General features: G+C 56.9%; 58 protein-coding genes (2 of these 58 only partly in view). 31 read left to right on the forward strand and 27 right to left on the reverse strand.

All coding sequences use genetic code 11. The features are described 5' to 3' along the window. From L0664_RS01625 to L0664_RS01635, 3 genes are all read left to right on the forward strand, one after another. On the forward strand, positions 1–856 hold the 3' portion of the coding sequence (locus tag L0664_RS01625) for an MFS transporter (RefSeq protein WP_235223881.1). It extends 377 nt beyond the left edge of the window; only the last 856 of its 1,233 coding nucleotides appear in the window; its start codon lies beyond the left edge, outside the window; its stop codon occupies positions 854–856. A gap of 4 nt (positions 857–860) precedes the next feature. Beyond that, the gene (locus L0664_RS01630; RefSeq protein WP_235223882.1) at positions 861–1,733 is read left to right on the forward strand and encodes a 50S ribosomal protein L11 methyltransferase; all 873 of its coding nucleotides are present in this window, start codon (positions 861–863) and stop codon (positions 1,731–1,733) included. Between the two features lie 116 nt (positions 1,734–1,849). After that, the gene (locus L0664_RS01635) at positions 1,850–2,200 is read left to right on the forward strand and encodes a hypothetical protein (protein ID WP_235223883.1); all 351 of its coding nucleotides are present in this window, start codon (positions 1,850–1,852) and stop codon (positions 2,198–2,200) included. Positions 2,201–2,317: 117 nt separating this feature from the next. Here L0664_RS01635 and L0664_RS01640 read toward each other — a convergent pair whose 3' ends face one another. Next, on the reverse strand, positions 2,318–2,515 hold the full coding sequence (locus tag L0664_RS01640; protein WP_235223884.1) for a DUF1127 domain-containing protein: 198 nt from the start codon (positions 2,513–2,515) through the stop codon (positions 2,318–2,320). A gap of 320 nt (positions 2,516–2,835) precedes the next feature. Between L0664_RS01640 and ruvC the strand changes: the two genes are divergently transcribed. The 17 genes from ruvC (at position 2,836) to L0664_RS01725 (ending at position 19,041) form a co-directional block, all read left to right on the forward strand. After that, positions 2,836–3,333: a crossover junction endodeoxyribonuclease RuvC gene (gene ruvC / locus L0664_RS01645; protein ID WP_235223885.1), complete on the forward strand. Its 498-nt coding sequence runs from the start codon at positions 2,836–2,838 to the stop codon at positions 3,331–3,333. Then, complete coding sequence (gene ruvA, locus L0664_RS01650; RefSeq protein ID WP_235223886.1) at positions 3,330–4,004, forward strand: Holliday junction branch migration protein RuvA; 675 nt, start codon at positions 3,330–3,332, stop codon at positions 4,002–4,004. The genes ruvC and ruvA overlap by 4 nt, the downstream gene beginning before the upstream one ends. A 19-nt stretch (positions 4,005–4,023) precedes the next feature. Beyond that, positions 4,024–5,022, forward strand: a complete 999-nt coding sequence (ruvB, locus tag L0664_RS01655; protein WP_235224879.1) for a Holliday junction branch migration DNA helicase RuvB — start codon at positions 4,024–4,026, stop codon at positions 5,020–5,022. Positions 5,023–5,102: 80 nt separating this feature from the next. Further along, positions 5,103–5,729 (forward strand): hypothetical protein, encoded by a 627-nt coding sequence (locus L0664_RS01660; protein ID WP_235223887.1) that lies wholly within the window; start codon positions 5,103–5,105, stop codon positions 5,727–5,729. Further along, the gene (ybgC, locus tag L0664_RS01665; protein WP_235223888.1) at positions 5,726–6,115 is read left to right on the forward strand and encodes a tol-pal system-associated acyl-CoA thioesterase; all 390 of its coding nucleotides are present in this window, start codon (positions 5,726–5,728) and stop codon (positions 6,113–6,115) included. The genes L0664_RS01660 and ybgC overlap by 4 nt, the downstream gene beginning before the upstream one ends. Positions 6,116–6,246: 131 nt before the next feature. Beyond that, positions 6,247–6,897 (forward strand): protein TolQ, encoded by a 651-nt coding sequence (gene tolQ, locus L0664_RS01670; protein ID WP_235224880.1) that lies wholly within the window; start codon positions 6,247–6,249, stop codon positions 6,895–6,897. A 3-nt stretch (positions 6,898–6,900) separates the two neighbouring features. Then, entirely contained in the window at positions 6,901–7,389 is a 489-nt protein-coding gene (locus L0664_RS01675) for an ExbD/TolR family protein (protein WP_235223889.1), read from the forward strand. A 6-nt stretch (positions 7,390–7,395) separates the two neighbouring features. Continuing rightward, positions 7,396–8,505 carry a cell envelope biogenesis protein TolA gene (locus tag L0664_RS01680; RefSeq protein WP_235223890.1) on the forward strand — a complete coding sequence of 370 codons (1,110 nt, stop codon included), beginning with the start codon at positions 7,396–7,398 and terminating at the stop codon, positions 8,503–8,505. Positions 8,506–8,585: 80 nt separating this feature from the next. Beyond that, complete coding sequence (gene tolB, locus L0664_RS01685) at positions 8,586–9,908, forward strand: Tol-Pal system beta propeller repeat protein TolB (protein WP_418888015.1); 1,323 nt, start codon at positions 8,586–8,588, stop codon at positions 9,906–9,908. Positions 9,909–9,999: 91 nt separating this feature from the next. Further along, the gene (gene pal, locus L0664_RS01690; protein ID WP_235223892.1) at positions 10,000–10,527 is read left to right on the forward strand and encodes a peptidoglycan-associated lipoprotein Pal; all 528 of its coding nucleotides are present in this window, start codon (positions 10,000–10,002) and stop codon (positions 10,525–10,527) included. Positions 10,528–10,549: 22 nt separating this feature from the next. Next, positions 10,550–11,365 (forward strand): tol-pal system protein YbgF, encoded by an 816-nt coding sequence (ybgF, locus tag L0664_RS01695; protein ID WP_235223893.1) that lies wholly within the window; start codon positions 10,550–10,552, stop codon positions 11,363–11,365. After that, positions 11,356–12,627, forward strand: coding sequence for a tRNA lysidine(34) synthetase TilS (tilS, locus tag L0664_RS01700; RefSeq protein ID WP_235223894.1), 1,272 nt, complete (start codon positions 11,356–11,358; stop codon positions 12,625–12,627). Before ybgF ends, tilS begins: the two co-directional genes overlap by 10 nt. 87 nt (positions 12,628–12,714) lie before the next feature. Beyond that, positions 12,715–14,634, forward strand: coding sequence for an ATP-dependent zinc metalloprotease FtsH (gene ftsH, locus L0664_RS01705; RefSeq protein WP_235223895.1), 1,920 nt, complete (start codon positions 12,715–12,717; stop codon positions 14,632–14,634). 122 nt (positions 14,635–14,756) lie between these two features. Next, a complete protein-coding gene (locus L0664_RS01710; protein WP_235223896.1) occupies positions 14,757–15,338 on the forward strand; it encodes an MOSC domain-containing protein in 582 nt (193 codons plus the stop codon). Between the two features lie 166 nt (positions 15,339–15,504). Next, positions 15,505–17,181, forward strand: coding sequence for a formate--tetrahydrofolate ligase (locus L0664_RS01715; protein WP_235223897.1), 1,677 nt, complete (start codon positions 15,505–15,507; stop codon positions 17,179–17,181). A gap of 91 nt (positions 17,182–17,272) precedes the next feature. Continuing rightward, complete coding sequence (gene folD / locus L0664_RS01720) at positions 17,273–18,175, forward strand: bifunctional methylenetetrahydrofolate dehydrogenase/methenyltetrahydrofolate cyclohydrolase FolD (protein ID WP_235223898.1); 903 nt, start codon at positions 17,273–17,275, stop codon at positions 18,173–18,175. A 311-nt stretch (positions 18,176–18,486) separates the two neighbouring features. Further along, positions 18,487–19,041, forward strand: coding sequence for a LytTR family DNA-binding domain-containing protein (locus L0664_RS01725; RefSeq protein WP_235223899.1), 555 nt, complete (start codon positions 18,487–18,489; stop codon positions 19,039–19,041). On the opposite strand, the gene pdeM is transcribed toward L0664_RS01725, so the two are convergent. The 3 genes from pdeM to L0664_RS01740 form a co-directional block, all read right to left on the reverse strand. After that, positions 19,031–19,693, reverse strand: a complete 663-nt coding sequence (gene pdeM / locus L0664_RS01730; protein WP_235223900.1) for a ligase-associated DNA damage response endonuclease PdeM — start codon at positions 19,691–19,693, stop codon at positions 19,031–19,033. The genes L0664_RS01725 and pdeM overlap by 11 nt on opposite strands. Before the next feature lie 33 nt (positions 19,694–19,726). Then, the gene (locus L0664_RS01735) at positions 19,727–22,129 is read right to left on the reverse strand and encodes a ligase-associated DNA damage response DEXH box helicase (RefSeq protein WP_235223901.1); all 2,403 of its coding nucleotides are present in this window, start codon (positions 22,127–22,129) and stop codon (positions 19,727–19,729) included. A 123-nt stretch (positions 22,130–22,252) separates the two neighbouring features. Next, complete coding sequence (locus L0664_RS01740; protein ID WP_235223902.1) at positions 22,253–23,563, reverse strand: ATPase; 1,311 nt, start codon at positions 23,561–23,563, stop codon at positions 22,253–22,255. A 157-nt stretch (positions 23,564–23,720) separates the two neighbouring features. On the opposite strand from L0664_RS01740, the gene L0664_RS01745 reads away from it, so the two are divergent. Further along, complete coding sequence (locus L0664_RS01745; RefSeq protein WP_235223903.1) at positions 23,721–25,337, forward strand: hypothetical protein; 1,617 nt, start codon at positions 23,721–23,723, stop codon at positions 25,335–25,337. Here L0664_RS01745 and L0664_RS01750 read toward each other — a convergent pair. From L0664_RS01750 to L0664_RS01810, 13 genes are all read right to left on the reverse strand, one after another. Continuing rightward, complete coding sequence (locus L0664_RS01750; protein WP_235223904.1) at positions 25,334–25,849, reverse strand: prepilin peptidase; 516 nt, start codon at positions 25,847–25,849, stop codon at positions 25,334–25,336. The genes L0664_RS01745 and L0664_RS01750 overlap by 4 nt on opposite strands. 2 nt (positions 25,850–25,851) lie before the next feature. Beyond that, on the reverse strand, positions 25,852–26,709 hold the full coding sequence (locus tag L0664_RS01755) for a tetratricopeptide repeat protein (protein WP_235223905.1): 858 nt from the start codon (positions 26,707–26,709) through the stop codon (positions 25,852–25,854). Between the two features lie 29 nt (positions 26,710–26,738). Then, positions 26,739–27,299: a tetratricopeptide repeat protein gene (locus L0664_RS01760; protein ID WP_235223906.1), complete on the reverse strand. Its 561-nt coding sequence runs from the start codon at positions 27,297–27,299 to the stop codon at positions 26,739–26,741. 8 nt (positions 27,300–27,307) lie between these two features. Beyond that, the gene (locus L0664_RS01765; protein WP_235223907.1) at positions 27,308–28,285 is read right to left on the reverse strand and encodes a type II secretion system F family protein; all 978 of its coding nucleotides are present in this window, start codon (positions 28,283–28,285) and stop codon (positions 27,308–27,310) included. A 5-nt stretch (positions 28,286–28,290) separates the two neighbouring features. Next, on the reverse strand, positions 28,291–29,259 hold the full coding sequence (locus L0664_RS01770; protein ID WP_235223908.1) for a type II secretion system F family protein: 969 nt from the start codon (positions 29,257–29,259) through the stop codon (positions 28,291–28,293). Between the two features lie 26 nt (positions 29,260–29,285). Next, positions 29,286–30,734: a CpaF family protein gene (locus L0664_RS01775; protein ID WP_235223909.1), complete on the reverse strand. Its 1,449-nt coding sequence runs from the start codon at positions 30,732–30,734 to the stop codon at positions 29,286–29,288. A gap of 12 nt (positions 30,735–30,746) precedes the next feature. Then, on the reverse strand, positions 30,747–32,015 hold the full coding sequence (locus L0664_RS01780; RefSeq protein WP_235223910.1) for a CpaE/TadZ family protein: 1,269 nt from the start codon (positions 32,013–32,015) through the stop codon (positions 30,747–30,749). 272 nt (positions 32,016–32,287) lie between these two features. Further along, the gene (locus L0664_RS01785) at positions 32,288–32,947 is read right to left on the reverse strand and encodes an OmpA family protein (protein ID WP_235223911.1); all 660 of its coding nucleotides are present in this window, start codon (positions 32,945–32,947) and stop codon (positions 32,288–32,290) included. Between the two features lie 18 nt (positions 32,948–32,965). Then, on the reverse strand, positions 32,966–34,390 hold the full coding sequence (locus L0664_RS01790; RefSeq protein WP_235223912.1) for a type II and III secretion system protein family protein: 1,425 nt from the start codon (positions 34,388–34,390) through the stop codon (positions 32,966–32,968). 275 nt (positions 34,391–34,665) lie between these two features. Further along, positions 34,666–35,520: a Flp pilus assembly protein CpaB gene (gene cpaB / locus L0664_RS01795; protein WP_235223913.1), complete on the reverse strand. Its 855-nt coding sequence runs from the start codon at positions 35,518–35,520 to the stop codon at positions 34,666–34,668. A 149-nt stretch (positions 35,521–35,669) separates the two neighbouring features. Then, positions 35,670–35,855: a hypothetical protein gene (locus L0664_RS01800; protein ID WP_235223914.1), complete on the reverse strand. Its 186-nt coding sequence runs from the start codon at positions 35,853–35,855 to the stop codon at positions 35,670–35,672. Positions 35,856–36,039: 184 nt separating this feature from the next. After that, on the reverse strand, positions 36,040–36,225 hold the full coding sequence (locus tag L0664_RS01805; protein ID WP_235223915.1) for a Flp family type IVb pilin: 186 nt from the start codon (positions 36,223–36,225) through the stop codon (positions 36,040–36,042). A gap of 44 nt (positions 36,226–36,269) precedes the next feature. Next, positions 36,270–36,455: a Flp family type IVb pilin gene (locus tag L0664_RS01810; protein ID WP_235223915.1), complete on the reverse strand. Its 186-nt coding sequence runs from the start codon at positions 36,453–36,455 to the stop codon at positions 36,270–36,272. Between the two features lie 353 nt (positions 36,456–36,808). Here L0664_RS01810 and L0664_RS01815 point away from each other — a divergent pair, with 353 nt between their 5' ends. Together L0664_RS01815 and L0664_RS01820 are read left to right on the forward strand one after the other, a co-directional pair. After that, positions 36,809–37,660 carry a lytic transglycosylase domain-containing protein gene (locus L0664_RS01815; RefSeq protein WP_235223916.1) on the forward strand — a complete coding sequence of 284 codons (852 nt, stop codon included), beginning with the start codon at positions 36,809–36,811 and terminating at the stop codon, positions 37,658–37,660. 1 nt (position 37,661) lies between these two features. Then, positions 37,662–39,086: a UbiA family prenyltransferase gene (locus L0664_RS01820; RefSeq protein WP_235223917.1), complete on the forward strand. Its 1,425-nt coding sequence runs from the start codon at positions 37,662–37,664 to the stop codon at positions 39,084–39,086. 148 nt (positions 39,087–39,234) lie between these two features. Here the strand turns inward: L0664_RS01820 and L0664_RS01825 are convergent, their stop codons facing one another. From L0664_RS01825 to tldD, 10 genes are all read right to left on the reverse strand, one after another. After that, the gene (locus L0664_RS01825) at positions 39,235–39,972 is read right to left on the reverse strand and encodes an SDR family NAD(P)-dependent oxidoreductase (RefSeq protein WP_235223918.1); all 738 of its coding nucleotides are present in this window, start codon (positions 39,970–39,972) and stop codon (positions 39,235–39,237) included. After that, positions 39,972–41,255 (reverse strand): FAD-binding oxidoreductase, encoded by a 1,284-nt coding sequence (locus L0664_RS01830; protein ID WP_235223919.1) that lies wholly within the window; start codon positions 41,253–41,255, stop codon positions 39,972–39,974. Before L0664_RS01830 ends, L0664_RS01825 begins: the two co-directional genes overlap by 1 nt. Next, complete coding sequence (locus tag L0664_RS01835; protein WP_235223920.1) at positions 41,252–42,259, reverse strand: lysylphosphatidylglycerol synthase transmembrane domain-containing protein; 1,008 nt, start codon at positions 42,257–42,259, stop codon at positions 41,252–41,254. Before L0664_RS01835 ends, L0664_RS01830 begins: the two co-directional genes overlap by 4 nt. A 111-nt stretch (positions 42,260–42,370) precedes the next feature. Continuing rightward, on the reverse strand, positions 42,371–42,661 hold the full coding sequence (locus tag L0664_RS01840) for a GNAT family N-acetyltransferase (RefSeq protein WP_235223921.1): 291 nt from the start codon (positions 42,659–42,661) through the stop codon (positions 42,371–42,373). Beyond that, positions 42,654–43,277 carry a 3-oxoacid CoA-transferase subunit B gene (locus tag L0664_RS01845; protein WP_235224881.1) on the reverse strand — a complete coding sequence of 208 codons (624 nt, stop codon included), beginning with the start codon at positions 43,275–43,277 and terminating at the stop codon, positions 42,654–42,656. The genes L0664_RS01840 and L0664_RS01845 overlap by 8 nt, the downstream gene beginning before the upstream one ends. Continuing rightward, a complete protein-coding gene (locus L0664_RS01850) occupies positions 43,274–43,990 on the reverse strand; it encodes a CoA transferase subunit A (protein WP_235223922.1) in 717 nt (238 codons plus the stop codon). Before L0664_RS01850 ends, L0664_RS01845 begins: the two co-directional genes overlap by 4 nt. Positions 43,991–44,088: 98 nt before the next feature. Further along, complete coding sequence (gene topA, locus L0664_RS01855) at positions 44,089–46,731, reverse strand: type I DNA topoisomerase (protein ID WP_235223923.1); 2,643 nt, start codon at positions 46,729–46,731, stop codon at positions 44,089–44,091. 127 nt (positions 46,732–46,858) lie between these two features. Continuing rightward, positions 46,859–47,989 (reverse strand): DNA-processing protein DprA, encoded by a 1,131-nt coding sequence (dprA, locus tag L0664_RS01860; protein ID WP_235223924.1) that lies wholly within the window; start codon positions 47,987–47,989, stop codon positions 46,859–46,861. Between the two features lie 67 nt (positions 47,990–48,056). Further along, positions 48,057–48,557, reverse strand: coding sequence for a hypothetical protein (locus tag L0664_RS01865; protein WP_235223925.1), 501 nt, complete (start codon positions 48,555–48,557; stop codon positions 48,057–48,059). Positions 48,558–48,613: 56 nt separating this feature from the next. After that, positions 48,614–50,035 (reverse strand): metalloprotease TldD, encoded by a 1,422-nt coding sequence (tldD, locus tag L0664_RS01870; RefSeq protein WP_235223926.1) that lies wholly within the window; start codon positions 50,033–50,035, stop codon positions 48,614–48,616. A 191-nt stretch (positions 50,036–50,226) separates the two neighbouring features. Here tldD and coxB point away from each other — a divergent pair, with 191 nt between their 5' ends. The 8 genes from coxB to L0664_RS01910 form a co-directional block, all read left to right on the forward strand. Then, on the forward strand, positions 50,227–51,081 hold the full coding sequence (coxB, locus tag L0664_RS01875; RefSeq protein ID WP_235223927.1) for a cytochrome c oxidase subunit II: 855 nt from the start codon (positions 50,227–50,229) through the stop codon (positions 51,079–51,081). A gap of 39 nt (positions 51,082–51,120) precedes the next feature. After that, the gene (cyoE, locus tag L0664_RS01880; protein ID WP_235223928.1) at positions 51,121–52,062 is read left to right on the forward strand and encodes a heme o synthase; all 942 of its coding nucleotides are present in this window, start codon (positions 51,121–51,123) and stop codon (positions 52,060–52,062) included. A gap of 1 nt (position 52,063) precedes the next feature. Then, the gene (locus L0664_RS01885) at positions 52,064–52,312 is read left to right on the forward strand and encodes a hypothetical protein (protein WP_235223929.1); all 249 of its coding nucleotides are present in this window, start codon (positions 52,064–52,066) and stop codon (positions 52,310–52,312) included. After that, positions 52,309–52,911 carry a cytochrome c oxidase assembly protein gene (locus tag L0664_RS01890; protein ID WP_235223930.1) on the forward strand — a complete coding sequence of 201 codons (603 nt, stop codon included), beginning with the start codon at positions 52,309–52,311 and terminating at the stop codon, positions 52,909–52,911. The genes L0664_RS01885 and L0664_RS01890 overlap by 4 nt, the downstream gene beginning before the upstream one ends. Positions 52,912–52,938: 27 nt before the next feature. Then, positions 52,939–53,742, forward strand: coding sequence for a cytochrome c oxidase subunit 3 (locus tag L0664_RS01895; protein WP_235223931.1), 804 nt, complete (start codon positions 52,939–52,941; stop codon positions 53,740–53,742). Positions 53,743–53,824: 82 nt separating this feature from the next. Then, the gene (locus tag L0664_RS01900; protein ID WP_235223932.1) at positions 53,825–54,490 is read left to right on the forward strand and encodes an SURF1 family protein; all 666 of its coding nucleotides are present in this window, start codon (positions 53,825–53,827) and stop codon (positions 54,488–54,490) included. A 1-nt stretch (position 54,491) separates the two neighbouring features. Beyond that, the gene (thrC, locus tag L0664_RS01905) at positions 54,492–55,880 is read left to right on the forward strand and encodes a threonine synthase (RefSeq protein WP_235223933.1); all 1,389 of its coding nucleotides are present in this window, start codon (positions 54,492–54,494) and stop codon (positions 55,878–55,880) included. Next, positions 55,877–56,984, forward strand: the 5' portion of a protein-coding gene (locus L0664_RS01910) for a M16 family metallopeptidase (RefSeq protein ID WP_235223934.1). It continues 158 nt past the right edge of the window; only the first 1,108 of its 1,266 coding nucleotides appear in the window; the start codon lies at positions 55,877–55,879; the stop codon falls past the right edge of the window. The genes thrC and L0664_RS01910 overlap by 4 nt, the downstream gene beginning before the upstream one ends.

Consider the following 56,984-nt stretch of genomic DNA (forward strand, 5'->3'; position numbering starts at 1 on the left):
CCAGAGCCTACAATTGCAATGGATCGACAAAGCACGCGCCCCCCAAACGCTGGGCTGGATTATTGCCGCCGGATCAGGGGCAACATTTTTAGCCTATGTGTTGATTGTTCTAACGTGGGAGGCGCTGGGGCTGTCTTATTCCATTGTCTATTGGTTGTCGGGCGGGCTGACGGCGGCGATTGGTATGTTCTGTTTGATGGCCTATCCGCAATTTGAAGGGGCGGAACCACAACGCCGCGAATTCGTGCTGCGCAAACGCTATTGGTTGTATTACGCACTGCAATTTATGTCCGGCGCGCGGCGTCAGATTTTCGTCGTGTTTGCCGGGTTCATGATGGTCGAAAAGTTCGGCTTTGCGGTGCATGAGATCACATCGCTGTTTTTGATCACGCTGGTGGCGAATATGGTGTCTGCGCCGCTGGTCGGCAAAGCGGTATCTGTGTTCGGGGAACGCAATGCGTTGGTGTTTGAATATGTCGGGCTTGCGGTGATCTTTTTCTTATACGGCGGTCTGTATTATTTCGGCTGGGGTGTGGCGCTGGCCGCGGCGCTGTATATTTTCAACCACATCTTTTTCAGCCTTGCGCTGGCGCTGAAGACGTATTTCCAAAAGATCGCGGATCCACGTGACATCGCCCCCACGGCGGCCGTGGCGTTTACGATCAACCATATTGCGGCGGTGTTTTTGCCCGCTTTGCTGGGATATCTGTGGCTGACATCGCCGGGGTCGGTGTTTTTGGCGGCGGCGGGTATGGCGATTGTATCGTTGATGTTAAGCCTGTTGATCCCGCGCCATCCTGTTAAAGGCAACGAGACCATTTTCGCGCGGCCTTTGGCTGCCAAACCTGCGGAGTAAGCAGATGACGACCTATACCGCTTTGACCACTATGATGGGTAAACCCGCCGCTGACGCCGTAAGCGAAGCGATGGAGAACATGGAGCCCGCACCCACTGGTGTCGGCGTGTTCGAAGTCGAAGACGACAGCGGATTGTGGGAGGTCGGCGGGTATTTTGAGGGTGCGCCTGACGAGGTCGCGTTGGCGTTGTTGGCCGCGACGTTCGGGGCCAAACCCTTTGTCGTGAGCGAGGTGCCGGAGACCGACTGGGTCGCCCACGTGAAACGCGAATTGCCACCCGTCGAAGCGGGGCGGTTCTTTGTTTATGGCACCCATGACGCTGACGCCTTGCCCGATGGCCGTGTTGGCCTGCTGATCGATGCGGCCATGGCATTTGGCACCGGACACCACGGCACCACCTTGGGCTGCCTAAAGGCCTATGACCGCCTGTTGGGCGAAGACATGGCATTTGGCGATGTGGCCGATATCGGGTGCGGTACGGCCGTTCTGGCCATGGCGGCGGCCAAGACGGGCAGTGCGCAGGTAATTGCATCCGACATTGATCAAGTGGCCGTCGACGTCGCCGAAGCCAACCTAAGCGCAAATGACATGAGCGGCGCCGTGACCTGCGTTGCGGCGGCTGGATTTGACGAACCACGGTTAACAAACGCGGCACCGTTTGATTTGATCTTTGCAAACATCCTTAAGGGGCCGCTGATCATGTTGGCGCCGGATATGGCGAAACACGTCAAATCGGGGGGGATCGTGATTCTTTCCGGGCTTTTGAACGAACAGGCGGACGAGATTATCGCCGTTTATGCACAAAACGGGTTCAATCTTTTGCATCATGATATGATTGTTGACTGGTCCACGTTAACCTTACGTCAAGAAACATAGTTAAACCGCATTTATTGGCGTTTTGGCCTGTATTTTAAGGGTTTGCCACATTTCCGCCGTAATTGGAGGGGAAATTAAAGGCGTTCGGTGGGGGCCGAGTATGTAAGGCTGCCAAAATGACGATTGATGCTTCCCTCGATAAGCGACTGAACAAAGTAGTGCGCAACCACGAACGGATGCGCCGCAATGGCGTGGTTCACCGCGTAGGGCGCGACGGGCTTATCCGGTCGCGGGCCCGACTGATCCGCCCTCGTTTTCCGATCAAAGGTGTGTTGCTGATCGCGGCGCTGTTCTTGGCGTTCAAAGCGCTGTTGTTCGCACAAATGGGGTCGGGCAATTACGCGTCACAGGTTGATGCGTTGCGCGCGGGATCGGTGCTTGAACAGGCGGGTGCAGTTTTGATGCAAGAAGATCCAGTGACCGTGGCTGTTGGCGGCTACCTCAAGCAGTTTTTCTTTCTGCGCTAGGCCTCTGGCGCGGATTGAACGTTCATCCTCAGGACATGAAAAAGGCCGCATCTGATCCCAGATGCGGCCTTATTTTATTGGTCTGTGGTGCCGACAGACCCCGCAGCGGCAGATGCCTTAGCGGATGAGATTGCCTTTGGCGATGTTTTCGATGTCACCGCGCACGAGGCCGATGTCGTCCAGTTCACGTACGGACAGACGGTTCAGCGAATTGCGGGTCATGCGAGCGTCATTCCAAGCGGCAAATGCGCCGAAAACAGAAGACAAAGAAAAACCGGATTTGACGGTTGTGGTGCGAAAATCGATGGCGGCCATTGGGAGGTCTCCTGAATGTTGTGGGCGAATGCCGGTTGGTGTGTAGCGTTGTTCTAAGGGGCAGATAGGATGGGTTATCCGATCCCACCAGTGACATTTACGCATGTGTGATATGCGAATGCTGCATGGCAGCATTTAGGGTTAATAGTATGTTATTGTTATTCTTATTCCGCCTAAGAAAACGTCGCCCATAGGCGTTGGGGTGACGTATTCAGACCGCGAAAGGGGCGCTTTTGTGTCCTGTCGTAAGGGAAGGGGCTAGGCGGGTGTTCGCCTTTTGTGCTAACGGTGCATTAACGAATAACAAAAAGAGGGCGGATATGCGGGTTTTGGGCATCGATCCCGGGTTGGTGAACATGGGTTGGGGCGTGATTTCGGTGAACGGATCACGGCTGAGTCACGTGGCCAACGGTGTATGCAAGTCCGGAACGGGCGCTTTGGCCGATCGTTTGTTGGCGCTGCATATTCAGTTGAGCGAGATCTTAGCGACCTACCAGCCGGACACCGCAGCGGTTGAGCAGACATTTGTGAATTCCAACGGTGCCGCGACGCTAAAGCTGGGGCAGGCACGCGGCATTGCGATGCTGGTGCCCGCGCAAGCGGGGCTGGTCGTCGGCGAATACGCCCCCAACGCCGTTAAAAAGGCGGTTGTCGGTGTGGGCCATGCAGATAAAGCGCAGATCGCGCATATGGTGAAATTGCAATTGCCGGGGGTTGAACTGGCTGGGCCGGACGCGGCGGATGCGTTGGCGATTGCGATTTGTCATGCCCATCACGCGCAAACGGCCCGTAAGGTTTCAGTGGGGATGTCGGCATGATCGGGCGGATTGCTGGACGGCTGGAATACCGCGCGGCGGATCATGTTTTGATCGACGTCAAAGGCGTTGGATATATCGTCTTTGTTAGTGATCGTGTGATGGCGACGTTGCCGGGCAACGGAGAGGCGGTTGCCCTTTATACCGACCTGTTGGTGCGCGAAGACCTGTTGCAGTTGTTTGGATTCACCACGTTGGTTGAAAAGGAATGGCACCGTTTGTTGATGTCTGTTCAGGGCATCGGCGCAAAAGCATCCATGGCGATTTTGGGCACTTTGGGCGCGGACGGCGTGAGCCGGTCTATCGCGCTGGGCGATTGGGCGGCGGTGGCGACGGCCAAGGGTGTTGGGCCAAAAACGGCGAAAAAGGTGATTTTGGACCTGAAAGACAAAGCGCACGGCGTGATGGCGATGGCCGGAACAGGGGTAAGTGCTGCGCCTGCGGCGGGCGGGGCGGCATCTGCCTCCGCTGACGCGGACCCAGATGCCGTGTTGGAACCGTTCGTTGCGAGCGACGGGGCGGCGCAGTCAGAGGCGCTGTCGGCGTTGGGCAATCTGGGTTACAGCCCGTCTGATGCGGCCAGTGCTGTGGCGCAGGCTGCGGGCGAAAATGCCGGAGCGGATGTGGCAACACTGATCCGCGCCGCGCTAAAGCTGCTGGCACCGAAGGGATAACGCCGTGTCTGACACATCCATGCAGCCGGAACGGCAAGCGGAAGACAACGACCGTGCATTGCGCCCACAGGTTCTGGATGAATTTATCGGGCAGGCGGACGCGCGGGCCAATCTGAAGGTGTTTATCGAAAGCGCGAAGCGGCGCGGTGAGGCGATGGACCACACGCTGTTTCATGGTCCGCCCGGTTTGGGCAAGACGACGCTGGCGCAAATCATGGCGCGCGAGCTTGGTGTCGGGTTTCGCATGACGTCTGGCCCTGTGCTGGCCAAGGCGGGTGATTTGGCTGCGATCCTGACGAACCTTGAGGCGCGCGATGTGTTGTTTATCGATGAGATTCATCGGCTTAATCCAGCCGTTGAGGAAGTCTTGTACCCCGCGCTTGAGGATTTCGAGCTTGATCTGGTGATTGGCGAAGGTCCTGCTGCGCGCACGGTTCGGATTGAATTGCAGCCCTTCACCCTGATCGGGGCGACGACGCGCATGGGGCTTTTGACCACGCCATTGCGGGATCGTTTCGGCATTCCGACGCGGCTGGAATTTTATAACACAGCCGAGTTGCACCAGATCGTCACCCGCGGTGCGCGGCTGATGGGTGCCCCTGCGACAGAAAACGGCGCCCAAGAGATCGCGAAACGGGCGCGAGGCACCCCGCGCATTGCCGGGCGTTTGCTGCGCCGTGTCGTGGATTTCGCGATTGTGGAGGGTGACGGGACGGTCACACAAGAAATTGCGGATCGTGCGTTAACCCGGTTGGGCGTGGATGATTTGGGGCTGGATGGTGCGGATCGTCGGTATCTGAAGCTCATCGCCGAAAACTATCAGGGCGGGCCTGTCGGGATTGAAACGCTGTCTGCGGCGCTGTCTGAAAGCCGCGATGCGCTGGAAGAAGTGATTGAACCCTATTTGCTGCAACAAGGATTGATCCAGCGTACGCCGCGCGGGCGGATGTTGGCGCAAAAGGCCTGGACGCATCTGGGGATGGCGCCACCCCAAAAGCCCAGTGATCTGTTTGACTGACACAGGCCCTGCGGGGCGAGTTTTTTGGCCTAGATGAAGCAGGGGGTTGAGCCTGCCTCTAGGGGCGGTATCAAGGTTGTATGATGGATGTGACTCAGATCGAACCGCTTTTTACCCGTGCTGATGGTACTTACCTGTGTGCCCGTTGGGGCCGCCCGATTGTGCCTGTGGTGTTTGGTGTTGAGGATGACGCCATTGGTGTTTTGAAAGGCGCATTCGAGGCGGTTTGCGCGTTGGCGGGCCACCAGATGGATGAGTTGGACGCGGAACTGGGTGTCAACGTCATGATGTTGTTTTGCCGCGATTGGGATGAGCTGGTGGGGGTGCCCGATCTGGACCGCCTCGTGCCTGAATTGGGTGATCTGGTGGGCCGTTTGATCAAGGCGGATGCCAACCAGTACCGGATATTCAGGTTTGATGATGCGGGGGCCATTCAGGCGTGTTTCATTTTTCTGCGGATGGACGAAAACTTGGCTGCCGTGCCGGCTGAGACGTTGGCACTGTCCCAAGCCGTGCAATCCATTGTGCTGTGGTCAGATGTCGCGTTTAGCGATGCGTCGCCTTTGGCGTTGATTGACGGCAATGCCGTGCTGCGTCCTGACATCGCGGGTGTGATCCGCGCGGTGTATGATCCGGTTATGCCAGCTGTTGCGCACGACAGCAGCCATGCCTTGCGGCTGGCAGCGCGGATCGGGGCGTTGCAATGACCCATCGGTTGCCGCTTCGGATATATTACGAAGACACCGACCTTGCCGGGATTGTGTATTACGCCAATTACCTGAAATTCATTGAACGTGGCCGCAGTGAATGGGTGCGCGAGATGGGTATCGATCAGGCGGCGATGAAACGCGATGAGGGCGTTGTGTTTGCCGTGCGCCGTGTTGAGGCCGATTATCACAGCCCGGCAAAATACGATGATGAGGTCGTCGTGACGACACAAGTTGAGGCCGTGACGGGCGCGCGGTTGATCGTGAAGCAAACAGTTGAACGGGATGGCGACGTTTTGTTCAGCGCGCTTGTGACGATTGTCGCGATCAACGAGGCCGGTGCGCCTGCGCGGCTTCCGGCGGCTTTTCGCCGAAATTTGCACTGATATCTGCGCCTGAACGCCTGAGCGCGCGCGTTTTGTTGGCAATCCTCGCCAAGCTGGGATACATCTGTCCTCAATCAGAGGTCAAAATGGCCCGATAAAGCAGAGCAGGCGTTATGGAACCAAATTTTACGATGTGGGGAATGTTTGCCCACGCAACGATTGCCGTACAGATTGTCATGATCGTATTGGTGGTCGCGTCCGTGTGGTGTTGGGCTGTGATCGTGGACAAATGGATGCAGTATCGCCGTGCGCGCGCAGAAGCGCGGGTGTTTGACGAGGCGTTCTGGTCTGGCAATCCGCTGGATGAACTGTTTGACAAAATCGGCGCATCCCCCAAGGGCCAGTCTGAAAAGATTTTCGCGTCCGGCATGTTGGAATGGCGCAGATCGCACCGTCAGGATGGCGGGCTGATCGCGGGGGCCACCAGCCGGATTGATCGCAACATGGATGTGGCGATTGCCAAAGAAACCGAGAATTTGCAGCGCGGTTTGACTGTTCTGGCCACGGTTGGATCATCAGCGCCGTTCATTGGCCTGTTTGGTACGGTGATCGGTATCATGAACGCGTTTATTGAAATCGCCGAACAGCAGAACACGAACCTTGCCGTTGTGGCGCCGGGCATCGCCGAGGCTTTGTTGGCCACGGGGTTGGGCCTGTTCGCGGCTATTCCCGCCGTTATCTATTACAATAAACTGAGCGCGGATGCGGACCGGATCATTTCGGGGTACGAAGCATTTGCAGACGAATTTGCCACCATTCTTAGCCGCCAGTTGGATTCCTAAGCCATGGGTGGCGGTGTCATGAAGCAGGCGGACGGGGGCGGGCGACGCGCGCGCCGTCGGGGTCGCCGATCCATGCCGATGAGCGAGATTAACGTCACGCCGTTTGTTGATGTCATGTTGGTGTTGTTGATCATCTTTATGGTCGCAGCCCCGTTGTTGACTGTTGGTGTTCCCGTTCAATTGCCTGAAACGGCGGCCAATGCGTTGCCGACGGATGATGAAGAACCGCTTACGGTGACGCTGACCGCTGAGGGTGAGATTATGATCCAGGAGACGGTCGTCGCCGCGTCTGATCTGATCCCGCGCTTGCAAGGCATTGCGGCGGAACGCGACGGGGACCGGATTTTCCTGCGCGCGGATGGTGTGAACGAATGGAACGCTGTGGCGCAGGTCATGGGTGCGCTGAATGCGGCGGGCTTCAACAATATTGGTCTGGTGACGGACATTGGTGGTCCGACCCTTGATGGGGCAGCGGACGGATCAGACGGGTAATCACGCATGAGCGTTGGCACCTATCTTTCAGGCACAGGACACGCGGCACTGGTCGTGTGGATGATTGCGGGTTGGGGCATGTCCGCCGACCCGTTGCCGTTTGAGGTGACAGAAGTATCTGTTGTGTCCGGCGCGGAATTTGCGGCGCTGACCCAAGGGGTGCAGCCGGACCTTCCGGCGGGCGACCCTGTTGAGATTGAACCACCCGTGATTGATGAAACGCCCCCCGCGCCGATCATCGAAACACCGCCAGAGGTCACAGAAACGCCGCCACCTGTACCGGCCCCTGCCGTGGAAACACCGCCAGAGGCACCCGATCTGAGTGTGCCCGAAACGATCGTCACCGATACGCCGCCGGATGTGCCTGACACGCCAACGATTGTGGCTCCGCCGCCCTCGGCCGAGGTTGGCAGCAGCACGCGGCCCGTGCCGCGCCCTGCGCTGCGTGTGGCCCCCGAAATTATAGCGCCTCCGCCGCCAGATGCGACCGTCGCGCCCGAAGTGGCAGAGGCGGCAACGGATCAGAGCGACGTGCCAGCGGACGAAGACGTGCCGGTGACCGAGGAAACCACGGCGCCCGAAGCTGCGGCAGACCAGATTGTCACCGAAGCCGAAGAACCCGCCTTTGCGCCGGAAGTGTCCAGTCGTCCACAAACGCGGCCCCAACGTGCTGCGGTGGCAGAAACGCCGACCGAAGATGCGGTTGATCCTGTGGCCGCCGCCTTGGCTGCGGCGGGTGCTGTTGAAACGCCAACACCAACGCCGAGCCCCGCAAAGGGCCTGTCCGGCGGGCAGTTGTCGGACGGGGATAAGGCCGGATTTTTGCGCCAGATCGGAACCTGTTGGAACACCGGGACGTTGTCCACGGGCGCACAGAACACGATCATCGATATGGTGTTTGATATGACGCCGGATGGACGCCCCGTATCAGCCTCTGTGCGTTTGGATGGATTTTCTGGGGGATCAGCGGCGGATGCCGATGCCGCATTCCAGACTGCGCGGCGCGCATTGCTGCGCTGTTCGGGCGATAGCGGCTACGATTTACCCCGTGATCAATACGATCAATGGGCCCGCGTTATTCTAACGGTTGACCCAACGGCGATGCGCCAAAGATGACAGATATTTTCCGCAGTGATCCGCCGAAGCGAAAACTCCCCGTTGAAAAGAGGGATAATAAAGTGAGTATGAGCGCCATGATGACAAAATTTATGACTTTTATGACCGCGATCATGATCGCGATGGCCGCACCCCCAAGCGCACAGGCGCAAGAACCCTTGCGATTGACTTTGCGCGACGGTGTGATCGAAGCCCTGCCGTTTGCACTGCCCGCCTTTCAGTCCGAAGTCGCCGGGTCCGAACAAATGGCCGCTGATATCAGCCGCGTGATTGCAGAGGATCTGAACGGCACCGGATTGTTCCGCCAGATTCCAGCCTCTGCGTTTATTTCCACGCCAGCGGGCTTTGGCGCGCCGATTGCGTTTCCCGATTGGCGCGCGATCAACGCCCAAGCCTTGGTGACGGGCGCTGTGGCGGTGAATGGCAGTCAGGTGACGGTGAAATTCCGGCTCTATGATGTGTTTTCGGGCGCTGAAATGGGCGAAGGATTGCAATTTGCCGGCACCACGGATGGCTGGCGTCGCATGGCGCACAAGGTTTCTGATGCTGTTTACAGCCGCATCACAGGCGAGGCGGGCTATTTCGACAGCCGAGTGGTTTATGTGGCCGAAACCGGCCCCAAGGATGACCGCGCCAAGCGTTTGGCTATCATGGATTATGACGGCGCGAATGTGCAGTACCTGACCGACAGCAGCGCGATTGTGCTGGCGCCGCGGTTCTCCCCCACGGGGGATCGTGTGCTTTACACCAGCTACGAAAGCGGTTTTCCGCGCATCAATGTGTTGGATGTTGCGACGGTCGGGCGGCAACAATTGGCAACAGCAGATGGTGAAATGGCATTTTCCCCGCGCTTTAGCCTTGATGGGCGGCAGGTGATTTATTCATTGGCCAATGGGGGCAACACCGACATCTACCGCACCGATCTGGCGACAGGTCAAAGCACCCGTTTGACGAACACGCCCGCGATTGAAACTGCGCCGTCGTTCAGCCCCGATGGCAGCCAGATCGTGTTTGAATCAGACCGGTCCGGCACACAGCAGCTTTATGTGATGGGCGCGAATGGCGGTGAACCGCAGCGGATTTCCTTTGGAAACGGGCGATATGGGACACCTGTCTGGTCGCCGCGTGGTGATTTGATCGCGTTCACCAAACAAGAGGCCGGGCGTTTCCACATCGGTGTGATGCGCACGGATGGCACCGAAGAACGCCTTTTGACGTCGTCGTTTTTGGATGAGGGCCCGACATGGGCCCCGAACGGGCGCGTCATCATGTTTGCGCGCGAAACCCAAGGGGCGGATGGCACGACCGGGCTGTACTCCGTTGATATCACGGGCCGTAATCTGCGCCGCGTGACAACGCCACAAGGCGGGTCTGATCCGTCTTGGGGACCGTTACAGCGGTAGGTTCGGGCTGATCACGCATTCGCGATTCTCAATTCAATTTCTGCGTGCTAGACTGGCCGCAACGAGCAAACAAAAATAACGGGACAGACCCATGAAATATCTTATCAAAGCCGTTCTGGTGATTGGCGCACTGACGCTGAGCGCATGCACGAACGCAGACCGTTTCGACAATGCCGATGCGGTTGATCTGAACGCACAGAATGGCGCCAATGGCGTGAACCAGACCGCGCTTGACCCATCCCAGAACCCGTCCAGCCCGCAGTTTTTCAGCCAGACCATTGGCGATCGCGTGTTGTTTGAGGTGGACACATCCACATTGACTGCCGCAGGCCGTGCCACGTTGGACGGACAAGCCGGTTGGTTGACCACGAATTCCGACTATCTGGCCGTGATCGAAGGCCACGCGGATGAACAGGGCACACGTGAATACAACCTTGCGCTGGGCGCACGTCGCGCCAATGCTGTGCGTGAATATCTGATTTCCAAGGGCCTGCCGTCCAGCCGTATTCGTACGGTTTCATATGGCAAGGAACGCCCGATTGCGGTCTGTTCTGAAGAAGCCTGTTATGCACAAAACCGCCGCGCTGTGACGATCATTTCGATCGCTCAAAGCAGCTAAACGGTTCTTTCGGGGGAAAGACATGATCCGCACACTCGCCCTTATTGCCGCGATGGCCGTCCCAACTGGGGCGGCTTTCGCACAAGATCAAACTTTGGCCGATATCCGCGCCGAATTGTCGGGTCTGTATTCCGATGTGACCGCGCTGCGCGGTGAATTGGTGGCGTCGGGCCAATCCGGGCAAGGGATTGCGGGATCAACGCCGCTGGATCGTTTGAATTCGATCGAGGCTGAACTGACGCGCCTGACCTCCAAGACCGAAGATCTGGAATTTCGTATCACGCGCATCACCCGCGACGGCACCAATCGCATTGGTGATCTTGAATTCCGTCTGTGCGAACTTGAGGCGGGCTGTGACATTGGCCAATTGGGTGACACACCGTCGCTGGGCGGTGTTGACGTTGAACCAACCGCCCCCGCCATGGAAACCCCGCTGAGCAGTGGCCCGTCGTTGGCCGTGGGTGAGCAAGAGGACTTTACGCGGGCGCAGGAGGCGCTCGCTTCTGGTGACTTTCGCAGCGCCGCTGACCTCCTTGCGTCCTTCAATGAGACCTATCCGGGCAGCCCAGTAGCCGCTGACGCGCATTTCCTGCGGGGGCAGGCGTTTGAACAATTGGGTGAAACCACGAATGCGGCGCGCGCCTATCTTGCGGCGTTTTCGGGAAATCCCGATGGGTCTGTGGCGCCCGCCGCGTTGACAAAGCTTGGCAAAACCCTTGCCGCGTTGGGCCAAAATCAGGATGCCTGTGTCACCTTGGGTGACGTCGCGACGCGCTTTCCCGGTGCACCCGAAGTGGGCGAGGCACAGCAGGCGATGGCGACGCTGGGATGCGGCTAACGCTGGAAGACCGGTTTCGCCACCAGATTGATCAATATCTTTATGACCCTTGGGACGACGGCCCCGTAGTTTTGGCTGTGTCCGGCGGCAGCGATTCAACCGCCCTGATGCATTTGGCTGCCGCGACAATGGACCGTGCAAGGTTGCACATCCTGACGGTGGATCACGGATTGCGCGATGTTGACGCCGAGATCGATTTGGTTGCGCGACAAGCGCGATCACTTGGGGTGCCGCATTCCGTGTTGTTATGGCGTTGGGACGGTAGCGGTAATTTACAGGCCGCCGCCCGGAATGGACGTTGGACTGCGATCAAGGATTGGTGTGCCGCGCATCAGGGCGACATCGCGTGCCTGACCGGCCACACCCGTGATGATCAGGCTGAAACGTTTTTGATGCGTCTTGCGCGCGGGTCTGGTGTGGCGGGTTTGGCGGGGATGGCGCCGACAGCGTCTTTGGACCTGACGAATGGGCATGGCTTGCGCGTTGTTCGCCCCTTGCTGGATGCCACACGTGCAGAGTTGCAAGCGTGGCTGACGGGGCAGGGTATTTCGTGGTCGCATGATCCGTCAAACGACGATGCGAGGTTTGACAGGATCAAAGCCCGGGGCCTGATGGACCAGTTGTCGCAGTTGGGCCTGTCACAGGACCGCATTGTACAAACCAGCAATCACATGGCTGCCGCCCGCCGCGAGATGCGCGCCTATGCGGTGATGGTCGCAAAGGCACATATCACGCAACAGGGCGGCGATGTGATGATGCCCATCAATTGGCCGCAACACCCAGAGGTCGCCGCCAGACTGTTTCGCCACGCGCTGCACTACGTCGGGCAGGGGCCATACCCGCCCCGATCCGATGCATCAGATGCCCTTTGGCATGGTTTGAAAAACGGCACGGGTGGAACGTTGCATGGATGTTTCGTTTCCGCGCACGGCGATGTTGCACGGATCAGTCGAGAGCCAAGCGCCGTCGCTGAACCAATGGCATGGCCGCACACAGATGTTGGTGTTTTGTGGGATGGCCGATGGTTGGTGTCATGCACACAAACTGGCGATATGCCCGATGATTTGCATGTTGGCGCACTTGGTGGGGCGATCAAAGATGTGCCCGAGTGGCGCGAAACTGGGGTGCCGCGCGCCTCCCTTTTGGCAAGTCCGGCGGTGTTTAAGTGCGATACTCTCATTTCGGCCCCCGTTGCGGGGCTACAAAACGGATTTTGCGTGCGCATTGTCGCGGATTTCGAGTCTTTCTTGGTTTCCCGTTGAACTCACCTTTTAAGCCTCTATCTTAAGGACAAAGGTAACGTGTCGTTAATCCACCGCACCTATTTGTTCTTCTAAAGGAGTGTCGCCTTGGGCAACGCACGCAATCTGGCCTTCTGGGTCGTGCTCTTCGTTCTTGTTATTTCGCTGTTCAATCTGTTCGGAAACGGACAGAGCACGCAGGCAACAAACGAGAAAAGCTATTCCGAACTGGTTCAGGCCATTGACGCCGGCGCTGTGGCCGAAGCCCGCATCGATGGCGAAAAGCTGATGTATCGTGGGTCGGATGGGCGCACCTATCAGGTTATTATCGGTGCGGATAACACCGAAGTCGCTGATTTACTTGTGGAAAAGGGCGTGGCCCTGACCATTGAGGCACAGGAACAATCCGGAATTGCGACGTTCCTTGTGGGTCTTCTGCCCTTCTTGTTGCTGATCGGTGTGTGGATTTATTTCATGAACCGCATGCAGGGCGGCGGCAAAGGCGGCGCGATGGGCTTTGGCAAATCCAAGGCCAAAATGCTGACCGAAAAAGAGGGCCGTGTGACGTTTGATGACGTGGCGGGCATCGATGAGGCCAAGGAAGAGCTGGAAGAAATCGTTGAATTCCTGCGCAACCCGCAGAAATTCTCGCGTCTTGGGGGTAAGATTCCCAAGGGTGCGCTGCTTGTTGGCCCCCCCGGAACGGGTAAGACGCTGCTGGCGCGCGCAATTGCGGGCGAGGCGGGCGTTCCGTTCTTCACGATTTCGGGTTCTGATTTTGTGGAAATGTTCGTCGGCGTGGGTGCGTCCCGTGTGCGCGACATGTTCGAGCAGGCCAAAAAGAACGCGCCTTGCATCATCTTTATCGACGAGATTGACGCCGTCGGCCGCGCGCGTGGCGTCGGCATGGGCGGTGGCAACGACGAACGTGAACAGACTTTGAACCAACTGCTGGTCGAGATGGACGGTTTTGAAGCCAACGAAGGTGTCATCATCATCGCCGCGACAAACCGTAAGGATGTGTTGGATCCGGCATTGCTGCGCCCCGGTCGTTTTGACCGTCAGGTGACTGTCGGCAATCCCGACATCAAAGGCCGTGAAAAAATCCTCGGCGTGCATGCGCGCAAAGTGCCGCTTGGCCCTGACGTTGATCTGCGCATTATCGCCCGTGGCTCCCCCGGGTTTTCCGGTGCTGACCTCGCGAACCTCGTGAACGAAGCCGCGCTGACAGCGGCCCGCGTGGGGCGTCGTTTCGTGGCGATGGCAGATTTTGAATCCGCGAAAGATAAGATCATGATGGGCGCCGAACGCCGTTCGATGATCATGACGGACGCGCAAAAGGAAATGACCGCCTATCATGAAGCGGGCCACGCTGTCGTCGGTATCACGCTGCCCAAATGTGACCCCGTTTATAAGGCGACGATCATTCCGCGCGGTGGTGCGCTGGGTATGGTGATGTCACTGCCTGAAATGGACCGGCTCAACATGTTCCGCGACGAATGCCATCAGCGCCTTGCGATGACGATGGCGGGTAAAGCTGCCGAGGTCATCAAGTACGGTGAAGATCAGGTGTCTAACGGCCCGGCTGGCGACATCCAGCAGGCCAGCCAGTTGGCGCGCGCGATGATCATGCGCTGGGGCATGTCCGATAAGGTCGGCAACATCGACTACGCCGAGGCTCATGAGGGATATCAGGGCAACACGGCCGGTTTTTCGGTGTCTGCGGACACCAAGGGCGTGATTGAGGATGAGGTGAAGGCCTTTATTGAACAGGGCTTTCAAAAGGCAAAAGAAATCCTGACCGAAAAGAACGTTGAATTTGAACGTCTTGGTCAGGGGTTGCTTGAATACGAAACGCTGACAGGCGCGGAAATCAAACGCGTCATGGCGGGTGAACCGTTAAATCGTGATGATGACGATGACGCGGATATCACGCCAAAGTCCGGCAATTCGGTCACGGCGATCCCGAAGACCAAACCGCGCAAGCCAAAGTCCCCCGATACGGACCTTGAGCCGGAAACGACATAAATCAAAAGGCCCCGCAGCGTAAAACCTGCGGGGCTTTTTGATTATGGTGATATGTAATGTCACAAGAATTCGGTTGAGGCAGGGCCGTTCCCACGGCAAGTTGCCCGCCAAAGGAGAACGCCATGCCCGCACTCAAACCCACCCATTATACTGCCGAGGTTGTTTGGCTCGGTTCGGTGATGACGGATGATCGAAATGAACTGGCATCACCCGCGCGCGACGCGCTTGATCTGACGTTTGACGGCGTTGCGGGTGCGTTTCATGCCGGGGTGACGCGCCCGTCGTGCAGCCGCGTCAAATCGCAATACGCCAAGGGCACGCCGATCAGGAACGAGCGCCAGCTGTGCATCGTCAGCCAGGAAGAGCTGGATGAGGTCGCTGCTGAAATGGGGATTGACACGATTGAACCGACCCGCGTTGGTGCGACAATCGTTGTCAAAGGTATCCCTGATTTCACGCATATTCCGCCGTCATCGCGGCTTCAGGGGCCAAGCGGCGCAACAGTCACAGTGGACATGGAAAACCGCCCCTGCCTGTTTCCGGCCAAATCGCTTGAGGTGGTGCATCCGGGCCAAGGTGCAATGTTCAAACCGGCGGCTAAAAACCGTCGTGGTGTTTGTGCGTGGGTCGCCGCAGAGGGGCGGATCGCGGTTGGCGATACCCTGACGCTTCACATCCCCGATCAGCGCGCATGGATGCCATAACCCGTCGTTAATGAGACCCAGGGTTTCCCATCAGAAACGAATGATCGCGTCGGCGGCGATTCCGATAGCGAAAATGTCGTTATCGCGTCCCGGATCACTTCCAAGGCGTGGTTAGGGTGTGCCAAAGCATACTGAACGCAGCCATTCGGCTTAAGGGGAGAAGACCATGGGTTACAAAACCGACATCGAAATCGCACGCGAAGCGAACAAGAAGCCAATCCAAGAGATCGGTGCGAAGCTGGGCATCGGGTCCGACGATCTGCTGCCCTACGGCCACGACAAAGCCAAAGTCAGCCAAGAGTTCATTAACTCTGTGCAAAAGAACGACAGCGGCAAACTGATCCTTGTAACCGCGATCAACCCGACCCCTGCGGGCGAAGGCAAGACGACGACAACTGTTGGTTTGGGCGATGGTCTAAACCGTATTGGCAAGAAAGCCGCCGTTTGTATCCGCGAAGCATCGCTTGGGCCGAACTTCGGTATGAAGGGCGGGGCCGCTGGCGGTGGTTACGCGCAGATCGTGCCGATGGAAGACATGAACCTGCACTTTACGGGCGATTTCCACGCGATCACATCCGCGCATTCCCTTTTGTCCGCGATGATCGACAACCACATCTATTGGGGGAATGAACTGGAAATCGACGTGCGCCGCGTTGTGTGGCGTCGTGTCGTTGACATGAATGACCGTGCGCTGCGCCAGATCACGGCGTCTTTGGGCGGTGTGGCCAATGGTTTCCCACGCGAAGCAGGTTTTGACATCACGGTGGCGTCCGAAGTGATGGCCATTCTGTGCCTGGCAAAAGATTTGAAAGATTTGCAAGACCGCCTCGGGTCTATGATCGTGGCTTACCGCCGTGATCGCAGCCCTGTCTTTGCACGCGACATCAAGGCTGACGGTGCGATGACCGTTCTGTTGAAAGACGCGATGCAGCCGAACTTGGTGCAGACGTTGGAAAACAACCCTGCGTTCGTACATGGCGGCCCGTTCGCTAACATCGCACATGGTTGTAATTCGGTCATTGCGACGACGACGGCGTTGAAGATTGCGGATTACGTTGTAACCGAAGCCGGCTTTGGTGCTGATTTGGGGGCTGAAAAGTTCCTGAACATCAAATGCCGCAAAGCAGGCCTGAGCCCTGATTGTGTTGTGTTGGTCGCAACTGTGCGTGCGATGAAGATGAACGGTGGCGTCGCGAAGGCTGACCTTGGCAACGAAGACGTGGCAGCGGTTCAGAACGGTTGTGCAAACCTTGGCCGTCACATCGGCAACCTGAAATCCTTCGGGGTTCCGGTTGTTGTGGCGATCAACCACTTCGTGACAGACACGGACGCCGAAGTGCAGGCTGTGAAGGATTACGTTGAAACCCAAGGGTCCGAAGCGATCTTGTCCCAGCACTGGGAACATGGGTCAAAAGGGTCTGAGGCGCTTGCGACACGCGTGGCAGAGATCGCAGACAGCGGTGTGTCAGCGTTTGCCCCGATTTATCCTGATGACATGAAGCTGGCCGACAAAATCCAGACGATTGCCAAGCGGATTTACCATGCAGACGAAGCATTGATGGATCAAAAAATCCGCGATCAGTTGAAACTGTGGGAAGATCAGGGCTACGGCAATTTGCCAGTTTGTATGGCTAAGACGCAGTATTCGTTTTCTACCGATCCAACGCTGCGCGGTGCGCCGACGGGCTTTAGCGTTCCGGTGCGCGAAGTGCGTCTGAGTGCGGGTGCGGGTTTCGTGGTTGTTGTATGTGGTGAGATCATGACGATGCCCGGTTTGCCGCGCGTTCCGTCAGCCGAAAACATCCACCTGAACGATGATGGCCAAATCGAAGGCTTGTTCTAAACAAAGACGGGCGGGACGTCGCTGTTTGGCAGTCGCCAAAGGCGCCCCGCCCGCCGATCCCTCGGGGCGCAGATAATTTAAGGACTGAGACATGACAGCGACAGTAATCGACGGCAAAGCCTTTGCAGCAAAAGTCCGTGGCATGGTGGGCGAGCATGTCGCCACATTGAAAGCAGATCACGGTATTACGCCCGGTTTGGCCGTTGTCCTGGTCGGCGAAGATCCTGCGTCGCAAGTCTATGTTAAATCCAAAGGCAAAATGACCGTAGAAGTCGGCATGAAGTCCGTTGAGCACCGTATGGACGCTGACGTGTCCGAGGCCGACCTGTTGGCCATGATCGACACGTTGAACAACGATCCGACGATCCACGGTATTCTGGTGCAACTGCCGCTGCCGGACCATCTGAACAGCGATCTTGTGATCAATTCCATCGATCCGGCAAAGGACGTTGACGGATTTCACATTTCCAATGTGGGTTTGTTGGGCACTGGTCAAAAGGCCATGGTGCCCTGTACCCCGTTGGGATCATTGATGATGTTGCGTGATCATCATGGCAGTTTGTCGGGCATGAACGCGGTTGTGATCGGGCGGTCTAATATTGTTGGCAAACCTATGGCGCAGTTGTTGCTGGGCGACAGCTGCACTGTGACCATCGCCCATTCGCGGACCAAGGATTTAGCAGCGGTTGTGCGTCAGGCGGACATCGTCGTGGCTGCCGTAGGTCGTGCGGAAATGGTGCCGGGCGACTGGATCAAACCGGGTGCGACCGTGATTGACGTGGGCATCAACCGTTTGGATGCACCAGAGAAGGGTGAGGGTAAAACCAAGCTCGTGGGTGACGTTGATTATGCAAGCTGTGCAGCGGTCGCAGGTGCCATTACACCCGTTCCCGGTGGCGTGGGCCCCATGACCATTGCCTGCCTGTTGGCCAATACATTGACGGCTTGCTGTCGCGCAAATGACCTAGCGGAACCCACCGGACTGACGGCCTAAGACTTTTTCTTTGAATTCAACCGTGTAAGAATTGCTTTTAGGGTGATCGATTCTATTCGGTCGAACTCTTTGGGGGGAGTTTCTTGCGGTCTTTGTTTGGTGACGGGCCTGGTTTCGGGTCCATGTATAAAGAAGTTGTCTCTGCGTCGCTTTGGGGCGCTTGGGGACTGACGTCCTTTGTGGTGGCTTGGGCGGGTCCTTTCGGAACATTTGATTCACAACCCTTCGCATGGAGATTGACCTATTGGAGCGGGCTTATTGCTGCTGCAATTGTCATTGCAATCTTTTGCCGGACGGTGTGGCGACACATATTGGCAGGCCGGTCCGAGCTTCTTGAAGACCTGGCGGTGGCGCTATCGTTGTCCGTTATATTTGGACCATTGGTGGTGCTTTTGAACCGCATTGTCGGGGGAGCTGAGGCCTATCAGGCGATGGGCATGTTTGCCGCAATGGGGTGCACGTTTCTGATTGCGATTGGAACGATAGCGCTGCGGCGGGTTCTGCGCGAACCCGCAAAGACAATCCAAGAACAAGCCCAAGTGAAGCGTGATCGTTTACTAACCAGGATTTCTGCCCAGCCTGACGCGCGGTTGGCGCGGATCAGTTCGGACAATCACCATATTCGCATCGTGACCGACGATGGCGAAGAGCATCGTATTTTGATGCGGCTGAGTGATGCGGTGAATGAGACCGACGTGGAACCTGGTGTGTGTGTGCATCGATCCCACTGGGTCGCACGGGCAAAGGTTGCCGGGGTGAAAAAGGTCGATGGGCGTGATGTTGTGCAGTTGACCTGTGGGGGGACGTTGCCCGTTGGGCCGAAGTACCGCGATAATCTATCTTTCGCCGACGACCTTAGCGCTTAAGGCAAGATTTGAGTGGCACGGGCAGGGCGCTTTTTCCTGTCAGGACAGCGATGGCCGTGGGTTCCATAATCGCAGCCAAAACGTCATCACGTGCAGACAATCCGCCTGTGTAGGCGCCGAATGCGGGCATGATGATGCGGGCCGCGTCAATCAGGAAACAAGGCCGTCGCGTCGCACCCGCGATCGCCCCCTTGGGATGATAATGCCCCGAGATTTCGCCTGTTTCAGACGTCGCGATATGGCGAAATGTCAGCGGTCCGCGCTTCAGGTCTGCCATATGCGTCCCGCCGAGCTCTACCGGGCCGGGGTCATGGTTTCCTTCGATCCAGATCCAGTCGCGGCCAGCCTGAAGTCGCGTTAATGTCGCGCGGGTGTCATCGCTAATGGCCCGCGCAGCACCCAGATCATCAAAACTGTCACCCAGACAAATAACGGTTGCGGGGTTTGTTGCGTCTATCGCTGCTTCAAGCCGCCAAAGCGTTTCGCGTGTTTCATAGGGCGGCAACAATGTACCCCCGCGCCGCGCGATCCGTTCGGATTTCCCAAGGTGCAGATCAGACACGCACAAAATCCGTTCGGCGGCCCACCATAATGTGCCATCAGCACGTGCGGCCAGATCGGTTTTACAAAAGGTGAAAACGTGGTCGGTCATGGCGGGTTCGATGCCCCACCGCGCCGCCGAAGTCTATAGCCCCTCAAGCCCGGCTTCGCGCATCAGGTCTGCCGCGCGGTCTGCCAACAGTTTTTCACGACCCTCGCCAAACACCGGAATGCGCCCCGGTTCCAGAAACAGGGGGGCCGCAAGCGGTGTGACACGGTCCAGTACAACATGATCAACGCGCCCTTTGGTGCGCTGCAACATGTCTTCGATCCGCCCAAAATCAACCAACCCGCGCATTGCCTCTTCGCGCGTTATCCGCAACATCAGATGGTCAGGATCATATTTAGCGAGGGTATCGTACAAAATATCGCTACTGAACGTGGCCTGCCGCCCTGATTTTCGGCCCTGGCGGGTATTACGTTCAATCAATCCTGCAACGGTTGCTGCCACCCGGAAAGTGCGTTTCATCACCGCATTTCCAGCCAGCCATGTTTCAAGCCCGTCGCGCATGTTGTCGGGGTCAAACAGCGGCGCGACATCCCTGACAGGCGATAACCCCCAGATCATCAATGCATAATCGGTAACGACAAATCCAAGCGGGTTCAGCCCCGCGGCCTCCATGCGCTGCGTCAGGATCAGGCCAAGGGTGCGATGCGCGTTCACACCCGCAAACCCGTAAACAACCATGTTTTCACGTTCGTCCTGCGGGAACGTTTCCACCAGTATCCGCCCCGTCTCCGGCAGCTTTGACACGGCGCGTTGCAGGTGCAGCCATTCGGCGGTGTGGTCAGGCAGGTCCGGCCAGTTGTCGTGTTGGAACATCGTTAAAATCCGCTGGGACAACTGGGTCGACGTGGCGAATTTGGTGCCGTTAAACGTAGCAACCTTGGGCGTGCGTCCTTTTTGGCGGCTGACCTCAACGGTGAGCTGGTTCAGTCCTTCGTAGCGCACAATTTGTCCGCCGATTAGAAACGTATCGCCTGGCGTCAACGTCGCGGCAAAGCTCTCTTCGATTTCACCCAATGTCTTGGCGGATCGGCGAAATTTCACCTTCAGCGTTTCGATATCAAAGATCGTGCCCAGGTTCATGCGGATGCGCGCGCTTGATCGCGGATCGCGCAGCTGCCATTTTCCATCGACCTCTTTCAGCCGTTTCCATTGATCGTAGACCCGCAGGGCATAGCCCCCTGTCGCACAAAAATCGAGGCAATCGTCAAACGCAGCCCGGCTCAGATCGCTAAAGGCCCCGACGGTCCTAACCTCATGGAACAGCTGCGTCGCATCAAATGGGCCGGAACAGGCGGCAATCAGGATGTGCTGGCACAATACATCACGCGGTCCAGCCCCCTTGGGATCACCATCAAGGTCGTGCGCCTTCGCGGCCTCAAGTGCTGCAACACATTCAACAACCTCGAACCGGTTGGCAGGCACCAACACAGCCTTGGACGGGGCGTTATAGCGGTGGTTTGCGCGGCCAATGCGCTGGATCAGGCGCTTGACGTTCTTGGGCGCCCCGATCTGGATCACCAGATCAACATCACCCCAATCGATCCCTAAATCCAAGGACCCTGTGCACACAATCGCCCGCAAATCGCCGCGCACCATAGCTGCCTCGACGTTCGTACGTTGGTCGCGCGACAGGCTCCCGTGATGGATGCCGATCGGCAAACCATCATCATTGGCAAGCCAGAGATTATGGAAATAAAGCTCCGCCTGCGCGCGCGTGTTGTGAAACATCAGCGTGGTGTTGTGCTGTTTCACAAGGTCCAGCACCGCCGGAATAGAATATTTTGCCCCGCCACCCGACCACGGCGGCCTCTCCTGCGTGACAAGCATGGAAATGTCAGGATCAGGCCCGGGATCCGCGATCAAGATGGGGCAAGGATCAGGATGGCGCGCCAACCGATGGGCAATCGCTGACGGGTCTTCAACCGTTGCCGACAGCCCGACGCGGCGTAAATCTGGGTTCATTGCTTGAATACGGCTTAGCGCCAGCATCAACTGATCGCCCCGTTTGCTTTCTGCCAGCGCGTGGATTTCATCAACGATGATCCGTTGCACGCCTTTGAAAATGCGCGGCGCATCTTCGTATGACACCAATAACGCAAGGCTTTCAGGAGTGGTCAGCAATATGTGGGGCGGGTCTGCACGCTGGCGACGTTTTTGGGTGTAGGACGTATCCCCCGTGCGGTCTTCAACCCGAATTGGTAGGGCCATCTCGGCAATTGGCGTACCTAAATTCCGTTTGATATCTGCCGCCAATGCCTTGAGGGGTGACACATATAACGTATGCAACCCGTCATGCGCACCATCGGCCAGCTCCACCAAAGACGGCAAAAAACCCGCCAACGTTTTGCCACCACCCGTAGGCGCAATCAGCAACAACGACGGTTCACTAGACCGTTTCAGCATATCCGCCTGATGCGGGTGTATCGACCAGCCTTTGGTGGAAAACCAATCGGCAAATTTGGGGGGCAAGCTGGTCATGCCCCAAAGGTGTGTGAACACGCGCTTAGGTCAAGTGCTCTGTTCTTCATCTGGCCAGAAAACTCTGGGGGGGTGCGGGGGGCTAGCCCCCCGCCCTGTCGGATTTGCGCAGCAAATTCGATCCTAGTGCACGATTTTTTCTTCTTTGACGAACATGTTTGCCCATGCGCGATCAATCAGATCGGGCGACATTTGATAGGGAATACCCTCGAACTCGCAAATCGAAATCATCTGGTCGATCAGGAAAATCGGCTGATAGTTCGCGTAGATATTGTCGATCGTCGGGTATTTCTTTTGCAGCAAATGCACCAAGGCAGGTTCATCCAATGGCATCTTGCGCTTACGGGCCATCATCGCAAAAATCTTCAGAAAGTCGCTTTGATCCGGACCATCAATTTTGATCTTGAAGAAAATACGACGCAGGGCCGCTTTGTCGAAAATTTCGTTCGGGTGGAAGTTGGTTGAAAAAATGACGAGCGTATCAAAGGGCACCTCGAACTTTTCACCAGATTGCAGCGCGAGGATATCGCGGTTTTCTTCCAGTGGAACAATCCAGCGGTTGACGATGGCCTGTGGCGGTTCGGCCTGACGGCCAAGGTCGTCGATGATGAAAATACCGCCAGAAGATTTCAGCTGCAACGGCGCCTGATACGTCCGCGCGGTGGGATTGTAGACCAGATCGAGCATCGACAGTGTCAATTCACCACCCGTCACAACGGTCGGGCGTTCGCATTTCACATATCGCGTGTCATAGCGTCCCGATGTGCGGCGCAAGGAATTGGGATCATCAACGTCTTCTTCGGCGGCGGAATGTACGATCGGATCATACACGGTGATCACCTGACCTGCGTATTCAATCGCGCGGGGGATGAAAATCTTGTCGCCCAAAGCATCGCGAATACCGTTTGAAATCGCGGACTTACCGTTTCCGGGGGGGCCATACATCAGGATTGACCGGCCCGCGCCAACGGCTGGCCCAAGCTGATCCAGCAGGGCAGGCGGCAAAATAAGATGCCCCATCGCGGCTACCAATTGGTCCCGGGTGACATGAATATTTCGAATTGATTGGCGCTGCACTTGTTCGCGGTACACCTCGAGCGGGACGGGCATCGCGCCGAAATATTCAGACTGTGCCAACGCATCCAGCGCGCGGGCCTTGCCCATATCCGTCAGCTGATACCCCATTTCATTGCTGTTATTGGCGTTCAGCGTACCCGTAGCTTCGCAAAGCCGCTGTTCGCGTGCCGCGTCGACAAGTTGCTGGGTGACGTTAACGGGCAGGCAGATCGCCTTTGCGATTTCTGTCACCATCTCAAGGTTGGTGCGAAACATTGTCTTGATCAAAATATCACGCATCATGACGGGCGATAAAGCCATAGAAGGCAAGGTTTTAGGTGCCGGTGGCGCCATGACGTCTGAAGTTTGCATATTCATGTTTATCTGCCCGTTTTATGCCAATTGGCGGTGTCGTATGTGGCCTATCCGCCGCGGCCCAAATCAATGAAAGCACGCGGGGTTAAAGGTTTTGCAAACATGTGATGCCTGACTATTGTGTCGAAAAAAGGGACAAAACCGTCCCAGAGGCAGGCAAATGACAAAATCGAATACAACAGCATTGATCGCATTTCTGTGCGCGGTTCTGGTCGCGATGGCCGGGGCGGCTGTGCTGAAGGGCGGGCTCTATGTGGGCAAGCACGAAGGCGACACGTTGCATCTGATGGAAATCGTGTTGCGCATGGCGCAAGGGCAAACGCCGCACCTTGATTTCATGACACCGATTGGCGCGCTGGCATTCTGGCCAATCGCGATGCTGGTGAAGGCAGGACTGGGCATCGGAATGGCGATCATCTGGGCGCAGACGATCACGGCGCTGATTTTCCTACCCATTATTGTCTGGATCGCCCGCAACCGCCTGTCACCTTGGGTTGCGGCGTTGTTTGGCCTGTGTGTCATCGTGTTGCTTCTGGCGTTGGTGCACGGAGAGGCGAAGCGTTCTGTTTCAATTTCGATGCACTACAACCGTTTGGCGTGGGCCGCCGCATTCGTGGCAATTGTCGCGGCGATTGTGCCGCCTCGCACGCCGACGTCAGGTAACGTCGATGGTGTAATTGTCGGCGCGATGATGGTCGTGATGGCAATGATCAAAGTCACATATTTTGTCCCCTTCGCGCTGCCTGTCGCGTTGGCGCTGTTCATGACGGGCCAACGCCGTACGCTGTGCGTCGCTGTTCTGACGGGCCTAGTTTTGATGGCGGGGATCACGTTGTTAACGGGTGTGGACTATTGGACAGCCTACGCGCGTGATTTGATTGTCGTGGCCACGTCCGAAGGGCGATCAGCGCCGGGGGAACCCTTGGTCGCGATCATGGGTTCACCAGCCTATCTTGGCGGATCGTTTCTGGCCGTCGGCGCGGTGATCTTGTTGCGCCAAGGGGCGGCGCATACCGGTGGGTTGATCTTGCTGCTGCTGCTCCCTGGGTTTTTCTACGTGACCTACCAGAACTTCGGAAATGATCCGCAGTGGCTGATGCTGCTGGGTGTTCTGGTGTTAGCACTGCGCGACGATGTCATGGTTGCGGCCAACAAGATGGGGTGGGATATCCGCGCCGCGTTGGGCTATGTCGCCGCGATGGCGCTGGCGCTGACGTCGCCGTCGTTCTTCAATCTCGCCTACAGCCCGTTTCGCCATTTCCAAACGGATGTCACCAGCTACAGCCCGATCTTGCCGAGGGATGAACGCCATGCAGACCTTCAGGGGTTCACGATACGTTTGGAACGCGTCGATGCGCGGGTTGCCCTTGGGGGGCAGGTTGCCGGGCTTACGCCATCGGTTGATCGTGATCCGGTCGTCGAATTCCGGGGCGAAATTTATCCGCCCTGCGGTATCGAACTGGGCCTCGCACGCTATATCGACACGATGGTGCGCGATCTTGAAACGGCTGGTTACGCAGACGGGACATCTGTGTTCGTGGCGGATCTGTTTTCGTCGCACTGGATGTTTGGATCGTTCGAACCAATGGACGGCGGTGCGCCGTGGTATTACGGCGGTTTGCCCGGACTGCGCGATGCGGATTACGTGCTCGTGCCGTTTTGCCCGATGTCCACGCTCGTTCAGACCAAAGTTTTTGAAATCATGGACGAAGCTGAGGTGCCGCTGAGCGAAATCCGCCGCACAGGTTTGTACATTCTCTACAGCATTGACCGCTAGATCAGCAAAAGCAGCGGCCACGCAAGGTAGATGATCAGAACACCGCCCAAAGGAAAGCCGAGGGGAAAGCGTTTGCCTTGATGCCAGCTGGCCCAGTCTGGAACGAGGTTGCGGATCGGATTGATCGCTTTTGCCGCGCGGTGAACGAAATACCCGACGAACATACCGGCCCCAAGCAGCATAAAGACAAATCCAACGTCGTCTAAAGCGACAAAAGGGGCGGCAGATGCAAGAAATTTGCTATCGCCAGCGCCCATCGCACCAACAGCGTTCAGGATCATAGCTGCAATAAGAACGACCACGAAGTGACTGTAACGCCACGCATATTCTGAAAAGGGCATTGCCCCCGCCAAAACGAGAATGATCCCGACAACAACAAATACCAGCGCAAGCGCATCGGTGGACCATGTCGGGATTTTCATCGCCCGCAGGTCGTTCCACGCCACGTAGATACACAGTGGCGCCACGAAGATCAGGAACGCGATGGATTGCGTGACAGTAACGGACACCATTCTTAGTTCGTCACGTTGTCTTCGAGGGCGCGAAGCGAACGCACAGCAGCCTCAAAGTGCTGCGGATGTGTTTGGATCGCTTCACCCAAAAGCCCGCGACCAATCGTGATGTCGTTTTGTTTGATGGCCGTCAGCGCGAGAGTATGGAGCAATTGCGCGCGTTCAATCTGTGTCATCGGAATAACAGGCAAATCGTAGTTGCGTTGCGCACCACGCGCGAGGACAAGGTTGTTTTTGGCGGTAAACAGATCGCTGTCATTGCGCAGGGCATCCGTGAACAGGCGTTCCGCACCGGAATAATCCCCGCGCGTCAGCTTGGAAAAACCCCAGTTGTTCAACACGCCAGCGGGTGACGTTGTCAGGCCCACGGCTGTTTCATAAAAGCTGTCCGCGTTGGACCATTCTTCGTTGCTGTCTGCCACCATCGCTTCAAGACGGTAGCGTTTGTAGGTCTCGTGGGTAGGCGGGATCGCGTCGAGAACGTCTTCGGCGCCGTCCCAATCGTTGCTGCGGATCAGCGCATCGGCAAGATCAATCTGATCGTTCAGCGTCGCGTCTTTGTGGCTGGCGACGGCCTGCCAGGCAGTTGCGCCTTCGGACGGACGACGCGCGCGGATCAGGGATTTGGCAAGGCCGCGCATCAAATCAATACGGCCCGGATCATTGGTGGAGGCGCGCAAAAAGTAATTCACAGCCTCGTTCGGGTCTGCGACCGTCAGCATCACATCGTTGAGGTTGGTTTCATCGACCACGTTTACATCCTGCAACGCGCGTTCGACCTGCGCATCGCCGGATTGATCGCAAGCGGCCAATGTCATCGCACCCAGAAGGGCGGCGGAAATAAGAATAGGGTGGCGCATGTTTTGTGCGTCCTTTTACTGCTCTGCCTCTAAAGTGTCGACAAAAGCACGAAATCACCCGTGCCCCGCCGCACCAATTGGAACGGTTCGTTCTCTTGCTCAACAGTATTACCCGGATCGCCCAATTTTGCGAGAGCCAAGCGCAGGTTGTCCCGAATTTCGTCAGAATTGCCATTATCCGTGGCAAAAGCGCGACGGAAAACTTGCGCGGCTTCCGCTGTTTTGCCGCGTTCCATCAAAATGACGCCCAAGTTGTTCCATGCGGCGGCGAATGCAGGGTCCTCGTCCGTGGCACGGCGCAGCAATTGTTCGGCCTGGTTCAGCCGCCCGAGCTTGAGGTTCGCAGAGCCAAGGGCGGACAAGGTATCAACGTTCAGCCCTTGTTGACCCGCCGCCCGCGTGTAGGCCCGCAGGGCAAGATCGTATTCACCCGCAGCCATCAATCGGTGCCCAATCAAAAGCCCGTCAATGTCAGATGATCCCGCAACGCCGGGCGCGAACACACGGTCACCGTCGGACGGGTCAAAACTGTCCTGACCACAGGCGGTCAGGACAGTCAGGGCGGTTATCATCACCACAATTATTCGCATGGGGGCCTTTAGAAGTTAGCTTTGGTCAGTGTCTGAGCAATACCATAAACCGAAGGCCCGATCAGGATGATAAGAAGCGGCGGAACCGTAAACATCATCGTCGCGAGTGTCATTTTTGTCGGCAACGTGTTGGCCTTTTCTTCGGCGCGCATCACTCGTTTGTCCCGCATTTCGGCTGAAAACACCCGCAGGGCTTCTGCGATGGACGTACCGAACTGCTGGCTTTGGATCAAAACGGTCACGAAGGATGAAATATCGGATACGCCGCAGCGTTCTGACATATCACGCAGGACTTGTGTTTTGTCTTTACCGGCCTTCATTTCGTTGCTGACCATTTCGTATTCTTCGGCCAGCGCGGGAAAGCCGGATTTCAATTCATGGGCGACACGAATGATGGCTTGGTCCAGTGATTGACCCGCCTCGACGCAAACGAGCATCATGTCGAGGCTGTCGGGAAAGCCGTTGATCATTTCTTCCTGACGTTCGCCTTGGCGTTTTGTCACCCAGTATTTGGGCAGATAGTAGCCCATGAAGCCCGGGATCAGGATCGACATGATCGTCGCCTTGGTGGACGGATCACCGGTGGACGATTTGTAGACGGCGTAGGCGACACCCACCAGCAACAGCGCAATGCCCAAGGCAAACTGTGCAAAGTGGTAGGTCTTGACCGCGGATTTGGTTTTGTAGCCCGCTTGGATCAGCTTGAGTCGGATGGCTGAGTATTCTTCCTCGTCCTGCGGTTCCAGAAAGCTGGAATATTTGTCCAGCTTGTCCGTGCCTTGGCTGGCGCGCAGGGCTTCGGGGCTTTTGGCGATGCCGGCGCGGGATGATGCGCGCAGCTTGTCCAGCGGGTCTTCTTGCTTTTGCAACAATGCAGGCAAGACCAGCAAGATCAGCAACACGCCAAGCATCAAGATCGCGATCAGCGGACCAAATGGGCCCATCAGTTCGGTGAGTTTTGCGTTGATGGTATCGAGGATTTCCATATCAATTACACCTTAATGTTCACGAGGCGACGCATCACAAAGACGTTCGCGATCAAGAAACCCGCCACGACCAGACAGGCCGGAATGAAGACAGACGTTTCTTTGACTTCGTCGTAGTAGTTCGGCTGGATCAGGTTGATCATGACCAATGCGCCCAGCGGGAACACGGACAAGAACATGCCGGACCATTTCGCCTCTGCGGTGATGGCTTTCACGCGGCGGAACAGTTTGAACCGTGCGCGGATCACCTGTGACAGGCCGTGCAAAATCTCGGCCAGGTTACCACCGGCGGTTTGTTGGATTGTCACAGCAACAGCAAGGAAACGCATGTCTTGCATGTCGATGCGCTCCGCCATCTGCTTGAGCGTCTCACCCATATCGCGGCCATATGCGGCCTCATCCGAGATCATGCCCATTTCAGTGCCGAGCGGATCGGGGACTTCTTTGGCGACAATTGCAATCGCGCTGGAAAACGGGTGACCCACGCGCAAGGAACGGACCATCAATTCAACCGCATCCGGCAGCTGTTCTTCGATCATCGAAATCCGCTTTTTGGCTTTGTTGTTCACCCAGATAAAGATACCGCCCACACCCATCGCCACAGCAACCGCCGCGCGGATGGGCAGGGATGTCGCGGTGCCAACGGTCAGACCCATAAAGGCCACGCCCGCCGTTAGAAACATCATCATGATCAATTGACCGGGTGAAAACGCGATGTTGGCCTTTTGCGCTTTTGACGCCAGCAAGGAATACAGCGGGATCTTTTGGCTGTTGATGTGCTGGGACATTTCCTTGCGGAGTTGGTCCAGAACTTCTTCGCGGTTGCCGCCCTTTTCCAACAGATCAAGGCGACGGTTCACCTTGTTGTTGAAATTGATGCTTTTGCCGAAGGCAACAAGATAGATGCCGTTGACCAACACGATGCAGGCCACAAAGATCAGGCCGTAGATAATTGGTTCTGCTGAAATGGTCATTGTATCAGTACCTTACTGGGTTCGGATTATTGTGCTGCGACGGGTTCAAAGATGGCAGGTGGTAAATCATAGCCCCACAACTTGAAGCGGTCAGAGAAGTGCGACCGCACGCCAGTGGCTGTGAAGTGGCCAATGATCTTGTTGTCAGGCGTCAGGCCGACACGTTGATAACGGAACACTTCCTGCATCGAAATGACGTCGCCTTCCATGCCGGTGATCTCGGTGATGGACGTCATGCGGCGCGAACCATCCTGAAGGCGCGATGCCTGCACGATCAGGTTCACAGCCGATGAAATCTGGGATCGCACGGCCTTAAGCGGCATTTCAATCCCGGCCATCGCAATCATGTTTTCCAAACGCGACACACCATCACGCGCAGAGTTGGCGTGAATTGTGGTCATCGATCCGTCGTGGCCGGTGTTCATGGCCTGCAACATGTCGATAACTTCTTCGCCACGGGTTTCACCCACAATGATGCGATCTGGACGCATACGAAGTGCGTTTTTCAGACAGTCGCGCGGCGATACTTCGCCCTTGCCTTCGACGTTGGGTGGGCGGCTTTCCATCCGGCCCACGTGCGTCTGTTGCAGCTGAAGTTCCGCAGTATCCTCGATCGTCAGGATGCGTTCGTCATTGTCGATGAACGATGACAGCGCGTTGAGGGTTGTTGTTTTACCAGAACCCGTACCACCAGATACGATCACGTTCAGTCGGGTGGACACCGCAGCCTGCAAATACGCGGCCATTTCTTCGGTGAAGGCACCGAATTTCACCAGGTCATCAATGCCCAGTTTGTCTTTTTTGAACTTACGAATGGACACCAACGATCCGTCCACCGCAACGGGCGGGACCATGGCGTTGAAACGTGATCCATCGGCAAGACGGGCGTCAACGTAAGGGTTGGATTCATCGACGCGGCGACCAACGGCCGAAACGATTTTGTCGATAATCCGCAACAGGTGCTTTTCGTCCTTGAACGTCACATCTGTCAGCTGGAGTTTACCGTCCCGTTCCACGAAAATCTGCTGTGGGCCGTTCACGAGGATATCGTTCACGCTTTCATCCTGCAAAAGCGTCTCAAGTGGGCCAAGGCCCTTCACTTCGAAAAACAATTCCTTGTTCAGGGTCTGGCGTTCTTCGCGGTTCAGAACCACACCCATTTCGTCCAGCGATTCCTGTGCAATCGACTGGATTTCATTGCGTAAATCCTGCTCGGTCGCGTTTTCAAGCGCGGCAAGGTTCAAGTTATCGAGCAGGGCTTTGTGCAGCTCTAGCTTGATCTCTCCAAGGCGCTCTTTGCGCTTTTTCTCTTTGTCGGCAGGAACGACCGTCGCTTTGACGGCGTTCTGTTTCATCATGGACTTGCGTGGCGCCTCGGGCGCTTCGGCGGGTGCCACGGGCATCTGCGTTACGTTGTCTGTGCCAGCTTCCGGCTTTGGGGCCTGTGCTGCGCCTTTTTTGTATTTAGAAAACATGTGATCCCACCTTTATTTCGTCGCAACCGCAGCGGTCTGATTGACCTCATGCACGGAGTTGGCCAGCTTCGCGATCTCTTTGCGCAGCGGGTTCTTGGCAATGCCTTCGGCCATTGGAACACCGTGATCGGCGTTTTGTGGCACGGCTTTACCGCCATCTGGAAGTTGCACTTCGATTGAAATGCCCAAGGATTCAGCCAGACGCTTGATCCGGCTTTTGCCGTTCAGGTCTGTGAATTTTGGCGCGCGGTTCAACACGAACCGCAGCTTTTCAAACGGAAGCTGTTCGGATTGCAGCGCGCGTTTGATGCGCAGTGTGTTTTGCGCCGAACGCATATCTAGTTCCAGCGTCGCAAAGTACACGTGCGCCGCCTGAAGAACAGTTTCGGACCATTCGACCATGGTTTTGGGCATGTCGATGATGACGTAGTCGAAATTTGTTCGCGCCAGTTCGATCACGCGCTGGATGTCTTCGGGCCCAACCAGATCCATCGGGATCAAATCGGTCGGGGCCGTCAGCACCTGCAACTTTTGCTCATAGGCCAGCAGGGAGTGCATGAAGCTTTCGCTGTCCATGCTTTCGGTGTCCTGCAACATTTCAAACACGGCTTCGCGGCGTGGCAGGTCGAGATAGGTGGACGCAGAGCCGAACTGGAAATCCAGATCAAGAAGGCAAACACGCGGGCCTTTTTCAGGTTCAACACCTTTGACTTTTGGCGGTTCAATTGATGCCAGTTCCCAGGCGAGGTTCACAGCCAATGTCGTGGCACCTGTGCCACCTGCCATGCCCTGAACGGGGATGACGACGCCGTTGCGATCGCCCGTGGCTTTCAATTTGTTCTGCATCTCGGGTGCGACGGGGGCCGGTTCGGGTGGGGTCAGCACGCGGTCGATGGCTTGTGCCAATTCGCCTTCGGGCAGGGGATAGGGCACGAATTCATCGCCACCTTCACGCAAGAGCACATGCAGTGACCCCGGTGAAAGGTCTTCGGCGATCAGCAACACCTTGATGTTGCGCGCTTTTGCAGTGCGGATGATTTCGGAGATGATGGACAAATCGCCCTCGTCTTCCTCATCCAGCGCAATGGCCAGAAATTCAAGCTCCGACGCTTCTTGCTGATCAAGGAAGGGCAGGGCGTCTTCAAAGCCCAGATCGCCCCAGCTTTCGCCAAGGCATGTTTCCATATCCTCGATCAAAAGATCGAAATTCTGTACGTCGCGGCTCACCGTACATGCGGTGATCGGTTGTGGTTCAGGCTGTAACATCGATGAACTACTCATTGCCTATCCGTCCTCTAACTCGTTTCGCGGCGCGTTTGTTTTGCGTCCGGTGCTATCTTCGGCCCCTGTGCGAGTCGCAATGGGGGCTCTGTCAGGTGTGTTTCTGACCTCAGAAGGCGGCAACATTGGGGCCACAACAGCCCATTTGTGCGGTAATCGGCGACGATCACACCCGTTTTAGGTGTGTTGTTTCCAAAATGTTAAGGGTTTGCGCAGCAAAAAGGGGCCCCGAAAGGCCCCTGAAAGTCGTTGTTTTATGGTGTTTTAACCGATTAGCCGCCGTCAGCCGCCTCAAGCCCGCTGCCGACATCGCTTACAGCCTCTGCGCTGGTGACATATTCGCGGAAGACAACTTCGGCGTAGCGTCCGTTCATGAGGGTCGGGTGGGTTTCCACAAAGCCTGACACCTCTGTCACGGTCCGCCGGTTGCGCCGTTCCATGCCTTGGGTCACGACAATCGGCTGGGTTTCCCCGAAGGATACGACTGCCTCAAGACGGGACCGGCTGATCCCCTGGCTTGTCAGATACAAGACGACTGCTTCTGCGCGGCGCAGACCCAAACGGCGATTGTACGCGGTAGAGCCGACCAGATCTGTATGGCCATAGACCTTAAAGCGCACTTCTGGAAACTGACGTATCCAATTCGCCTGCTGTTGCAATGTGGCCCGTGCTGTCGCGTCCAAAGCGGTAGAATTGAACGGGAACGTCACCATCGTATTCACTTCGCTGGCGAACCGGCGATTGAGGTTGACCATAATGCTGGCCTGACCCGTTTGAATTTGGTTGTTGTTCATGGTGGCATTGCCAAAGTAGCCACTGTCGATCTGTGACCCGGCTTCGCGGGTGTTGAATTCACGCCACTGCGCGCCTGTTCCATTGGTACAGCCCGTCAGGGCAAGCACTGCTGCTGTCAAAGCTGCTGTCGTTTTCATTGCCCCGAATCCCATCATTTAGTCCAACACGTAGCCATATGAACCGCTGAAGTCCTGACGCGCAACCTCGCCTGCGCCACCAGCCTGTGGTGCGTTCTCTGCGGCGACACGGCCAAACAGGAACAAATCACGTTCGGAGGGGGGGCGCACACGATCCGTTGGTAGGGCCAAAGCCTCTCCTCGGGTTGGTGTGACAAGATGCGGCGTCACGATAATCACCAGTTCTGTTTGCTGGCGGCTATATTCAGCAGAGCGGAACAGAGCGCCGAGAACCGGAATATCACCCGCCCATGGCACCTGACCGCTGAGATCAACAAAATCGTCGGACAAAAGGCCCGCAATCGCAAAGCTTTCGCCGTCACGCATTTCAACCGTGGTCGATGTCTGGCGTGTTTTGAAGGCATCAATGCTAAAGCCGTCTTGCGTAAATCCGTTTGCAGGATCAAGCGAGGACACCGAAGCGTTCAGTTCCAGATTGATGATGTCGCCATCCACAACGCGCGGAATAAAGTCGAGGGAGATACCGAACGGTTTGTATTCAACCGTGATCGATCCACCGTCCTGCGAAATCGGCACAGGGTATTCGCCGCCGGCAAGGAAACTTGCCTCTTGGCCGGACAATGCTGTCAGGTTTGGTTCGGCCAATGTGCGAACAACGCCGCGATTTTCCAATGCTTCCAACAAGATACCGACTTCGACGCCGCCAGCATTAAAGCCGAACAAGAACGCACCTGCATTGTCGTTGTTGGTTGGAACTGCGCCACCAAGGGCAAGGCTCCGTGCTGTGTTGCCGACAGTTGTACCCGTTCCGAGCGCGAGGCCGAGATCACCGCCCAGCGTATCGCCGCCCAAAGATAAGGAAGAGCTCAACGATTTTGACACCGAACGCTGCATCTCTGCAAAGCGGACGCGCAACATCACCTGTTGGGTGCCGCCGACGCTCATGAGGTTGGACACACGTTCCGGTGCGTAGCGGTTTGCCAGCTCCAGCGCGCGATCAAGGCGGGCGATGGATGATACTGTGCCGGACAAAACGATACCGTCGTTCGCTGTGCGCACTTCGATGTTTTCACCGGGCAGGATCTGTTCCAGCCGTTCTTTGAACTCTGCGATGTCGGGGGTCACGTGGACTTCGACATTGGTAATAAGGCGTCCGTCGCCCCCCAAAAGGGTCAGCGTCGTGCGGCCCGGTTCTTTACCAAGCACGTAAATCGTGCGGTCCGACAAAGAAGAAATGTCTGCGATGGTCGGATTGGCGATAGAAAGTTCCGTGAAGGGAACGTCGCTTTCGACGACCACGGCCCTGTTCATCGGCACGTTCAGCGCAGAAGAAGGCGCACCCCGCATCACTTGCAGGGTCTCAGCAGGAAGCTGAGCCGGAATGGATGTTAATGCAAAGGCAAGGCCTGCGACGGCCGCCTTTAGGAATCTATCATATGTCATAGGTGACTGCCTCTACTGCCACGCCCGATGCAGGCTTTTCGCCCGTCATTAACGTCAACCTGCGCCAAATTCGCATTTTTTGCAAGAATCAATACGTTGTGGCGTGTTCTTTATGTGGATAACCAGCAACAGGTGCCGGAAGATGCCTGTTTATTATGTCTTAAGACGCCCGCGGAAGGGCCCGGGCGTCTTTGGTAGTTCATGTTGGTTTTGTGCAATTCCTACATCCCTGCGAGCGGGTGTTGTACGTATTGCGCCAAACCGAATGGGCCGTTTTAGTTTGTGCAGGGGATCGGGATTTCGACCACTTCTGCGCCGCGACGTGTGCGGATTGTGCAGACCTGTGCTTCGGCGGCCTGTGGTGCTTCGACCCGTGGGGCAATGCCCAAAAGGCTGGCTTGGTCGACTTCAATTGCACCTGCAATCGTATCGTCTTCGCGGCCGACCAAGGATAAGGACAAGCTGCCTGTCGCTTGGGCCTGAGCCAATGCCGCGACCTGAGCAGGGGTAACCTCGACCGTGACAGTACGGGCAATCGTTGCGCCCGTGCGCCCGGATTCAGATGTCTGATCGACTGCGACCAGTTGAATACCCGCTTGGATAAGTTGCGTGACTTCGCCGTTACCGTCACCGATGCCATCAACGCGGCCAGACCAATAAACGTCTACACGGTCGCCGGGGGACAAGAAGCCGGACACGCCGGACGACACATCCACTTTGATGGCAAAGGCGCGCATTCCGCGTTGGATAAGCGCTGCAATACCGGCGACTTCGCCAGGGGCAGTCACTTTGGCAAGCATGATCGGTTCATTTGCTTCCATCTGGCGTGTGACAACGCGCAATTCTTCGGGACCGTCAGAAAACAGTTCCTCTTCGGTGCGAAAAACACCGTCTGGAAGAAACGGTTCGGCATATTTGATCATGACGATGTCATCAGCGGTGATCTGTTCACCGTGCTTCATGACGCGATTGACCGCGTACACATCCACCGTCGGTACAGCTTGGGCCAAGGCAGCCCGTTGAAGGCTGAGATTGGCGTTTTGTTCCTGAAAATATCCCTGCACCATATAGATGGCAAAGCCCGCAAGGCCCATGCCGACGATAAGGACAAGTCCGAATACTGCTCGCATTGTCTTTCCTTTCGGATTTTTGCCAGTCTTGGCTGGCACTCATTACTACTGTTCGGGATAGAGGAAGAATGCGGCCACTTTGTGCCGCATTCGTGGTCTTGTGATGATTTCGGGGCGGGAAGGGCGCGCCACGTTCGTCGCAAATGCGATTAGAACGTTGCGATATCCATTGAGTCGATCCGCTGTCCCAGGCCTGTCGATTTATCGAGGGCACCGCTGGCAATCGCCGCAATCAAGCCAATGGTAAGGCCCACGATTGCAGCGGTCAAAACGACCCAATCGACGGTGATGGCGCCATCTTCGTCTTGGCGAAACTTATTAAAGAAATTCAACATTTTATGCTCCAGGCGAATGTCCAAGTAAATATAGACGTTGACCTTAAGGTATCCGTGGAATGCGGCCAAAATTGGGGCCGAAAAGGGTGGATTTGAGGTGGTTGCCCGCGCGCACGGGGGCATGGGGGGACGCGAAAAGGCCGCACCCGAGGATGCGGCCTGTCCGAACGTAGTGGATCGGGACTTAGTAAGTCGCGATACCCTGTGTCGCCAACTCGGAAGAGATAACGTCGCCGAGGTCTGCAGTCGCGCCACCAACAGAAGTCAGTACTGCGATGCCGAGGCCAACGATGGCCGCTGTCAGAACAACCCAGTCAACAGTTACTGCGCCGTCTTCGTCGTTGCGGAAGTTTTTGATAAAGTTAAGCATGTGTAGTCTCCAAAAATAGAATTATGTGTGTGTGGTTATCGGACTTAGTAAGTCGCGATACCTTGTGTCGCCAGCTCAGAGCTGATCACGTCGCCGAGGTCGGCAGTCGCGCCACCAACGGATGTCAAAACGGCGATGCCCAGACCAACGATTGCGGCTGTCAGAACAACCCAGTCAACTGTTACGGCACCGTCTTCGTCGTTGCGGAAGTTTTTGATAAAGTTAAGCATTGTAGTCCCTCCTCAGGGTATTTTCTCAGTTTCAGTATCTAGGCGGTTCGTCTTTGCACCGGCCTCTTGTTGGTGCGTCCCCGTCTTGGATGAACACTATTTGACCTCCGAATGGGGCAGGAATGGGACGGCATTCGTGCAATTTTGTATCCGCTTAACTTTTTGACAGTATTTCTCGTAAGGATATGTTTTTGAACAATTAATTAATGATTAAAAGTTAAATTCGCGATTCCATCGTTGCCAATGTGTGGCCAGTGATGGGGGTCGCTAAAGGATTGTTTACGATTTGGTGGATTAGCGGATCGGTTTTCTGCTATGAAGACCACAACAAGAGGCAGGCGGAGACCGCACAAATGCGGCGCAGCATTATAATGTCAGTATTGATCGCCCTGAATTGGGCGGCACCGGCCATGGCCGAAAGCCATCGCTTGCAAGATGACTTCACATTTCGTCGCGTGGGTGTTCCGACTGCGGGCGCAACAAACCGCATTACAGTTCAAGTGGCCCCCTCTGCGCCAGCCGCCCCCAGCGGGCCAGCGGCAGCAGGATCTGCCGTAAACGCCCCGCGTGCCCCCGGCGCACCCGCTATTGCAGGCCTCGCGCCCGCACCAAGCGGTGTTGAGTGGTACTGGGAGGCCATTTCCCCATCCTTGGATGACGCCACGAGCTTTAGCCTTGAGGCCGCCGTTGCGGCATTGCGCACCGCCCCGGCCGGAAAAGCAGTGCCCGCGCCGCGTTTGCAAGGCATGACCGAGCTCGCCGATCGCTACGGCGTTGAGATTCTGACCGCCTCGATCGGCACCAATGTATCCCCCGCTTTAATACTGGCGGTCATTTCAGTCGAAAGCGCAGGGCGGTCCGACGCGGTAAGTTCTGCGGGCGCGCAGGGATTGATGCAACTGATGCCCCCCACCGCGGATCGGTTCGGCGTGACAGACGCCTTTGATCCGCGTGACAATATAAAGGGTGGCACGGCCTACCTTGATTGGCTGCTGGGCGAATTCGACAATGGCGTGATCTTTGCGCTGGCGGGATACAACGCTGGCGAAGGGGCGGTGCGCAACAACAACGGCATCCCACCCTATGCGGAAACGCGCGCCTATGTGCCCAAAGTCCTCGCGGCATGGGAAGTGGCACGGGGGCTGTGCATCACGCCACCCGAATTGGTCACTGATGGCTGTGTCTTTAATGTGAATAGGGAATAAGATGTCTTCGAAACCTCTCGTTTTGGATGCGGATGGCACACTGCTGCGCACGGATATGTTGCTTGAAGGGATATGGCAGGGCCTCGGGCAAGATCCGGCCGCCACGTTCAAGGCATTTTCGCTGATCGGTGATCGCGCGGCCTTCAAGGCCGAGATCGCCCGCATCGCTCCGCTTCGTGTTGATCTGCTGCCCGTCAACGCACAGATCGCTGCCATGGCGCTTGATGCGCGGGAATCTGGCCGCGAGGTCGCAATTGCGTCCGCGTCTGACATTTCTTTGGTCAAACCGTTGGCGGATCACTACGGGATTGAACGCGTCTTCGCGTCCCAAGATGGCGTGAACCTGAAAGGACAGGCCAAAGCAGACGCATTGGTCGCCGCATATGGTGAGGCCGGCTTCGATTACGCGGGTAACGACAAAAGCGACCGCAAAATCTGGGATCACGCAGATCAGGCAATCGTTGTCGGCAGCGCAGGCGGCGGCGCCAAAGGGTTGGACCGCGTCATAAAGGTAGAGGGCGGTTGGTCCCCCAAAGCGGTGCTAAAGGCCATGCGTCCGCACCAATGGGTTAAGAATGTCTTGCTGTTTTTGCCGATGATCGCGGCACATGCGTTCTTTCTCGATACCTTTTTGGCGGTCTGCCTCGGCATCGTCAGTTTCTCGGCAGCGGCGTCTTGTATATATATCGTCAACGATCTGCTCGATATCGAAGCGGACAGGCTGCACGTCAAAAAATGCAAACGCCCGTTTGCTGCCGGAACCGTACCGATCCCGATCGGGATGATGGCCTGTGCCGCACTTGGGGTGATCGCCTTGGGCATCGCATTAATGCTGTCGGGGCAGATGTTTGGCGTTGTGGCGTTTTATATGGCGTTGTCGCTGGCCTATTCGCTGCGGCTGAAACGGATGCGCTGGATTGATATCATGGTGCTCGCGTCGCTTTACACGTTGCGCGTTGTTGCCGGTGCGGCGGCAAGCGGGGTCGATGCCTCGGTTTTCATGCTGATCTTTATCTTTCCGGTCTTCGTTTCGCTTGGCTGTGTCAAACGGATGACAGAACTTGCCTTGGCCAAAGACGAAAACCCGTTGCCCGGCCGGGGATATGCGCGCCGTGATATGGGCGATCTTTTAAACATGTCTGCTGTGGGCATGGTCGGTGCGTTGGTAATCTTTTTTTTGTATTCCTACTCGGATCAAGCATTGTCGCTCTATCCCGATCAATGGTTGATGTGGGTCGCACTTGCCCCGATTGCGGGCTGGCTCTACCGGATGATCAGATTGGGCTATATGGGGCAAATGGATTATGATCCGATCGTCTTCGCCATGAGCGATATTCGCGGGATCGGCTACCTCATGATCACCCTGTCCTTACTGTTTTACGCGGCCGGGTTGTGGTCGGAATGGTTCACCCGCTTTTTCGGCTAGCAGCGGTCTAGACCCCGTCTTTGGTTTCTAAATATTCCGGGGGAGCGAAGCGGGGGCAGAGCCCCTCTTTCTTCCTTGCGCACGCGTTAGCGTGCGCGCCCCGCCCGCCGCAGGCGCAAGCACGCCCGCCGCAGGCGCTGATCAAAGATCAGATCGACATCTTTTTAAAGATCGGCTCGGGGATCAATTTGATGATTGTCATAACCGGCCACCAGATCAGCTTGGTGTAAAGAACATTGCGTTTTTTGGCCAAGGCCTTGTGAATATCCGCAACAACCGCATCTGCCGTCGTCATGAACGGCTGTTTGCCAAGCCCAGCGGTCATCGCCGTATCAACGGGGCCCGGTTTGACGGTCAGCACATGAACACCGTGACGGCCAAGCGCATTGCGCAGGCCAGACAGATAGGTCGCAAACCCGGCCTTCGCAGCGCCGTAAACATAATTTCCGACCCGTCCGCGATCACCCGCAACGGACCCAACACCGACAATCGCGCCGTCGCCTTGGGCTTCCATCAGTGGCGCAAGCATTTGCAAGAACCGCGCAGGCCCCGTGAGGCTGTCTGTGATCGTCCCGTCAATAAGGCTTGGATCTGCATCGATGGCGTCCTGCGCGGGCATCGAGCCCACGAAGACCGCACAGGACACGGTGCCACCCGTGGCCACTGCCGTATCAACAATCTGCTGAAAGGTCGCGGGATCACGGGCATCAAACATCACAGGCGTCGCACCCGCGGCACCGCGCGCGGATGCATCTGCGGCAGTTGCGTCCAGATCGTCCATCCGACGACCAGCAAGAATCACATGTGCGCCGGTTTCGGCGACCGAACGGGTGAAGGCCTTCGCGATGGTCGAGCTCGCGCCAAGAATAATCCAAGTGTCGTTCATCATATTGTCCTTAGGTCCAATCGGCGTGTCATGTCGGTTTGAAGGTGCCCGTCTGGATCGGCTTTCGCCACCGTGCGGGCCCATTTGGGGGTGTCAGGATACATGGCCTTGATCGCATCACCGGATGAAAGAGCATCTTTGGCGAGGTACAAACGACCACCCGCAGCCACAGTCGCCGCCTCGAGTTTTGCAATCAGGCGGCGGGCCTGTGGTCGGTTCGGGAAATCCACGGCCAGCGTATAGCCTTCCATCGGAAAAGACATATAGCCTTCGCGCCCTTCACCCATGCGTTTGAGAACCGCAAGAGGGGAGGCAAGGCCGGAGCGCGCAATCATTTTCATCATGTCGCGCAGTGCGCCGGATTGATCCAGCGGAACAACGCATTGAAACTGGTGAAACCCGCGTTTTCCATAAAGGCGGTTCCAGTCGTGAATTTTATCGAGCGGAAAGAAAAAGTCCTGAATTGTGCGCACGACCGTGCGACCTGACTTCGGGACGCGGCGGTAATATGCAGCGTTAAACGCTTTGACGATGGGGCCAGACAACGCCCAATGGGGCGCATCCATCGGAATTTTCTTGGTGCCGCGCGCGGACGGGCGCAGCCCTCTGCAGGTTTCGCCTTCTTCGACGATCCCACGGCCCAAGGCATCGCCCGTCGCGGTCGCGTCAATCCAGCCAACAGTGTAGGGCGCGTCGGACGCATCCAGCAGTGCGATGTGGTGGTCCCAATCGGTTGCACGCCGCTCGGACACCAACATCATGTCGCCGCGTGCGCGTGTCAGTTGTAGGGTTGCCTGTGCGATGATGCCGGTCTGGCCCAAGCCGCCGCACGTGGCCTTCCACAGCGCGCCGGATTTTGGTGTGATTTTGCGCGGCTTGTCCTGAATCAACGTGATGGCTGTCACGTGCCGACAAAACGACCCTGCGATATGGTGGTTCTTGCCATGCACGTCCATCGCGATGGCCCCGCCGACCGTGGCAAATCCTGTACCGGGCATCACGGCGGGCAACCAGCCTTGTGGGGCCAGCAATCGGGCAAGTTCGCCCAAGGTAATCCCGGCCTCAACCGTCAGCACACCTGTTTCACGATCAAATGCGATGATGCGGTCCAGCCGTGTCATGTCCATAGCCGTACCACCGCTGTTCAGGGGCGCATCGCCGTAAGACCTTCGGTTGCCTGTCGCGGGCGCATCCGCCTTCAGTGCCGATGGGGTATCGGGGCGGGTCAATATGCCCTTGGCGCGCAATGCGCGGCCCCAACCTGTGTATTCGGTTTCGCTCATGTGCGTGCAGCCGTGTTGGACATCCGTTCAGCCAGCGGAAAGATCGCAAGACCAATCAGGATCGCAAACCAAAGCGTCGTCAGGCGGATGACGGCTGTGGCGGGGATGGACACATCAAGCGGAACACCTTCAAGGGACAGCAGCGCGACCATCGCAGCCTCCGCCCCGCCAACGCCACCAGGTGCACCCGTCAGTCCACCTGCAAGGGTGGCGAAGGTGAAAATAGCGATGGCTTTGGCCAAACCGATATCAGCCCCCATCCACATCAACAAAAGATGGAATGCGTAGCCTTCGGCGATCCAACCGATCAGGCCCAGCCCAAGGGCCGCCGCCATGATGGGACCACTGGAAAAGATACCCAAGCTGCGTGCCGCAGTGCGAATTCGGGCCATAAGGCGTGGGAATTTTCCGATCACTCGGTACAGGGTCGTGACGCAACCTGCCAGAAGTGTGGGGCGCGTGGCCACAAAAGCAGCCGCAAGCGCGAGGATCGCGACAGGCGTTGCCATGGCAATGCCGCCCGCCGACAACGCAAGGCCACCCGCAAGGATTAGGCCCATCGCCGCAAGGTCCGACGCACGATCCATAAGCACAAGCGGTGCTGTGCGTTCAACAGCCCAGCCCGTTTCACGCTTGAGCCAACGCATGCGGATCAGCTCGCCCACGCGGCCCGGTGTGACCGACATCGCGAAGCCACCCAAGAAATGGCGCAAGTCCTGCACAAAGGTCGTTGGCAGTCCAAGCCGGTTGGAAAACAAATGCCAACGCGCGCCGCGAAACAGATAATTCACGAGGCTCAGCGCCAGCAGGATAAGAAATTGGTTGAGGCTGAGCTGCATCAACTGATGTTTGGTTTCTTCCCACCCCGTGGCCGCAGCCAATCCGGCAAGACCTGCAATCACAAACGCAAAAAGTGCCCCCAAAAGGGCAATGTCACGCCATCTTCGCCCCGTGCCTTTCGGGACCGGGGGAGGGGCGATATTCGTCGGGTTTGCACTGCTCATGCTCATCCTTTCGCGATTAGCGACAGAATAGGGCGAGACTATGGCTTTGTATCCGTTTGGGAAACGATTTTACGTGGAATTCACCAAATCAAGCGCTTTGGCGCCTTCGCGCTAGATCGAAAAGTAGTCTGACCATTCCGGATGTTTGGCGCGCTGGGCGTTCACATAAGGGCACAGTGGTACGATTTTATAGCCTTGCGATTTGGCGTCTTCGATCAGATGTAGCATTAATTTATAAGCGTATCCGTGCCCTTCGAGCGCCTTTGGCACGGACGTATGATCGGCGATGCGCAGGCGCGGGGACAGGATGGAAAATGTCAGTTCTGCCTCACCTTCGGGCGTGGCAATGACAAAGCGGCCCTTAGAGCCGCTTTGTTCTTCGGAGATACTGGGATCAGACAATCGTCGCTTCTGTTGCGGCGCGCAGTTCGTCCTCGGTCACGCCATCAGCGCATTCCACGATCTTCAACCCACCTTCTACGACGTCCAACACGCCGAGGTTCGTGATAATGCGGTCAACCACACCTTTGCCAGTGAGAGGAAGGGTGCATTCGCGCAGCAACTTGCTGTCACCGTGTTTGTTGGTGTGATCCATCACGACAATCACGCGGCCAACACCTGCAACCAGATCCATCGCGCCGCCCATACCTTTGACGAGCTTGCCGGGGATCATCCAGTTGGCCAGATCACCCTTTTCGTCAACTTCCATCGCGCCAAGGATCGCGGCTGCGATTTTGCCGCCACGGATCATGCCAAAGGATTGCGCGGAATCAAAATAGGACGTGCGGCGCAATTCCGTGATCGTCTGTTTGCCTGCGTTGATCAGATCAGGGTTTTCGTCGCCCGCAAAAGGAAACGGCCCCATGCCAAGCATGCCGTTTTCGGATTGCAGCGTAATATCTTTGTCGCCCACGTAATTTGCCACAAGCGTCGGGATGCCGATGCCGAGGTTTACGTACCAGCCATCTTCGAGTTCGTCCGCCGCGCGCGCGGCCATTTGATTGCGATCCCACATTATGACTTCTCCCGAACGGTGCGCTGTTCGATGCGCTTTTCGTGGTCGCCCTGAATAATGCGGTGCACATAAATACCGGGCAGGTGGATGGCGTCGGGGTCTAGCGATCCGACGGGCACGATTTCTTCGACTTCAACAACGCAGGTCTTACCGCACATGGCTGCGGGCGGGTTGAAGTTACGGGCGGTTTTGCGGAACACTAGGTTGCCGGTTTCGTCCGCTTTCCACGCCTTCACGATGGCCAGATCGGCAAAGATGCCTTCTTCCATGATGTAGGTTTCCGGCGCGCCGTCTGGCCCCGTCGGGAAATCTTTGTGTTCTTTGCCGTCCGCAATAACCGTTCCGACGCCTGTCTTGGTGTAAAAACCCGGGATGCCACAGCCGCCTGATCGCATGCGTTCGGCCAGTGTGCCTTGGGGGTTAAATTCCAGCTCAAGCTCTCCAGACAGATACTGGCGCATGAATTCGGCGTTTTCACCGACATAGGAACTGATCATCTTTTTGACTTGGCGCGTTTGCAGCAAGATACCGATGCCAAAATCGTCAACGCCCGCGTTGTTGGACGCAAACGTCAGATCCTTCGTGCCCGCGTCCTTAATCGCGCTGAGCAGCAGTTCCGGAATACCGCACAGGCCAAAGCCACCCGCCGCGATGAACATGCCATCCTGCAACAGCCCATCGAGCGCTGCGGCGGCGTTTGGATAGATTTTCTGCATAAAACCCCCTGTAAAGTTGCCGTATTGATACGTGCGGCGGCGGGGGTGTCAATGCAAATGCTGCGATGCGGCGCCGATTTTGCAACCGGTTGCATTAATTATGCCTTTTTCGCAGGTTTCTTTTTGGCAGCGGGTTTCTTCGCAGCTGGCTTTTTTGCACTGGCTTTTTTGGCGGGCGCTTTTTTCTTGGCAGGTGCCTTGCGGGCGACCTTTTTGCCTGCTTTTGCTGCACGCTCTTCGATCAACGTGACGGCCTGTGACAGTGTCAGGTCTGCGACCTCAACCGTGTCAGGGATCGTGGCGTTGATCTTGTCCCATTTCACGTAAGGCCCGTATTTGCCGTCAAACACGTTCACAGGGCCGCCCACATCGGGGTGTTCGCCGAGTTCACGGATCGGCACCGCCGCTTTGCCACGTTGTCCACGGCTGGCGACCTTTGCGGCCAACAGTTCAACCGCGTGGTTCATCCCGACGGTAAACACATCCTCAAGGGTTTCGAGGTTCGCGTTCGTGCCGCCACGTTCAGATGTGGATTCTGCGTGCTTCAAATAGGGGCCATAGCGCCCGATATTGGCAAAAACATTCACGCCGTCTTCCGGGTGGGTGCCAATAAAGCGGGGCAGCGATAGCAATCTGACAGCTGTTTCCAGCGTGATGTCTTCGGGGGGCCATTCCTTGGGAATCGACTGACGGTTGGGTTTCGGGTTGTCGTCCGTGACCTCACCGCGCTGGGCATAGGGGCCGAAACGACCCTTATGAATCCAGATGTTATCGCCGTCATCCTGACCAAGGTTTTTACCCTCTGGCGGGATGCCGGATGTGTCTTCTGCGCCGGGGGGGCCAAAGGCGCGGGTGTATTTGCATTCCGGATAGTTGGAACAGCCGATGAAAGCGCCACCAGAACGTGCGGTGCGCATGGACAAACGGCCTTCACCACAGTTTGGGCAGAGGCGTGGATCGGTGCCTTCTTCATTGGGCGGGAAGATGTGCGGCGCGAGGACATCGTTAATCTTTTCAAGGACTTCTGTGATGGAATTGTCCATCGCTTCGTCAATCGTGACTTTGAAATCGACCCAGAAATCAGACAAGACTTTCTTGTAATCCGCATCCCCGGCGGACACGTGATCCAGTTCTTCCTCCAGCGACGCGGTGTAATCGTAGCCGACATATTTGCGGAAATAATTGGTCAGAAACGCCGTGACCAACCGCCCTTTATCTTCCGGGATCAGGCGGTTTTTCTCTTTGCGAACGTATTCGCGATCCTGAATTGTCGTCACAATTGAGGCATATGTAGACGGGCGCCCAATGCCGAGCTCTTCCATGCGTTTGACCAACGTGGCCTCGGTATAGCGGGGCGGCGGTTGGGTGAAATGCTGTTCCGGCGTGACAGAGGTTTTGCCGATCGCCTCGCCTTGGGCAACCTGGGGTAGACGTTTGTCGTCGTCATCGGTGAGCTTGTCATCCTCGACGTCATCGCGGCCTTCTTCATAGACTCGCAAAAATCCGTCAAACAGAACAACCTGACCCGTCGCCCGCAGTTCGACCTGACCATCCGCAGACCCGATATCGACGGTTGTGCGTTCCATCCGCGCCGCTTCCATCTGGCTGGAAATGGTGCGTTTGTAGATCAGATCGTACAGTTTTCGCTGGTCCGGATCGGCGATCTTTGCTTCTTCTGCGGACAGCATCAAATCAGTCGGGCGCACGCATTCGTGGGCCTCTTGGGCGTTTTTAGCTTTGTTTTTATAGATGCGTGGCTTTGCGGGGACGTAATCTTTGCCGAATTTCGCAGCGATTGCTTCGCGTGCAGCGGTCACGGCTTCGGGGGCCATGTCGATGCCGTCGGTTCGCATGTATGTGATCAAGCCTGCTTCGTACAAACGCTGGGCGGCGTTCATCGTCATGCGCGCGCCAAAACCGAATTTGCGCGATGCCTCTTGTTGCAAGGTCGATGTCATGAACGGCGCGGACGGGTTGCGGTTGGCAGGTTTGGCTTCGACTGATTTGACCGTCAGATCGCGCGATTGCACGGCCTGTTGGGCCAGTTCCGCCTGCGTCGCGTTCTCAAGATCGAACTTATCGAGCTTTTTACCCGCCAAAACGGTCAAACGCGCATCAACAGTCTGGTTGCGCGGGGTCGTAAGCTGCGCTTTGACGGACCAATATTCGCGGTTGTTGAACGCCTCGATCTCCATCTCGCGCTCAACGATGATGCGCAGGGTGACCGATTGCACGCGGCCCGCAGATTTCGCGCCGGGCAGGCGGCGCCACAAAACCGGGGACAGCTTAAAGCCCACCAGATAATCAAGTGCGCGGCGCGCCAAATAGGCGTCCACCAGCGGCTGGTCGACGATGCGCGGGTTTTTCATCGCCTCGGTGACGGCGGTTTTGGTGATCGCGTTGAACACAACGCGCGAAACGGGCGTGTCTTTCTTGATGACTTTACGTTTGCGCAATGCCTCTTCGAGGTGCCAGCTGATTGCCTCTCCTTCGCGGTCCGGGTCGGTCGCGAGGATCAATTCGTTGTCGTTTGCCAGTGCATCGGCGATGGCTTTGATGTGCTTTTTGCTGTCGCTCGCGACTTCCCAAAGCATGTCAAAGTCGTTGTCCGGGTCTACTGATCCGTCTTTGGGGGGCAGGTCACGGACGTGTCCATAGGACGCCAAAACAGTATAGTCTGACCCCAAATACTTGTTGATTGTCTTGGCCTTAGCCGGAGATTCGACGACAACAACAGGCATGGTAATCCTTTCAAAACACACGGCGTTCGTGGTCCGGCAAAATGTGGGGGGGCTTGGGGGATTGTCAATGAGGCATCTGAGGCGATGCTAATTTAGCCGCCCAAATGCCGCGTATTTGACTGAAGGATTACACAGCGCAGGCCAACATTCCCCCCGCTTGACGGATGACTTTGCCGTCAAGTTCGAGGTCGACCAACACTGGCGCCACGGCGGTGGCGGCTGCCCCAAGGCTGCGGATCAGCTGATCTTCGGCCATGGGCGCGGGGCTGAGACGTGACAGGATTTCATCATGCAAGACGGCCGTTTCGCGCAAGGATCGTGGCGGCGCAGGCGTGTCGAGCGGTAATTCCGGCGCGACTGTTTTCGGATCACCGATATGATCGAGAATATCGCGTACACCGCGCACGAGCGTCGCACCGTCACGGATTAACATGTTGCACCCCGACGCGCGCGCATCAAACGGATGCCCCGGCACGGCCAGCACATCACGGCCCTGATCAAGTGCCGTGCGTGCCGTGATCAGGCTGCCCGATTTCGCGGCGGCCTCGATGACAACGGTTGCTTGCGACATGCCCGAAATGATCCGGTTGCGCGCGACAAAATGGCGGGCTTGCGGTTGCAGGCCGATCGGTTGGTCCGAAATGCGCAGGCCGACGCTGCCGATCGATTGAGCAAGTTTTGCGTTTTCGGCAGGGTACAGCACGTCAACACCACCGGCGACCACGGCGATTGTTCCGGTCTGCAAGGCCCCGTCGTGCGCGGCTGCGTCGACGCCGCGTGCAAGGCCGGATACGACGGTAAAACCCGCTTCACCCAAATCCTGAGCCAGTTTGCGCGCCATGCGCGTCCCGAGTGAGGATGCATTGCGCGCGCCAACCAACGCCACAAGGGGGCGTTCCAACACGGATGTCGTGCCTGTCATCCAAAGCATCACGGGTGCGTCGTCAATTTGGGCAAGGTCCGTGGGAAAGTCGGGATCGCCTTCAAACACAAGGCGGGCTTTGGCGGCGCGCCCGGACTTTAGCTCAGCCAGTACGACGCCCATTGGGCAAATCTGATAATCGGAAACGCCAGAGGCTTTGGCGATATCTGGCAAGGCGTCAAGCGCTGCGATCGCTGTACCATGTTCGCGCAGCAATCGCCGATAGGTCGCAGGACCAACCCGCCGTGAGCGCAACAGACGAAGTCGGGCAATTCGTTCATCTTCCGTGGTGGGTGGGAGTGGGGGGTGAGTGGAAGAGCTGTTGTCCACGATCATCCTGTTCTCCGTCTGTTGCAGAATCAGGTTTAGGGCGTCGAGGTTAACGAGAGGTTATTATTTAGCCTTAAAATTCGGGCTTTTTGACTGGCCGCGTTTCCCACACCGCCAACAGGGCCCAAAACGACGCCCAAATAGACAGTGCGAGGATCGCAATGGCCAGGGTAATATGGGGCAACAACCCGTTTCCGTCTGTCGTCAAATCTCCATTCAACATCACATGAACAACGGGCAGGCCAACAGCCCATGACCCCAAAAGCGCGGTGCCCCAACCTGCCCAGCCCAACATCGCTGCCGCGCGCATTGCCATCACGGCGATGGGTATCATCATCCACGTCACGATGATCGAGGCTGCGACAAACGCCGATACAAACGCGAGATGATCGTTGAGGGTATATCCGCTGCCGTCTTTGGGTGGCCCCGAAAGCGTCGCGCCATGAATGTAGATCATCACCCATCCCATCAACGACGGAACGGCAAGGCCAAAGACAACTGCCAGCAAGGGCCGTGCCCAGCCAACCTCAGCGCCCGAAAGGCGGGGTGTGCGAAACGGGTGGAGAGAGGTCAATCGACATCCTTTGTGTCAGGCGTTCGCACTTTGCACAAAGCAGTCCAACGCCGCATTCAGGTTGCCGCCCCACCCACGGTCAAACCACCGATCATCAGGCTTGGCTGGCCAACGCCCACGGGCACCCATTGGCCGGCTTTGCCACAATTTCCGATACCAGGGTCGAGCGCCATGTCGTTGCCGATGCCGCGGATTTGTTTCAGGGCCGTAGCGCCATCGCCAATAAGGGTCGCGCCTTTGACGGGCGCGCCGACCTGACCATTCTTGACGCGGTAGGCTTCGGTGCAGCTGAACACAAATTTGCCGTTGGTAATGTCGACCTGACCGCCCCCAAATCCGACCGCATAAATACCGTCTTTCAAGCCGGCGAGCATATCTTTCGGGTCTGCGCCCCCGCCCAGCATGTAGGTGTTGGTCATGCGTGGCATCGGGATATGGGCGAAACTTTCGCGCCGCCCGTTGCCTGTTGGTGCGACACCCATCAGGCGCGCGTTCTGGCGGTCTTGCATAAATCCAACCAAGACACCGTCTTCGATCAACACATTTTTGGCGCTGGGCGTGCCTTCGTCGTCAACCGTGATGGACCCGCGCCGATCGGGGATCGTGCCATCATCCAGAACGGTTACGCCCTTCGCAGCGACTTGTTGCCCCATAAGGCCCGCAAACGCAGATGTGCCCTTACGGTTAAAATCCCCTTCAAGCCCATGGCCCACGGCCTCGTGCAGCAGGATACCGGGCCAGCCGGGGCCAAGCAGCACATCCATGACGCCAGCCGGGGCGGGTTCGGCCTCAAGATTGACCAGCGCGATCCGCAAGGCTTCGCGCGCGACGGGTTGCCAGTGGTCCGGCGACGTCAGGCCGATCAGACCCGCACGGCCACCGCCGCCCATGCCACCAGATTCGCGCACACCGTTCTCTTCGACGATGACGCTGATGTTCAGACGCGACATCGGGCGGATGTCAGTGACCAACGTGCCTTCGGGGCGCAAAATCACGACCTCTTGGTGGGACGCGGCGAGGGTCGCGCTGACTTGAACCACGCGCGGATCAAGATCGCGGCAAAACGCGTCAATTTCTTTCAGTAGGTCGATTTTGGCAGGAAACGTGGCTTCTGCGATTGGATCGGCGTCAGTGTAAAGTACGGTGTTGGTGCGCGCTGGACCATCTGCCAGCGTGCCACCACCCGCCCCAACAGCAAGCTGCGTGGTCGCAACGGCGCGGCGCAGTGCATGTTCGTCAATGGTCGTGGAATGGGCATATCCAGCCACTTCGCCGCGCACAGCACGCAGTCCGAACCCTTCGGAGGCGTCATAGCTTGCGGTGCGAATGCGCCCGTCATCAAAGGATAGAACTTCGCTTCGGCGACGTTCCAAGAACAATTCCCCATCATCGGCCCCGTTGGTCGCATCGCGCAACATTGCCAAGGCGCTGTCTTGGTCCAAATTCGTCTCAAACGGGCGGAATGGGTCGTTGCTCATACAGGTTTCCTGACTGGATTGTTTGATTTGGATCAAAAAGCGACCCTTTGACACGGTTACGTCGCTTGAGTTGCTGGAAAGGATATGGGATTACGCTTCGTGAATACAACGGGATTCCGTCAGCGGACCTGTTGAAGGGAATTGTCGATAGCGCGAAATCCGCGCTCACTCACTTAGGGATTGATATGCAAATGATGACTGTTGCAAAACGTCTTGGCCTTGCTGCCGCCACAACGGTTCTGGCGCAGATGGCTTCGGCCCAAACCGCGATTGAAGATCTTGAGATCGTCGGCGCGCCAACACCCGGTGCCACAGGGTTCCAGCCTGCTGCAACGGAACTAATGCGCGATCTGGTCTGGTTGGACGGGTTCCTGTTGGTGATCATCACGATCATTTCGCTGTTCGTCACCGGTCTGATGGCATGGTGCGTCCTGCGCTTTAACGCCAAGCGCAACCCTGAGGCGGCGACATTCACACACAACTCCCCATTGGAAGTTGCATGGACAATCGTCCCGATCGTGATCCTTGTCTTTATCGGCGCGTTTTCCTTGCCGATCCTGTTCAAGCAGCAGGAAATCCCTGAGGGCGACATCAACATCACAGTAACCGGCTATCAGTGGTTCTGGTCCTATGAATACACAGACGAAGACGTTTTCTTTGAAAGCTACATGATCGGTTACAACGAAGGTAACCTGAACGCAGGCATCATCGAACAGTTGGAAGAAGCCGGATATTCCGAAGACGAATTCCGCCTTGCGACGGACACCGCCGTTATTGTGCCTGTGGGTGCGACTGTCGTTATGACCGTGACTGGCGCCGATGTGATCCATTCCTGGACGATCCCTGCATTCGGCGTAAAGCAGGATGCGGTTCCGGGTCGTTTTGCCCAGCTTTGGTTTAACGCAGAGCGTGAAGGCATCTATTTTGGCCAGTGTTCCGAATTGTGCGGCAAAGACCACGCCTACATGCCGATCACCGTTAAGGTCGTTGATCCTGCAGTCTACGAAGAATGGCTTGCAGGCGCGAAAGAAGAATTCCCAGCCTAAACGCTGGGGCTTCCCCTTTTTTGATCGAGGTTCCGGTACATGACTGACGCGACAAATCAGACGCAGACATATGAGGCGCAGATGGGCGATTATTTCGCTCTGATGAAGCCGCGCGTCATGCAACTGGTGGTGTTTACTGCGCTTGTCGGCCTGTTGGTCGCCCCTGTTGGTGTTAACCCATTCATTGGTTTCGTTGCGATTCTGTGCATCGCCGTCGGTGCGGGTGCGTCCGGTGCGTTGAACATGTGGTGGGACGCCGACATTGACGCGGTGATGAAACGCACCGCCAAACGCCCAATCCCGTCGGGTGCCGTACAACCGGGCGAAGCGTTGGGCATTGGTCTTGCCTTGTCAGGTTTTGCAATTGTGCTGCTGTTTCTGGCGACAAATGCCTTAGCCGCCGGCCTGCTTGCGTTCACGATCTTTTTCTACGCGGTTGTCTATTCCATGTGGCTCAAACGCTCGACCCCGCAGAACATCGTTATTGGTGGCGCGGCGGGTGCGTTTCCTCCGATGATCGGTTGGGCCGTTGCGACTGGATCTGTATCCATCGAATCCGTGCTGATGTTCATGTTGATCTTCATGTGGACGCCGCCGCATTTCTGGGCGCTGGCGCTGTTTGTGAAATCTGATTACGGCGATGCTGGTGTTCCGATGTTGACAGAAACACATGGCCGCACCGTGACCCGCAAACACATCATCGCGTATTGTGTTCCGCTTGTGGGTGTCGCGCTTTGGCTTGGCTTTACGTCGATTGGCGGGCCATTTTATCTGCTGGTCGCGCTCGCGCTGAATATCTGGTTCCTGAAAGGGTGCTATGACATCTGGCAGCGCACGGACGCAGACAGCGAAGCAGACAACCACGCCGTTGAAAAGCACACCTTCAAAGTGTCGCTGTATTATCTGTTTGGTCACTTTGGCGCGCTGATGGTCGAGGCGCTCTTTCGTGCCAACGGTCTGACCGCTTGGGCAGGCTGGTAGAATGGCGATCAAAGTCGAACATGAAATCCACGGACGCCGCAAAGGCCGCAACATGGGTGTTGGTCTGTTGTTGCTGGGGATGATCGGCATTGTGTTCGGTTTGACCGTCGTGAAGGTTCTTGGCCTCACTGATATCCGCCAGATGGAAAAATTTGACCACGTGGCCCGCCCACAGCTTGAACCCGGTGCCCTTGAAGCCGCTGAACAGCGCGCAGCCGAGGTCGCCGCAGAAGCGGAGGCAAACCAATGAGCATGAACCCGTTTAACCGCATCCCCGAAGGCCCGAACCGGACAGCCGTGCAAGCGGTCAGCGTTGTAGTGATGATGGGCGCGCTGTCTTGGGCGTCTGTCCCGTTTTATGACTGGTTCTGCCGTGTGACCGGATTTGGTGGCGTTACGAATGTTGCCACAACGGGCAGCGATACAGTTCTGGACCAAACCATCACTGTGCGGTTTGAATCCTCTCTCGCGCGGGACATGCCATGGACGTTCAAGCCCGTGCAGCGTGAAATGGAGGTCCGCATCGGTGAAACTGTGTTGGCCTTCTACGAGGCGACGAACCCCACTGATCAGCCCGTTGCAGGCGCCGCGTCCTACAATGTTGCCCCCTACGAGGCTGGGCAATTCTTCGATAAGATTGATTGCTTCTGTTTTGAACAGCAAATCTTGCAACCGGGCGAGACGATCAACATGCCCGTCACCTTTTTTGTCGACCCCGCGATCGTGGACGACTATGAGGGCAAGTATATCCACACCATTACCTTGGGCTATACGTTCCACCGCAACGACCTGCCCGAAGACATCGAAAACGCTGCACTGACCGTGCCGCAGACCACCGAATTAAACTAAGACCAATACCTTAAGGGAACCTCAGCCATGGCCCACGAAAAGAACCACGATTACCACATCCTGCCCCCGTCGATCTGGCCTTTGATGACGGGCGTTGCCGTTTTCGCCATGTTGTTTGGCGCGGTTTTGTGGATGGACAGCAATGACAACCCCTACCTGTTCTTGATGGGTTTTGTTGGCGTGCTGTATTGCATGTACGCGTGGTGGGCCGAGGTGATCGTCGAAAGCCATCAGGGTGATCACACGCCTGTCGTGCGCATCGGCCTGCGCTACGGTTTCATCATGTTCATCATGTCCGAAGTCATGTTCTTTGCGGCTTGGTTCTGGTCGTTCTTCAAACACGCGATGTACCCGATGGGCCCACAATCCCCGGCGATTGATGGTCAGTTCCCGCCAGCGGGCATTGAAACATTCGACCCTTGGCACCTGCCGCTGATCAACACGTTGATCCTGCTGTGTTCGGGTGCCGCCGCAACATGGGCGCACCACGCACTTGTGCACGAAGACAACCGCGAAGACGTAAAATCCGGCCTGCTTCTGGCTGTCATCCTCGGTATCATCTTTACCGGTTTCCAAGCCTACGAATATAGCCACGCGGCCTTCGGCCTTGCGGGTAACATCTATGGCGCGAACTTCTTTATGGCGACGGGCTTTCACGGCTTCCACGTGGTGATCGGTACGATCTTCTTGTTCGTGTGCTACCTGCGTGTACGCCGCAACCACTTCACCGCCGAAAAGCACATCGGTTTCGAAGCCGCAGCTTGGTACTGGCACTTTGTTGATGTGGTCTGGCTGTTCCTCTTTGCTGCTGTCTACGTCTGGGGCCAGTAAGGCATCTTGACCTGACCTGATTGTGACACGACAAGACGCGCAAGGATTCACACCTTGCGCGTCTTTTTATTTGGGGCACCCCATGCGGAAACTTCTCTTCCCTCTTGTGATCGGTTTGGGCGGCATTGCGGTGCTGCTGTACCTCGCGTTCTGGCAGTTGGACCGGTTGGACTGGAAACTTGGCGTGATTGCAGACATCAACGCGCGCGTGGCGGCTGATCCGGTGCCGCTGCCCGAACAGGTGGATGCAGAGGCTGACAATTATCTAACCGTCATCATGCAGGGCGCCGCAACGGGCGAAGAAATCCGGTTTCTGGACTCCGGCACTGCGGCAGGGACGGGCCACCGCATCATTTCCGCTTTCGAAACGGCTGACGGGCGGCGGGTGATGCTCGATCAGGGATTGCTGCCACTCTATGCGGACGCAGTTGATCCGTTCACAGGTGACGTTACGGTGCAGGGCAATCTGATCTGGCCCGACGATATTTCTGACCAAGCCCCAGAGGGTGATGAATGGTACGCTCGCGATGTTGCGGCAATGGCGCAGGCGCTGAATACGGAACCTGTTTTGGTCGTCCTTTCAGCTGCGTCGCAATATGATGACCGTTTGACGCCCTTGGCCGTGGACACCCGCAACATTAAGAACGACCATCTGGAATACGCGATCACATGGTTCTTGCTGGCAGTGGTCTGGTTGTCGATGACGATGTTCTATACGGCGCGATCCATGCGCAAAAAGGAAGACTGATATGAAATATGTCTCAACCCGTGGGGCGGCGCCCGAACTGACGTTCGAACAGGCGATGATGACAGGCCTTGCGCGCGACGGTGGATTGTATGTGCCCGACGTGATCCCGACCCTAAGCCACGATCAGATCGCTGCGATGGCGGGCCAATCCTATGAGGATATTGCGTTTACGGTCATGCGCCCGTTCATTGGCGAAACCTTTACGGATGACGAATTTCGCGGACTGATCGATGCGGCCTATGCAGGGTTCAGCCACGCGGCCCGTGCGCCTCTCAAGCAGCTTGATAGCAATCATTTCTTGCTTGAACTGTTTCACGGTCCGACGCTCGCGTTCAAAGACTTTGCCATGCAGTTGATCGGGCAAATGTTCCAGGCCTCCCTGACGCGGTCGGGCAAGCGCATCACGATTGTCGGGGCGACGTCCGGTGATACTGGGTCTGCGGCGATTGAGGCGTTTCGCGGGCTGACGAACGTCGATGTCTTTATCCTATTCCCCCATGGCCGCGTGTCCGAAGTCCAGCGTCGTCAAATGACGACACCTGTTGAATCCAACGTTCACGCGCTGGCGATGGATGGCGATTTCGATGATTGCCAAGCCACGCTTAAGGACATGTTCAACGATTTTGACTTCCGCGACGGTGTGAACCTCGCGGGTGTGAATTCGATCAATTGGGGCCGGGTTTTGGCGCAAGTTGTCTACTTCTTCAGCTCTGCTGTTTCCGTCGGCGCGCCGCACCGCCCCGTCAATTTCACCGTGCCGACAGGTAACTTTGGGGACATCTTTGCAGGCTACATCGCCAAACGCATGGGCCTGCCCATTGACCAACTGGTGATTGCCACGAACCAGAACGACATTTTGCACCGCACGCTGGAAACGGGCGCGCAAACCAAAGAAGGCGTCACGCCATCCATCAGCCCGTCGATGGATATTCAGGTGTCGTCGAATTTTGAACGCGCATTGTTTGACGCCTATGGGCGCGATGGCAGTGTCGTTGCTGAACAGATGGACGAACTGAAGACCAAAGGCGCGTTTACTATCAGCCAAGGTGCCATCGAAATGCTGCGCGACACGTTTGCATCCGGCCGTGCATCAGAGGATGAAACCTATGCCGCAATCACGGGGGAGCTAACCCGATCAGGAGAGCTTTTGTGCCCGCACAGCGCCGTTGGTGTAAAAGTGGCCGAGGCGTTTCAATCCGCCACACCGATGATCACATTGGCCACCGCACACCCAGCCAAATTCCCTGCCGCAGTTGAAAAAGCGACGGGCCAGCACCCCCCATTACCACCGCACATGGCCGATCTTTATGAACGCGACGAACGTATCACGCGGGTCGCAAACGATCTGGCCGCATTGCAATCATTGATCAAGGAGCGGATCGCCAAGTGACCGTCCAATTACACACGCTCTCTAACGGGTTCCGCATCGTCACCGAACAAATGCCAGGTCTGAAATCCGCATCCATCGGGATTTGGGTGACGGCGGGCGGGCGCCACGAACGCCCCGAGCAAAACGGCATTGCACATTTTCTTGAACATATGGCGTTCAAGGGCACCAAGCGGCGCAGTGCGTTGCAAATCGCCGAAGCGATCGAAGATGTGGGCGGATACATCAACGCCTATACATCGCGCGAAATGACAGCCTATTACGCGCGGGTTTTGGAAAACGATGTACCGCTGGCGTTGGATGTCATTGCAGACATCTTGTTGAACCCGACATTTGATGAAAGCGAGATTGAGGTTGAGCGCGGGGTGATTTTGCAAGAAATCGGCCAAGCCCTCGACACGCCAGACGACATAATTTTTGACTGGCTCCAGGAAGAGGCGTTTCCCGATCAGGCGATTGGCCGCACAATCCTGGGCCCAACCGAACGCGTCAGCAGCTTTTCACGTGCAGATCTGTCAGATTTTGTGGGGGAACATTATGGCCCCGACCAGATGATTTTGTCCGCTGCAGGGGCGGTTGATCCTGACGAATTGCTTGCCTTGGCGGAAAAGCTGTTTGGTCATCTACCGCCACGATCCATACCCAATGCCGCGCAGCCCGCGGCCTTCGCGGGTGGTGAAAAGCGCGTGTTGAAAGGGCTTGAACAAGCGCATTTCGCGCTCGCGTTTGAAGGACCGGATTATCGCGACCCCGGCATCTATGCCGCGCAAATCCATGCAATTGCGATGGGCGGGGGCATGTCGTCGCGCCTGTTTCAGGAACTGCGCGAAAATCGCGGACTGTGTTATACGATCTTCGCCCAGGCGGGTGCCTACGCAGACACAGGCATGATGACGGTTTATGCTGGCACATCATCCGAACAATTGGGCGAACTGGCGACCCTGACCATCGACGAGATGAAACGCGCCGCCGACGACATGAGCGCACAAGAAGTGGCGCGCGCACGGGCCCAAATGAAGGCTGGGATGTTGATGGGGCTGGAAAGCCCATCCAACCGCGCAGAACGGCTGGCGCGTATGGTCGCAATCTGGGGCGAAGTGCCAACGA

The sequence above is a fragment of the Octadecabacter dasysiphoniae genome (genome assembly GCF_021532615.1).
GTDB lineage: Bacteria > Pseudomonadota > Alphaproteobacteria > Rhodobacterales > Rhodobacteraceae > Octadecabacter > Octadecabacter dasysiphoniae.

What these genes read in the sequence shown, in the direction of transcription:
- L0664_RS01630 (WP_235223882.1), top strand. Translation starts at nt 861, where the DNA reads ATGACGACCTATACCGCTTTGACCACTATGATGGGTAAACCCGCCGCT.
- L0664_RS01635 (WP_235223883.1), top strand. Translation starts at nt 1,850, where the DNA reads ATGACGATTGATGCTTCCCTCGATAAGCGACTGAACAAAGTAGTGCGC.
- L0664_RS01640 (WP_235223884.1), bottom strand. Translation starts at nt 2,515, where the DNA reads ATGGCCGCCATCGATTTTCGCACCACAACCGTCAAATCCGGTTTTTCT.
- ruvC (WP_235223885.1), top strand. Translation starts at nt 2,836, where the DNA reads ATGCGGGTTTTGGGCATCGATCCCGGGTTGGTGAACATGGGTTGGGGC.
- ruvA (WP_235223886.1), top strand. Translation starts at nt 3,330, where the DNA reads ATGATCGGGCGGATTGCTGGACGGCTGGAATACCGCGCGGCGGATCAT.
- ruvB (WP_235224879.1), top strand. Translation starts at nt 4,024, where the DNA reads ATGCAGCCGGAACGGCAAGCGGAAGACAACGACCGTGCATTGCGCCCA.
- L0664_RS01660 (WP_235223887.1), top strand. Translation starts at nt 5,103, where the DNA reads ATGATGGATGTGACTCAGATCGAACCGCTTTTTACCCGTGCTGATGGT.
- ybgC (WP_235223888.1), top strand. Translation starts at nt 5,726, where the DNA reads ATGACCCATCGGTTGCCGCTTCGGATATATTACGAAGACACCGACCTT.
- tolQ (WP_235224880.1), top strand. Translation starts at nt 6,247, where the DNA reads ATGTGGGGAATGTTTGCCCACGCAACGATTGCCGTACAGATTGTCATG.
- L0664_RS01675 (WP_235223889.1), top strand. Translation starts at nt 6,901, where the DNA reads ATGGGTGGCGGTGTCATGAAGCAGGCGGACGGGGGCGGGCGACGCGCG.
- L0664_RS01680 (WP_235223890.1), top strand. Translation starts at nt 7,396, where the DNA reads ATGAGCGTTGGCACCTATCTTTCAGGCACAGGACACGCGGCACTGGTC.
- tolB (WP_418888015.1), top strand. Translation starts at nt 8,586, where the DNA reads ATGACAAAATTTATGACTTTTATGACCGCGATCATGATCGCGATGGCC.
- pal (WP_235223892.1), top strand. Translation starts at nt 10,000, where the DNA reads ATGAAATATCTTATCAAAGCCGTTCTGGTGATTGGCGCACTGACGCTG.
- ybgF (WP_235223893.1), top strand. Translation starts at nt 10,550, where the DNA reads ATGATCCGCACACTCGCCCTTATTGCCGCGATGGCCGTCCCAACTGGG.
- tilS (WP_235223894.1), top strand. Translation starts at nt 11,356, where the DNA reads ATGCGGCTAACGCTGGAAGACCGGTTTCGCCACCAGATTGATCAATAT.
- L0664_RS01710 (WP_235223896.1), top strand. Translation starts at nt 14,757, where the DNA reads ATGCCCGCACTCAAACCCACCCATTATACTGCCGAGGTTGTTTGGCTC.
- L0664_RS01715 (WP_235223897.1), top strand. Translation starts at nt 15,505, where the DNA reads ATGGGTTACAAAACCGACATCGAAATCGCACGCGAAGCGAACAAGAAG.
- folD (WP_235223898.1), top strand. Translation starts at nt 17,273, where the DNA reads ATGACAGCGACAGTAATCGACGGCAAAGCCTTTGCAGCAAAAGTCCGT.
- pdeM (WP_235223900.1), bottom strand. Translation starts at nt 19,693, where the DNA reads ATGACCGACCACGTTTTCACCTTTTGTAAAACCGATCTGGCCGCACGT.
- L0664_RS01735 (WP_235223901.1), bottom strand. Translation starts at nt 22,129, where the DNA reads ATGACCAGCTTGCCCCCCAAATTTGCCGATTGGTTTTCCACCAAAGGC.
- L0664_RS01740 (WP_235223902.1), bottom strand. Translation starts at nt 23,563, where the DNA reads ATGAATATGCAAACTTCAGACGTCATGGCGCCACCGGCACCTAAAACC.
- L0664_RS01745 (WP_235223903.1), top strand. Translation starts at nt 23,721, where the DNA reads ATGACAAAATCGAATACAACAGCATTGATCGCATTTCTGTGCGCGGTT.
- L0664_RS01750 (WP_235223904.1), bottom strand. Translation starts at nt 25,849, where the DNA reads ATGGTGTCCGTTACTGTCACGCAATCCATCGCGTTCCTGATCTTCGTG.
- L0664_RS01755 (WP_235223905.1), bottom strand. Translation starts at nt 26,709, where the DNA reads ATGCGCCACCCTATTCTTATTTCCGCCGCCCTTCTGGGTGCGATGACA.
- L0664_RS01760 (WP_235223906.1), bottom strand. Translation starts at nt 27,299, where the DNA reads ATGCGAATAATTGTGGTGATGATAACCGCCCTGACTGTCCTGACCGCC.
- L0664_RS01765 (WP_235223907.1), bottom strand. Translation starts at nt 28,285, where the DNA reads ATGGAAATCCTCGATACCATCAACGCAAAACTCACCGAACTGATGGGC.
- L0664_RS01770 (WP_235223908.1), bottom strand. Translation starts at nt 29,259, where the DNA reads ATGACCATTTCAGCAGAACCAATTATCTACGGCCTGATCTTTGTGGCC.
- L0664_RS01775 (WP_235223909.1), bottom strand. Translation starts at nt 30,734, where the DNA reads ATGTTTTCTAAATACAAAAAAGGCGCAGCACAGGCCCCAAAGCCGGAA.
- L0664_RS01780 (WP_235223910.1), bottom strand. Translation starts at nt 32,015, where the DNA reads ATGAGTAGTTCATCGATGTTACAGCCTGAACCACAACCGATCACCGCA.
- L0664_RS01785 (WP_235223911.1), bottom strand. Translation starts at nt 32,947, where the DNA reads ATGAAAACGACAGCAGCTTTGACAGCAGCAGTGCTTGCCCTGACGGGC.
- L0664_RS01790 (WP_235223912.1), bottom strand. Translation starts at nt 34,390, where the DNA reads ATGACATATGATAGATTCCTAAAGGCGGCCGTCGCAGGCCTTGCCTTT.
- cpaB (WP_235223913.1), bottom strand. Translation starts at nt 35,520, where the DNA reads ATGCGAGCAGTATTCGGACTTGTCCTTATCGTCGGCATGGGCCTTGCG.
- L0664_RS01800 (WP_235223914.1), bottom strand. Translation starts at nt 35,855, where the DNA reads ATGTTGAATTTCTTTAATAAGTTTCGCCAAGACGAAGATGGCGCCATC.
- L0664_RS01805 (WP_235223915.1), bottom strand. Translation starts at nt 36,225, where the DNA reads ATGCTTAACTTTATCAAAAACTTCCGCAACGACGAAGACGGCGCAGTA.
- L0664_RS01810 (WP_235223915.1), bottom strand. Translation starts at nt 36,455, where the DNA reads ATGCTTAACTTTATCAAAAACTTCCGCAACGACGAAGACGGTGCCGTA.
- L0664_RS01815 (WP_235223916.1), top strand. Translation starts at nt 36,809, where the DNA reads ATGCGGCGCAGCATTATAATGTCAGTATTGATCGCCCTGAATTGGGCG.
- L0664_RS01820 (WP_235223917.1), top strand. Translation starts at nt 37,662, where the DNA reads ATGTCTTCGAAACCTCTCGTTTTGGATGCGGATGGCACACTGCTGCGC.
- L0664_RS01825 (WP_235223918.1), bottom strand. Translation starts at nt 39,972, where the DNA reads ATGAACGACACTTGGATTATTCTTGGCGCGAGCTCGACCATCGCGAAG.
- L0664_RS01830 (WP_235223919.1), bottom strand. Translation starts at nt 41,255, where the DNA reads ATGAGCGAAACCGAATACACAGGTTGGGGCCGCGCATTGCGCGCCAAG.
- L0664_RS01835 (WP_235223920.1), bottom strand. Translation starts at nt 42,259, where the DNA reads ATGAGCAGTGCAAACCCGACGAATATCGCCCCTCCCCCGGTCCCGAAA.
- L0664_RS01850 (WP_235223922.1), bottom strand. Translation starts at nt 43,990, where the DNA reads ATGCAGAAAATCTATCCAAACGCCGCCGCAGCGCTCGATGGGCTGTTG.
- topA (WP_235223923.1), bottom strand. Translation starts at nt 46,731, where the DNA reads ATGCCTGTTGTTGTCGTCGAATCTCCGGCTAAGGCCAAGACAATCAAC.
- dprA (WP_235223924.1), bottom strand. Translation starts at nt 47,989, where the DNA reads ATGATCGTGGACAACAGCTCTTCCACTCACCCCCCACTCCCACCCACC.
- tldD (WP_235223926.1), bottom strand. Translation starts at nt 50,035, where the DNA reads ATGAGCAACGACCCATTCCGCCCGTTTGAGACGAATTTGGACCAAGAC.
- coxB (WP_235223927.1), top strand. Translation starts at nt 50,227, where the DNA reads ATGATGACTGTTGCAAAACGTCTTGGCCTTGCTGCCGCCACAACGGTT.
- cyoE (WP_235223928.1), top strand. Translation starts at nt 51,121, where the DNA reads ATGACTGACGCGACAAATCAGACGCAGACATATGAGGCGCAGATGGGC.
- L0664_RS01885 (WP_235223929.1), top strand. Translation starts at nt 52,064, where the DNA reads ATGGCGATCAAAGTCGAACATGAAATCCACGGACGCCGCAAAGGCCGC.
- L0664_RS01890 (WP_235223930.1), top strand. Translation starts at nt 52,309, where the DNA reads ATGAGCATGAACCCGTTTAACCGCATCCCCGAAGGCCCGAACCGGACA.
- L0664_RS01895 (WP_235223931.1), top strand. Translation starts at nt 52,939, where the DNA reads ATGGCCCACGAAAAGAACCACGATTACCACATCCTGCCCCCGTCGATC.
- L0664_RS01900 (WP_235223932.1), top strand. Translation starts at nt 53,825, where the DNA reads ATGCGGAAACTTCTCTTCCCTCTTGTGATCGGTTTGGGCGGCATTGCG.
- thrC (WP_235223933.1), top strand. Translation starts at nt 54,492, where the DNA reads ATGAAATATGTCTCAACCCGTGGGGCGGCGCCCGAACTGACGTTCGAA.